Annotated in this window: 45 protein-coding genes; 22 read left to right on the top strand and 23 right to left on the bottom strand. The window is 68.4% G+C overall.

The features are described from left to right. The first annotated feature begins 348 nt into the window (after nucleotides 1–348). Genes arcC through VEY12_02530 form a run of 4 tightly spaced genes read left to right on the top strand, consistent with a single transcriptional unit; the run spans nucleotide 349 to nucleotide 3849 of the window. Entirely contained in the window at nucleotides 349–1302 is a 954-nt protein-coding gene (gene arcC / locus VEY12_02515) for a carbamate kinase (GenBank protein HYM39004.1), read from the top strand. A gap of 55 nt (nucleotides 1303–1357) precedes the next feature. Continuing rightward, entirely contained in the window at nucleotides 1358–2137 is a 780-nt protein-coding gene (locus tag VEY12_02520) for a methyltransferase domain-containing protein (protein HYM39005.1), read from the top strand. A gap of 54 nt (nucleotides 2138–2191) precedes the next feature. Further along, nucleotides 2192–3298, top strand: a complete 1107-nt coding sequence (locus VEY12_02525; protein ID HYM39006.1) for a GTP-binding protein — start codon at nucleotides 2192–2194, stop codon at nucleotides 3296–3298. A gap of 50 nt (nucleotides 3299–3348) precedes the next feature. Next, nucleotides 3349–3849 (top strand): CBS domain-containing protein, encoded by a 501-nt coding sequence (locus tag VEY12_02530; protein ID HYM39007.1) that lies wholly within the window; start codon nucleotides 3349–3351, stop codon nucleotides 3847–3849. A gap of 11 nt (nucleotides 3850–3860) precedes the next feature. Here the strand turns inward: VEY12_02530 and VEY12_02535 are convergent, their stop codons facing one another. Continuing rightward, nucleotides 3861–6170 (bottom strand): valine--tRNA ligase, encoded by a 2310-nt coding sequence (locus tag VEY12_02535; GenBank protein HYM39008.1) that lies wholly within the window; start codon nucleotides 6168–6170, stop codon nucleotides 3861–3863. Between the two features lie 121 nt (nucleotides 6171–6291). On the opposite strand from VEY12_02535, the gene VEY12_02540 reads away from it, so the two are divergent. Continuing rightward, nucleotides 6292–6540 (top strand): hypothetical protein, encoded by a 249-nt coding sequence (locus VEY12_02540; GenBank protein ID HYM39009.1) that lies wholly within the window; start codon nucleotides 6292–6294, stop codon nucleotides 6538–6540. Between the two features lie 42 nt (nucleotides 6541–6582). Here the strand turns inward: VEY12_02540 and VEY12_02545 are convergent, their stop codons facing one another. The 3 genes from VEY12_02545 to VEY12_02555 all read right to left on the bottom strand — a co-directional run bounded on the left by VEY12_02545 (nucleotide 6583) and on the right by VEY12_02555 (nucleotide 11138). Then, complete coding sequence (locus tag VEY12_02545) at nucleotides 6583–9513, bottom strand: FtsX-like permease family protein (protein ID HYM39010.1); 2931 nt, start codon at nucleotides 9511–9513, stop codon at nucleotides 6583–6585. Between the two features lie 4 nt (nucleotides 9514–9517). Beyond that, a complete protein-coding gene (locus tag VEY12_02550) occupies nucleotides 9518–10213 on the bottom strand; it encodes an ABC transporter ATP-binding protein (GenBank protein HYM39011.1) in 696 nt (231 codons plus the stop codon). A 67-nt stretch (nucleotides 10214–10280) separates the two neighbouring features. After that, on the bottom strand, nucleotides 10281–11138 hold the full coding sequence (locus VEY12_02555) for a class I SAM-dependent methyltransferase (GenBank protein HYM39012.1): 858 nt from the start codon (nucleotides 11136–11138) through the stop codon (nucleotides 10281–10283). 85 nt (nucleotides 11139–11223) lie between these two features. On the opposite strand from VEY12_02555, the gene VEY12_02560 reads away from it, so the two are divergent. Then, on the top strand, nucleotides 11224–12033 hold the full coding sequence (locus VEY12_02560) for an NAD+ synthase (protein ID HYM39013.1): 810 nt from the start codon (nucleotides 11224–11226) through the stop codon (nucleotides 12031–12033). On the opposite strand, the gene VEY12_02565 is transcribed toward VEY12_02560, so the two are convergent. Next, a complete protein-coding gene (locus tag VEY12_02565) occupies nucleotides 11983–12534 on the bottom strand; it encodes a hypothetical protein (GenBank protein HYM39014.1) in 552 nt (183 codons plus the stop codon). The two genes, VEY12_02560 and VEY12_02565, sit on opposite strands and share 51 nt — an antisense overlap. Before the next feature lie 39 nt (nucleotides 12535–12573). Further along, nucleotides 12574–12966, bottom strand: a complete 393-nt coding sequence (locus VEY12_02570; GenBank protein HYM39015.1) for a CopG family ribbon-helix-helix protein — start codon at nucleotides 12964–12966, stop codon at nucleotides 12574–12576. 86 nt (nucleotides 12967–13052) lie between these two features. On the opposite strand from VEY12_02570, the gene VEY12_02575 reads away from it, so the two are divergent. The 3 genes from VEY12_02575 to VEY12_02585 all read left to right on the top strand — a co-directional run bounded on the left by VEY12_02575 (nucleotide 13053) and on the right by VEY12_02585 (nucleotide 16163). Then, a complete protein-coding gene (locus VEY12_02575; GenBank protein HYM39016.1) occupies nucleotides 13053–13829 on the top strand; it encodes a metal ABC transporter ATP-binding protein in 777 nt (258 codons plus the stop codon). Then, entirely contained in the window at nucleotides 13826–14665 is an 840-nt protein-coding gene (locus tag VEY12_02580) for a metal ABC transporter permease (GenBank protein ID HYM39017.1), read from the top strand. The genes VEY12_02575 and VEY12_02580 overlap by 4 nt, the downstream gene beginning before the upstream one ends. A gap of 265 nt (nucleotides 14666–14930) precedes the next feature. After that, a complete protein-coding gene (locus VEY12_02585) occupies nucleotides 14931–16163 on the top strand; it encodes an ORC1-type DNA replication protein (protein HYM39018.1) in 1233 nt (410 codons plus the stop codon). Here VEY12_02585 and VEY12_02590 read toward each other — a convergent pair. The 3 genes from VEY12_02590 to VEY12_02600 are packed head-to-tail and all read right to left on the bottom strand — an operon-like array spanning nucleotide 16138 to nucleotide 19445. After that, on the bottom strand, nucleotides 16138–17127 hold the full coding sequence (locus VEY12_02590) for a S26 family signal peptidase (GenBank protein ID HYM39019.1): 990 nt from the start codon (nucleotides 17125–17127) through the stop codon (nucleotides 16138–16140). The two genes, VEY12_02585 and VEY12_02590, sit on opposite strands and share 26 nt — an antisense overlap. 49 nt (nucleotides 17128–17176) lie before the next feature. Further along, nucleotides 17177–17893, bottom strand: a complete 717-nt coding sequence (locus VEY12_02595) for a metallophosphoesterase (GenBank protein ID HYM39020.1) — start codon at nucleotides 17891–17893, stop codon at nucleotides 17177–17179. Nucleotides 17894–17936: 43 nt separating this feature from the next. Beyond that, entirely contained in the window at nucleotides 17937–19445 is a 1509-nt protein-coding gene (locus VEY12_02600) for a DNA-directed DNA polymerase II small subunit (GenBank protein HYM39021.1), read from the bottom strand. Nucleotides 19446–19539: 94 nt separating this feature from the next. Between VEY12_02600 and VEY12_02605 the strand changes: the two genes are divergently transcribed. Further along, on the top strand, nucleotides 19540–19944 hold the full coding sequence (locus VEY12_02605) for an RNA-binding domain-containing protein (protein HYM39022.1): 405 nt from the start codon (nucleotides 19540–19542) through the stop codon (nucleotides 19942–19944). On the opposite strand, the gene VEY12_02610 is transcribed toward VEY12_02605, so the two are convergent. Beyond that, complete coding sequence (locus VEY12_02610; protein ID HYM39023.1) at nucleotides 19913–21985, bottom strand: CPBP family glutamic-type intramembrane protease; 2073 nt, start codon at nucleotides 21983–21985, stop codon at nucleotides 19913–19915. The two genes, VEY12_02605 and VEY12_02610, sit on opposite strands and share 32 nt — an antisense overlap. 194 nt (nucleotides 21986–22179) lie before the next feature. Here VEY12_02610 and VEY12_02615 point away from each other — a divergent pair, with 194 nt between their 5' ends. Next, nucleotides 22180–22440: a hypothetical protein gene (locus tag VEY12_02615; GenBank protein HYM39024.1), complete on the top strand. Its 261-nt coding sequence runs from the start codon at nucleotides 22180–22182 to the stop codon at nucleotides 22438–22440. Between the two features lie 250 nt (nucleotides 22441–22690). Continuing rightward, nucleotides 22691–23029: a DUF835 domain-containing protein gene (locus VEY12_02620; GenBank protein HYM39025.1), complete on the top strand. Its 339-nt coding sequence runs from the start codon at nucleotides 22691–22693 to the stop codon at nucleotides 23027–23029. Between the two features lie 3 nt (nucleotides 23030–23032). On the opposite strand, the gene VEY12_02625 is transcribed toward VEY12_02620, so the two are convergent. After that, a complete protein-coding gene (locus VEY12_02625) occupies nucleotides 23033–23329 on the bottom strand; it encodes a hypothetical protein (GenBank protein HYM39026.1) in 297 nt (98 codons plus the stop codon). A 42-nt stretch (nucleotides 23330–23371) separates the two neighbouring features. Beyond that, nucleotides 23372–23533, bottom strand: coding sequence for a hypothetical protein (locus VEY12_02630; protein ID HYM39027.1), 162 nt, complete (start codon nucleotides 23531–23533; stop codon nucleotides 23372–23374). 105 nt (nucleotides 23534–23638) lie between these two features. On the opposite strand from VEY12_02630, the gene VEY12_02635 reads away from it, so the two are divergent. Then, entirely contained in the window at nucleotides 23639–24592 is a 954-nt protein-coding gene (locus tag VEY12_02635) for a GAF domain-containing protein (GenBank protein HYM39028.1), read from the top strand. Here VEY12_02635 and VEY12_02640 read toward each other — a convergent pair. Further along, a complete protein-coding gene (locus tag VEY12_02640; GenBank protein ID HYM39029.1) occupies nucleotides 24568–25662 on the bottom strand; it encodes an ATP-binding protein in 1095 nt (364 codons plus the stop codon). The genes VEY12_02635 and VEY12_02640 overlap by 25 nt on opposite strands. Nucleotides 25663–25802: 140 nt before the next feature. Here VEY12_02640 and VEY12_02645 point away from each other — a divergent pair, with 140 nt between their 5' ends. After that, nucleotides 25803–29879, top strand: a complete 4077-nt coding sequence (locus VEY12_02645; protein ID HYM39030.1) for a type IV pilin — start codon at nucleotides 25803–25805, stop codon at nucleotides 29877–29879. Here VEY12_02645 and VEY12_02650 read toward each other — a convergent pair. Together VEY12_02650 and VEY12_02655 are read right to left on the bottom strand one after the other, a co-directional pair. Further along, nucleotides 29876–30487, bottom strand: a complete 612-nt coding sequence (locus VEY12_02650) for a hypothetical protein (protein ID HYM39031.1) — start codon at nucleotides 30485–30487, stop codon at nucleotides 29876–29878. The genes VEY12_02645 and VEY12_02650 overlap by 4 nt on opposite strands. Then, nucleotides 30487–31428, bottom strand: a complete 942-nt coding sequence (locus VEY12_02655; protein ID HYM39032.1) for a transcriptional regulator — start codon at nucleotides 31426–31428, stop codon at nucleotides 30487–30489. Before VEY12_02655 ends, VEY12_02650 begins: the two co-directional genes overlap by 1 nt. 125 nt (nucleotides 31429–31553) lie before the next feature. Between VEY12_02655 and endA the strand changes: the two genes are divergently transcribed. After that, a complete protein-coding gene (gene endA / locus VEY12_02660) occupies nucleotides 31554–32600 on the top strand; it encodes a tRNA-intron lyase (protein HYM39033.1) in 1047 nt (348 codons plus the stop codon). A 33-nt stretch (nucleotides 32601–32633) separates the two neighbouring features. Here the strand turns inward: endA and VEY12_02665 are convergent, their stop codons facing one another. After that, nucleotides 32634–33386, bottom strand: a complete 753-nt coding sequence (locus VEY12_02665; protein ID HYM39034.1) for an HAD family hydrolase — start codon at nucleotides 33384–33386, stop codon at nucleotides 32634–32636. A 61-nt stretch (nucleotides 33387–33447) separates the two neighbouring features. Beyond that, nucleotides 33448–33918, bottom strand: coding sequence for a hypothetical protein (locus tag VEY12_02670; GenBank protein HYM39035.1), 471 nt, complete (start codon nucleotides 33916–33918; stop codon nucleotides 33448–33450). 105 nt (nucleotides 33919–34023) lie between these two features. On the opposite strand from VEY12_02670, the gene VEY12_02675 reads away from it, so the two are divergent. Further along, nucleotides 34024–34911: a DUF1028 domain-containing protein gene (locus VEY12_02675; GenBank protein ID HYM39036.1), complete on the top strand. Its 888-nt coding sequence runs from the start codon at nucleotides 34024–34026 to the stop codon at nucleotides 34909–34911. A gap of 90 nt (nucleotides 34912–35001) precedes the next feature. Here the strand turns inward: VEY12_02675 and VEY12_02680 are convergent, their stop codons facing one another. Both VEY12_02680 and VEY12_02685 read right to left on the bottom strand, forming a co-directional pair. Continuing rightward, nucleotides 35002–36561 carry an amidohydrolase gene (locus VEY12_02680; GenBank protein ID HYM39037.1) on the bottom strand — a complete coding sequence of 520 codons (1560 nt, stop codon included), beginning with the start codon at nucleotides 36559–36561 and terminating at the stop codon, nucleotides 35002–35004. A 32-nt stretch (nucleotides 36562–36593) separates the two neighbouring features. Further along, nucleotides 36594–37814 (bottom strand): aminotransferase class I/II-fold pyridoxal phosphate-dependent enzyme, encoded by a 1221-nt coding sequence (locus tag VEY12_02685; GenBank protein ID HYM39038.1) that lies wholly within the window; start codon nucleotides 37812–37814, stop codon nucleotides 36594–36596. 135 nt (nucleotides 37815–37949) lie between these two features. Between VEY12_02685 and VEY12_02690 the strand changes: the two genes are divergently transcribed. After that, the gene (locus VEY12_02690) at nucleotides 37950–38867 is read left to right on the top strand and encodes a PhzF family phenazine biosynthesis protein (GenBank protein ID HYM39039.1); all 918 of its coding nucleotides are present in this window, start codon (nucleotides 37950–37952) and stop codon (nucleotides 38865–38867) included. Nucleotides 38868–38885: 18 nt separating this feature from the next. Here VEY12_02690 and VEY12_02695 read toward each other — a convergent pair whose 3' ends face one another. Both VEY12_02695 and VEY12_02700 read right to left on the bottom strand, forming a co-directional pair. After that, the gene (locus tag VEY12_02695) at nucleotides 38886–39821 is read right to left on the bottom strand and encodes a transcription initiation factor IIB (protein ID HYM39040.1); all 936 of its coding nucleotides are present in this window, start codon (nucleotides 39819–39821) and stop codon (nucleotides 38886–38888) included. Beyond that, nucleotides 39781–40062: a Gar1/Naf1 family protein gene (locus VEY12_02700; protein ID HYM39041.1), complete on the bottom strand. Its 282-nt coding sequence runs from the start codon at nucleotides 40060–40062 to the stop codon at nucleotides 39781–39783. Before VEY12_02700 ends, VEY12_02695 begins: the two co-directional genes overlap by 41 nt. Before the next feature lie 188 nt (nucleotides 40063–40250). Between VEY12_02700 and VEY12_02705 the strand changes: the two genes are divergently transcribed. Next, nucleotides 40251–41294 (top strand): homoserine dehydrogenase, encoded by a 1044-nt coding sequence (locus VEY12_02705; GenBank protein HYM39042.1) that lies wholly within the window; start codon nucleotides 40251–40253, stop codon nucleotides 41292–41294. 36 nt (nucleotides 41295–41330) lie between these two features. Beyond that, entirely contained in the window at nucleotides 41331–42305 is a 975-nt protein-coding gene (gene yjjX / locus VEY12_02710; protein ID HYM39043.1) for an inosine/xanthosine triphosphatase, read from the top strand. On the opposite strand, the gene VEY12_02715 is transcribed toward yjjX, so the two are convergent. Beyond that, nucleotides 42306–42521 (bottom strand): hypothetical protein, encoded by a 216-nt coding sequence (locus VEY12_02715; GenBank protein ID HYM39044.1) that lies wholly within the window; start codon nucleotides 42519–42521, stop codon nucleotides 42306–42308. 150 nt (nucleotides 42522–42671) lie between these two features. Between VEY12_02715 and VEY12_02720 the strand changes: the two genes are divergently transcribed. Next, nucleotides 42672–43691, top strand: coding sequence for a type II glyceraldehyde-3-phosphate dehydrogenase (locus tag VEY12_02720; GenBank protein HYM39045.1), 1020 nt, complete (start codon nucleotides 42672–42674; stop codon nucleotides 43689–43691). Nucleotides 43692–43701: 10 nt separating this feature from the next. Here VEY12_02720 and VEY12_02725 read toward each other — a convergent pair whose 3' ends face one another. After that, nucleotides 43702–44415, bottom strand: coding sequence for an RNA methyltransferase (locus tag VEY12_02725; protein HYM39046.1), 714 nt, complete (start codon nucleotides 44413–44415; stop codon nucleotides 43702–43704). 37 nt (nucleotides 44416–44452) lie between these two features. On the opposite strand from VEY12_02725, the gene VEY12_02730 reads away from it, so the two are divergent. Next, nucleotides 44453–45259, top strand: a complete 807-nt coding sequence (locus VEY12_02730; GenBank protein ID HYM39047.1) for a tRNA pseudouridine(38-40) synthase TruA — start codon at nucleotides 44453–44455, stop codon at nucleotides 45257–45259. 275 nt (nucleotides 45260–45534) lie between these two features. After that, nucleotides 45535–46538 (top strand): ABC transporter substrate-binding protein (locus VEY12_02735; GenBank protein HYM39048.1); only part of this gene is annotated, 1004 nt, incomplete at its 3' end.

The raw sequence follows: 46538 nt of genomic DNA on the forward strand, positions 1-46538 counted from the left end.
ATCGTCGGAGGGCCAAAGGGCTTAGAAGCTCCAGCACCCAAGAAGAGCATCAAGCCCAGAACCATGCTTCCGACGTCTGCAACGGACCGCTGGGATATAAACCGAGTCTCCCGGTTGCACGACCTGTGTGCCCCGACTGTCGCCAGATTGTTCGTTGCGCATATCCTTTAAACCCGGTCACCAAACCGCCTGTCGACGGCCGCGGACGGCTCCCCCTCCCCGTGACGGGGCGCCGGAAGGACCCGCAACAGCGGGCCTGGGAGCCGTACCCTCTTTTCCCGCATGGAGTGGGGGTTACTAGACACCTAAGATTCTTATAGGGTCGTCCGAATAGCGCGCACTTCTCCCATGCCGGCGAAGCAGCTCGTCGTGGCCATTGGCGGCAACGCGATCCAGCCCCCCGGGGACGGGGGCACCGCGGACGCGCAGCGCCATCGGATCGAGGAGACCGCGGCGAAGCTCGCGGACCTCGTGCAATCGGGCCACGACCTCGTCGTCACGCACGGCAACGGGCCCCAGGTGGGCAACATCCTGCTCCAGAACGAGGAGGCCCGCGACCTCGTTCCGGCCATGCCGCTCGACGTGTGCGGCGCAGAGAGCCAGGCGCAGGTCGGCTACCTGCTCGCGCAGGCCCTGCACAACGAGCTCGCGGTCCGGCGCGTCGAGCGCGGCGTCGTCGTCCTCGTCACGCAGACCCTCGTGGACGGGAACGACCCCGCGTTCAAGGACCCGACGAAGCCCATCGGGCCTCTGTACACGCGGGAGTCGGACCTGATCGTGAAGCGCGCGAAGGGCTGGAAGCTCGTCGAGGACCAGGCCCGGGGAGGCTGGCGGCGCGTCGTGCCGTCGCCGCAACCCATCGACATCATCGAGAAGGACACGATCCGCCGGCTCGTCCGCGACGGGGACGGCCACGTCGTGATCTGCGCGGGCGGTGGCGGGATCCCCGTGGTCCGCCGGGGCGGCCGCCTCGTGGGCGTCGAGGCGGTGATCGACAAGGACCTCGGCGCGGCGGTCCTCGCGCGCGTCCTGGGATGGAAGGTCCTCCTGATCGCCACGGACGTGGAGAAGATCGCCCTCGGCTTCGGGCGGCCGACCCAGCGTTTCCTGGAGCACATGACCGTCGCGGAGGCGAAGAAGCATCTTGCCGAGGGACAGTTCCCTCCGGGTTCCATGGGACCCAAGGTCCAGGCCGCCATCGACTTCTTGGAAACCGGCGGCGAGGTCGCCGTGGTCACGGACCTGGAGCACCTCGCGGACGCCGCGGACGCGAAGGCGGGCACGCGGATCACGAACGCCTAGCCGCGCAAGCTTCTTGCCCTGGGTCGCCCATGGCGCGCGACGTCGGGGGAGACTCGTGGCGAGGCCCGTCCGTCGCTGGTGGGAATCGTTCTTCGGCCCCGACTACCTGAAGCAGTACGAGCACACCCTCGCGCGCACGGGCGAGGAGGTCGACGGGATCGAGAAGATCCTCCATCTCGGGAAGGGGAGCCGGATCCTCGACCTCGCGTGCGGCGCGGGGCGGCACTCCATCGAGCTGGCCAAGCGGGGCTACGCGGTCACGGGATTCGATTACTCCGAGGACCTGCTGCACCGCGCCCGGGCGGACGCGAAGCGCGCGAAGGCCCGTGCGACCTTCGTGCGGGGAGACATGCGGGACCTCCGGTTCCGCGGCGCCTTCGACGCGGTGATCAACATGTTCTCCTCGTTCGGGTATTTCGACACGGTCCGGGAGGATCGCAAGGTCCTGGAGGGCGTCGCGCACGCCCTGAAGCCCCGCGGCAAGTTCCTCATGGAGCGGTTCAATCGGGAGTCCCTGGCGTACGAGCTCCCGCTCCAAGGTTGGCGGGTCGGGGAGGACGGCAGCGTCGTGCTCCAGGAGGACACGTTCGACGTGCTCCTCGGCCGCTACGACACGCGGCAGATCGTGATTGACCGGGAGGGCACGCGGGAGCACCGCGGATCCGTGCGGGCGTACACGCTCCCGGAGCTCAAGGAGCTGTTCGACGCGGCGGGGCTGCCTATCCATCGCGTGCTCGGCGGCCTCGACCTCTCCGCATACCGCGCGCGGAGTCGCCGGCTCGTCCTGTACGCGGTCAAGGGACTTGAGCCGGAGAGCATCCGGACCATGTGGTGATCGCGGACCCCAGGAATCTTTTTCTCGGGCCGCGGGCTGTCTCCGATCGCACGGATGGCGACGATCGAGGAGCAGATCAAGTCCATCGAGGACGAGATCCAGAAGACGCCGTACAACAAGGCGACCCAGCACCACATCGGGAAGCTCAAGGCGAAGGTCGCGCGGCTCAAGGCGGAGCAGGAGCTCCGCCGACTGAAGTCCGGCGGCTCGGGCGTCAGCTACGCGGTCAAGAAAAGCGGGAACGCCACGATCGGCCTCGTCGGGTTCCCGAGCGTGGGCAAGTCGACCCTGCTCAACCAGATCACGGACGCGGAGAGCAAGGTGGGGTCCTACGACTTCACCACGATGGACGTGATCCCCGGGGTCCTCGACCACCGCGGGGTCAAGATCCAGGTCCTCGACATGCCCGGCCTGATCCGCGGTGCGTCCAAGGGCCGCGGCCGCGGTCGCGAGGTCCTTTCCGTGGCCCGCGCGTGCGACCTCATCGTCCTCATGATCGACGTGTTCGAGACGAACGTCCAGGTGCTCACGGAGGAACTCTACCTTGCGGGGATCCGCCTGAACGAGCGGCCGGCGGACGTCACCTTGGCGAAGGCGAACCGCGGCGGCCTGACCGTGAACACCACGGTCAAGCTCACGAAGATGGACAAGGAGATGATCGAGGACGTGTGCCGTGAGTGGGGCTACCTGAACGGCGTGGTCGTCGTCCGGCAGGACGTCACGGAGGATCAGCTCATCGACGTGCTCGCGGGGAACCGCGTGTACACGAAGGCGCTCGTCGTCGTGAACAAGATCGACCTCGTCGGGCAGGACTACCTCAAGGCCCTCCAGGCCAAGCTCAGCGGTTGGAAGCTCCTGCCCATCTCCGCGGAGAAGGAGATCGGGCTCACGAAGCTCAAGGATGAGATCTACGACACCCTTCGGTTCATGCGCGTCTTCCTCAAGCCGCAGGGCATGGAAGCGGACATGGCGGAGCCGCTCATCGTGAAGGAGCATTCCGACGTGGGCATGGTGTGCGACTCGATCCACCGCGACTGGCGCCGGCGGTTCCGGTACGCGAACGTCTGGGGCGCGAGCGCCCAGTTCCCCGGCCAGAAGGTGGGGCTGGACCACGTCCTGCGGGATTCCGACGTCCTCACGATCATCCTCCGCAAGGGCTGAGGGACGCCGGCTCGCCAACATCAAGTAGGGTCTCGTGGATTCCGGGGTCCGTGTGGGCCGCGGATGTGATGACGCGGGACCTCGTCACCCTGACCCCGGACATGACCCTCGAGGTGGCGGCGGAGCGCCTCGTGCAGCGGGCGATCAGCGGAGCCCCGGTGGTCGATGCGCGCGGACGTCTCCTCGGGATTCTGAGCGAGTCGGACATCCTCCGACATCTCAAGCAGCTCGCGGAGGAGACCTTGGGCAAGCGGTACCTGACGAGCCAGGTGCACGCCTTGGACCTGCTCGCGTTCCTGGGAGAGCGCGAGCACGTCGCGGTCGAGGAGGTCTACCGCCGTCTGCGAGCCTCGAAGGTCTCCGAGGTGATGACGAAGCACGTCGTCGCGATGAAGCCCACGGACACCCTGGAGTCCGTGGCCGCGGCCATGATCGAGCACGACGTGAACCGCCTCCCCGTGGTGGACGCGGGCCGGGTCGTCGGGATCATCACGCGGGCGGACCTGGCCCGGGTGCTCGCGACGGGCCGCGCGGACATCCCCCGCCTCTGAGGCAGTTGCCGCTACGCGAGCCGGTGCATCCGCCGCAGGTCCGGCTCGAAGGGTTTCAGCTCCTCGGGGATCGAGACGCCGGAGAGTTCGAGGTTCAGGCTCAGCCCCTTCTCCCGCTTGCGCTTCCAAATCTCCGAGTTGAAGGCCACGAGCGGTTCCGTGAGCTCGAGCCGCGACGCCGGGATCCCGTCGCGGGGCAGGGGCAGAACCTCGGCGTGTACGCTGCCCCCGTACGCCTCGCGCCAGATCAGGTCCGTGGAGAAGGGCGCGATGGGCGCGAGGACCTGCAAGAGCCCGCGCAGGCACGTGTGGAGCGTCCAGACCGCACCCGCGTCACCTTCGTAGGCGCGGGCCTTGACCATCTCGACGTAGTGGGGCGCGAAGAGGTTCCAGAGAAAATCCCGAGCGCGATTGGACGGGAGGAACAGGTTCAGTTCTTCGTACGCGCCCCGTGCGTCCTCGATGAGGCGGTTGAGCTCCGCGAGGATCCACTCGTCGGCGGGAGAGAGCTTCCCGGCATGGGGCTCCGGGAACGAGGAGACAAACCGCGCGATGTTCCAGAGCTTCGTGAGGAACTTCCCCGCGCCGCCGATCTTGTCCACGTTGATGCGGAAGTCGTCCCCAGGGTTCGTCTCGCTCGCCGCGAAGAAGCGGATCGCGTCGGCCCCGTGCTTGCGGATGTAGGGCCAGGGGTCGATTACGTTGCCGAGGGTGCGGTGCATGGCGCGCCCGTGCGCGTCGAGGCCGAGGCCGTGGATGAACACCGTCTGGAAGGGCTTCGAGCGCCGCACGAGCCAGGACTTCAGCGTCGTGTAGTAGAGCCAGGTCCGGACGATCTCGCGCCCCTGCGGTCTCAGGCTCACGGGGAAGTTCGCGGCGAAGAACGTGGCGTCGCTGCGGTAGCCGGAGACGAAGAGGTTCGAGCAGCTCGAGTCCATCCAGGTGTCAAACACGCGGTCCTCGCCGACGAAGGCCTTGCCCTTGCACTTGGGGCACGCTGTGAAGGGCGCGGGGTCCTTCCAGGGCCGGTAGTACTTTCCCGGAGGGGGCGCGAGGGCCTCGCCGCACTTCTTGCAGTACCAGAGGGGGATCTCCGTGTGGTAGTAGCGGCGGCGGGAGATGGGCCAGTCGATCGTGAGGGAGTCGATCCAGTCCAGGAGGAGCTGCCGATGCCTCGCCGGATGGAAGTCCATCGCGTTTGCGAGCTTCTTCAGCTCGTCGCGGAACTCGAGCTGCTTCAGGTACCAGGCGTCCGAGGAGATGAACTCGATCGGCGTCTGGCATCGGGAGCAGATCGGCGTCTTGTGGGCGAGGGGCTCGACCTTCTCCAGGGCGCCGTGGGCCTTGAGCTCCTCGATCGCCTTGGCGCGGGCCGCCTCGATCTTGAGCCCCTTCAGCGAGCCCGCGGCCTCGGTCATGCGCCCGCGCTCGTCGATCGCCTTGACGGGCTCGAGGCGCAGCTCGCGGAACACCACGAGGTCGACGTTGTCGCCGTAGGAGCAGATCATGGCTGCGCCGCTTCCGAACTCCGGCCTCGCCATCGCGTGGGCCACGACGGGCACGCTGCGGCCGACGAGGGGGACCTTCGCGGTCTTCCCTTGGATCGCCCGGTAGCGCTCGTCGTCCGGATGGACGATGACTGCCCGGCAGGCCGCCAGCAGCTCGGGCCGCGTCGTTGCGATGGGCAGATGGCCGCCGCCCTCCAGTAGGAACTGCATCCAGACGAGCTGGGACGGCCGGTCCTCGTACTCGATGTCCGCCTCCGCGAGGGGCGTCTCGTCGTGCGGGCACCAGAACGTGGGCCGCTCGCCGCGGTAGAAGAGGCCGCGGGGCCAGAGTTCCAGGAAGACGGCCTGGCTGTACGCGCGGTACGCGTCGGAGTCCGTGAAGTACACGTGGTCGAAGTCCGCGGACATCCCGGCCCGGTGGGCGAGTTCGAGGAGCCCGTTCCCGATCGCCTCGATCTCCCTGCGGCACTCCGCGATGAACGCCTCCCGGTCCCAGAGGTGGAGCGGCTTCCCGGACTTCTTCTCGACCGTGCGCTCGATGTTGATCCCGTTCCGGTCGAGGCCGAAGGGGAAGAGGACGGCCTTCCCGAGCATGCGCTGGGCGCGGGCGAGCATGTCGATCATCGAGTACGCCATGACGGCGCCGATGTGCCACGATCCGCTGGGGTACGGCGGCGGCGTGTCGATCACGTAGACGGACTGCCCCGTCCTGGGGGCGAAGCGATACAGCTCGGGCTCCCGGGCCCACGTGGCCAGGAGGGACTCCTCGAGCTTGGGATCCCAGTTTGTCTCCCGGAGCTTCGGCTCCGCCATGGTCCTGTCGGAGAGCGCGGGGGCCATAAAAGGCTTGTTCCGCGGCGCCCCGACGGGGATTCGGCCACCCCGCCGGAAGGTACAAGCCCTCCCGCGATATACCTCTACTTAGAGGTATGAAATGGAGATCGGGTGCGGGGCGCGGATCCGCGACTTCGACGGACGGCGGTACTTCTACTTCTGGCACTACGAGCGGGACGGCGGACGGTCCGTGCGCCGCGAGGACTACGTGGGCCGCGTGGAGGCGGAGCGGTCGCGGAGCGAGCTGCTTCGGCGGATGCTCGCCTACCACCGCCGGGCCGAAGGCGAGTTCGCGAGGAGGCGGGCCGCGATCGAGCGGCTCGTCGCGGGGCCGCGTACCTCCGAGTAGAGGTACACCCGAGCGGGGCGCCCTGGCGACGACGCACTCTGCTCACTCGGAGTACCGGAGGGCCTCCGCGGGAGGGAGCCGAGACGCGCGGATCGCGGGCTGGGCCGTGCACGCCACGGCCGCCGCGGACGCGATGCCCACGATGATCCCCAGGTTCACCCAGGGCACGCTGAACGTGATGACGCCCGCGAAGTACACGAGGTACACCTTGTACGCAAACACGATCCCGAGGCCCACGCCGATCCCTACGCCGAGGACCGCGATCAGGGCGATTTCCAGGAGGAACATCCGGAGGACCATGCCCCGCGTGAAGCCGATGGCCCGGAGCGCCCCGATCTGCGTCCGGCGCTCGACCACCGCGCGGAGGGTGACCACCGCGAGCCCCGCGATCCCGACGAGGAGGCCGATGCCCAGGTACGCCTCCATGAGCGTGAGGACCTCCTGGGTCGAGTCGAACGCCTGGCCGATCTGCTCCCGGATGTCGATCGTCTGGAGCCCGTACGGGAAGTACACCTGCTCGAGCTGCGTCCGCAGGGCGGTCACGTCGGTCCCGGGGGCGACTTGGAAGAAGTACGCCGTGTACTGCTCGGCCGCGGGGAACACGGTCTCCGTCGCGTTGATGTCCACGAACACCCCGGAGGTGAACTGGAGGGACTGCTCCAGGATGCCCACCACGGTCAGGTTCACCGCATGCCCGGTCGGATCGAAGACCCGGATCCGGTCCCCCGGCACGGCCTGGAGGCGGTTCGGGTCCGGGGCGAACTGGTTCACGCCCGCCGCGCTCCGGTCGATGATCGCCAGGCTGTGGTTCTCCCGGAGCGCCAGCCAGACGTCCGTGCGGCTCTGGAGCTCGTGCCGCGTCCCGTTCGCGTCCGTGACGTACGGCAAGTTGCTGTAGAACCCGTACTGGTTGCTCTTCACGAGGAAGTTGTCCACGCCCCAGAGCGTGTAGTCGTACGTCCGATTGCCGCCGACGGCCTGGAGCTTCGCGGGGAGCACGCTCGCGCTCGCGACCCCGTTCCAGCCGTTCAGGAACTCGCTCTCCGAGAAGTTCCCCATGAGGCTCGCCCGGAAGTTCGGGATCGTCCCGTAACTCGTCGTGTAGGCGACGACGTCGTAGCCTCCGCTCTGCTGGGCGACGAACTCGTTCAGGCTCGACTGCTCGAGCCCTTGGACCATGGAGATCAGGGTGATCATGAACATGATCAGGGCGAACATGGCGATCGTCATCCCCGTGCGGAAGCGCTTGTCCATGGGATACGAGACCGCGGTACGCAGGACGGGCCGGCCGCGGTCCCGGCTCGCGCGCCGGAGGAGGGCGCGGGACACCTCGCTCACGTTGAACACGGCGATCAGGATGGCCGAGCCCACGAGGATGAGCCCCGTGGTCACGAACGCCACGGAGATGTTGTCCGTGGCCGGGTTCACGAGGCCGAAGGGACCGAGAAGCCAGGCGATGTTGAACCCGGAGGCCAGGGTGAAGCCGAGCCGCGCGTGGTCCGCCGCGAACGCGAGGGCGATCCCCACGGCGGCCAGGGGCAGCCCCGGAATCTTCCCGAGGCCCGTGTCCGCGGTCCAGCCCCACCACGAGAGCGCAGCGCCCACGAGGAGTAGCAGCCCTCCCGCGACGGCCATCTGCCGCGACCGGGCGAGGCCGCCGGGCTCCGGGAGATCCCGGATCGCGTGGACGATGTTGAGCCGCGAGACCCGCCAGGAGGCGAGGAGGATGGAGGCCCAGGTCAGCGCGGCGCCTGCGACGAACGCGAGGAGCACGCTGCCGTCCTCGAACGCGAACGTCACGGGGACGTTGCCGTGGGGCACGACCTTGTCGAAGATCCAGATCATGACCCAGCCGAGGCCCACGCCCGTCGCGGCGCCGATCGCCGCCGCGGTGATCGCGTAGAACGTCCCCTCGAGGGCGAACGTGATCAACAGCTCCCGCCGCAGGAAGCCCAGGGCGCGCGCGACCCCCATCTCCTGCTTCCGCTCCTCCGCAAGCATGACGAAGATGTTCGCGATGAGGAGGACGCCCGCGACGATGGAGAAGGCGCCCATGACCAGGAAGAGTTCCGTGGCCTGCGCTCCGATCTGGGTCGCGCCGTCGATCCCCTCCTGCTTCACGGGCTCCACGCCCAGGTTCCAGTGCTGCTGGGCGATGAACAGGCGGAGGTCCTGCACGACGGCGTCCGTGTACGCGACCCCGTCCTCGACGCCGCCCGTGTTGGAGACCTTGATCGCGTTGATCGCCCCGGTCTCGTTGAACGCGGACTGAGCCAGGGCGAGATCCATGATGATGATCGGGTCCCGCTGGTACGCCGCCTTGCCCTGGGAGAGGACGAGGTCCTGGACGACGACGTGGACCAGGGTACGATTCGTCGTGCCGTAGAACAGGGTGAGGTCCTGGCCCCGGGTCGCGTTCAGGTCACCCGCGGCCTCCTGATTCAGGTACACCCGGGACGGACCGAGGTCGTTCACGTCGACCGACGCGCCGGCGAGGGTCGTGAGGGCGCCGAACCCACGCTCCGCGCTCCCGTTCAGCCCCATGACCGTGATCGCCTGGTTCCCCTTGTTCCCGGCGATGTTCCGCACGGGCATCGTCTTCAGGAGCAGCGGCGCGACCCCATCCACGGGCGCCCCCACCTGGGCGAGGTTCGTGGCGATCTGCGTCTCGTACGCCTGCGGGAAGGAGTACAGGTTCCCGTTGAACGAGTTCCAGACCATCTCGTCGATCGCGTCCAGGCGCGTGTACACGTCCTGGAGGAAGATGGACCGCAGGGTGTCGCCTACGACGAGGCTCGAGGAGATGATCGCGGTGCCCACGAGGAGCCCCGCGATCACGATGGCCACACGGGTCTTCCGCCGCGCGATGTTCCGCGCGGCCAGGCGGGCCAAGAGGGGCCGCAGCCCGAGCAAGACGAGCACGAGGACGAGCCCCGCGACCAGGCCGATCAGCGCGATCAGGGCGACGTCCACGCGCTCACCTCAGCCGCTGCTCCTCGACGATCTGCCCGTTCCGCATCTTCAGGATCCGGTGCGCCCGGGAGCTCACCGTGGCGTCGTGGGTCACGAGGACCAGGGTCTGCCCCTGCTCCCGGTTCAGGCGCACGAGCAGATCCATGATCTGCGTCGACGTCTCCGAGTCCAGGTTGCCCGTGGGCTCGTCCGCCCACACGATCGCGGGGTCGTTCACGAGGGCGCGGGCGATGGCGACCCGCTGCTGCTGGCCCGCGCTGAGCTGGGCGGGCTTGTGGTCCTCCCAGCCCTCGAGCTCCACGGCCTTCAGGAGGGCGAGCGCGCGCCGGCGTGCTTCCTTCGCGGGCGCCTTGGCGACCAGGAGCGGCAGCTCCACGTTCTCCACGGTGGTGAGGACGGGCAGGAGGTTGTACGACTGGAACACGAACCCCATGCGCCGCGACCGGTACCGGCTCTTTGCGTCGTCGTCCATGGAGGCGAGGGACACGCCCTCGATGCGCACGTCCCCCGACGTCAGATCGTCGAGGCCCGAGAAGCAATTGAGCAGGGTGGTCTTACCGCACCCGGACGGTCCCATGATGGCGACCATCTCGCCCCGCGGGATGTCCAGGCTCACGCCGCGCAGCGCGTGGACGGTCACAGGTCCCGAGTTGTACACCTTCTCGGCGTTCACCGCGCGCACCATGGGCACGTCGGACATGGAGTGGGGCGTTCGAGGCGGCGCAGGTTATTGAGCGTTTCGTACGTTCTTGGTCCGCGGGACCGCCTCAGGCTCGCGCGATCGTGACATGGACCGTCCACGTCACGTCCAAACCCGCGGGGCCCATCCACGGTTTCACGCGTTCCGCGAGCTCCGCCTCCAAGGCGCTGCGCTGTGCGGGCGTCATCTCCGCTAGCTCACGCTCGTCCCAGCCCCACGCGGTCTCGAAGGCGATCAGGTCCGCCGCGCCCGTGAAGTGCGCGGGGAACGTCCGCACGACATCCCGGACGTCCGAAAACTCGACCGCCTCGAGCTTCCTCCCCACCGCGGCGGCGTCGCGGAGGTCCTTCGCCTCCGGGGCCGTGCGGTTCAGGGCGATCGCCTCCCGGAGCTGGACCAAGGTCTTCGAGGGCGTCGTCGTCCGATGCTTCTCCAGGAGCTCCAGGTACGCGGCGGTCGCAGGAGGGAGCTTCGCGTCCCACTCGCTGAACACGAAGCGGCCCCCGGGCTTGAGGAGCCGGTGGACCTCGTGGAACGTGCGGTCGTACCCCAGGTTCGGGATGCCCAGGTTGCTTCCGACCGCGTCGAAGAGCTTGCTCCGGTACACGATGTTGCGGGCGTCCATCATCTCGAACCGGATGTTTCGGATTCCCGCGGTCCCGGCCCGGTACGAGGCGACTCGCAGGGCCTCCTCCGCCAGGTCGATCGCCACGAACTGTGCGGGAGCCGTCCGGGGTGCGAGGAGGCACGCCAGGAGGCCCGTGCCCGTGCTCACGTCGAGGATCATCTCGCCCGCCTTGGGCGCGATCAGCTCCGCGACGGCCTTCGCGATGGGCTCGATCCGCGGGGCGACGACCCGGTCGTACGTCTCGGCCATGCGGTTGTACTCGTCCGCGATGAGGAGCGTGGCCTCGTTCACGTTCATGGGCGGCGGTCCAAGGAGGCGTCCGCGATAAAGGCTTCGCGGCCCGCCAGAAAGGGTTATCTCCCGCAGCCCGCTTCGACCGCCGATGGCCGACCTCGTGCCGAGGTTCCGCGAGGAGCACGTCGCGCTCATCGAGTCGTTCATCGCCCACCAGGTCGCCGCGAGCCGGCGGCGTGGCGTCGTCCTGGGCTTGAGCGGCGGCGTGGATTCCGCGCTCGTCGCCCGGCTCTGCGCGGACGCCCTCGGCGCGAAGCGCGTCCTGGCCCTAGCCCTCCCGGACGGAAAGGGGGGAAAGGACCTCGAGGACGCTCGCGCCTACGCGGACGACCTCGGCGTCGGGTTCCGGGTCATCGACATCGCCCCGTTCGTCGCGGCTCTCGAGGCCCACCTCCGGCCCGGCCGTTCCGACCGGGTGGCGCGCGGGAATCTTCGGGCGCGCACGCGCATGATCGTCCTCTACTTCGTGGCGAACACGGAGGATCGGGTCGTCGTCGGGACCGGGAACAGGAGCGAGGTCCTGACCGGGTACTTCACCAAGTTCGGCGACGGGGCGGCGGACTTCCTGCCCATCGGCGACCTCTACAAGACCCAGGTCCGCGCCATGGCCCGGCACCTCGGTCTGCCGAAGCGGATCGTCGACAAGATCCCGACCGCGGCGCTGTGGCCCGGACAGACCGACGAGGGGGAGCTGGGCTTGTCCTACGAGGAGCTGGACCGCATCCTCCTGGGGCTGGAGCTCCAGATGGAGCCCGAGGTCATCGCGGAGAAGACGAACGTCTCCCTGGACTGCGTGCGGCACGTGCAGGGGCTCGTGGACGCGGGCGTGCACAAGCGCAAGATGGCCCTAATCCCGAAGCTCGGCGTCCGCACGGTCGGGCTGGACTGGCGGGAGTAGGCTCCGGCGCTCCCCGTACGCTCGGAGGAAGCCCTCCCGGTCGTCCACGTCGAACACGATCTGGGTGGCCGCGAGCCCGAAGGACGACCAGAACCGCCGCGGGCGGTCCAGGCGGGCGAGCAGGAGTCCCGCCTTCCCGCCCGTGACGTAGAGCGTGGTCTGGCCCAGCGGCCGGTGGATCCCGAGGGGGACGCGGAGGGGCGCCGTCTCGTCCGGGGCGACGATGGTCACGATCTCGGAGAACGGCAGGATGATGCGGAAGTACCATCCCTGGCGCAGGATCAGCCGCGACCGCGTGAGCCAGTGCTGGGTCAGGAGGGGCGAGACCGCGAACAGGAGCAGGGCGAACGCCAGGAGCCCGAGGAAGAGGGCGGCCGGTAGGAGGGGGAACCGCGGTGCGAACGCAAGCAGCCCGCCGACGAGGACGAAGGCGATCGCGAACAGGGCGAGGCGGGAGAGGACGAGCGCGCGGCCGTACGAGTAGGCGAGCCGCTTCTCCATCGGCCTCGGTACTCCGTCGAGGCGCAATAAGGCTGATGCTCACCGGGCCGTGGCCGTCTGGATGAACTTGATCTGCTTCACGCCCTTCACGCGCCGGATGTGGCCGATCAGGTCCTTCAGGCGGGCGGTCGGCCCCTCCGCCACGAAGATCTGGAGGCAGTCCACCTCGTTCAGGTGCGTGTGGAGCATGGTCCGGATTTCGTCGAAGCGGTGTTGGAGGATCGCGAGGTCCGCCTTGGGGTTCCCCTTCTCGTAGATCACGGCGAGGATCACGGACGCCTGTCCTCCGGCGTGCCCCCACTCCGACACGTCGATGAACTCCCGCAACGCCTCGCGGACGGCCTCGCTCCGGCTCCGGTACTTCCGTCGCTGGGCGATCTCGTCCAGGTTCCGCAGGATCGCGTCGTCCATGCTCACGCTGATTATGGGCATCGGATAGTAAGCAACGCGTCCCGCCTATATGAAGGGTTATTAAGGAATCACCAGGTTTTAAATAACACGGTGTCGCATCGCGGACCGTGTTGACGCCTCGAACCGAGCGTCCCCCGAGCGGGTCCGCGCGCGGGACGCCCTTGCCCGCCCTCTGCCCCGGCCCCGCCGACGCCCAGACCGTGCTCACCGTGTCCCGTCTCGGCGTGGTCCTCGAGGGCCGTACCGTGCTCCGGGACATCTCCTTCACGCTCCCGCGAGGGACCACCCTGGCGCTCGTGGGCCCCAATGGGGCGGGCAAGACGATCCTCCTTCGTTCCCTCCTCGGCCTCGTCCCCCACACGGGGACCGTCTCCTGGGCACCCAGCGTCCGGATCGGCCTCGTCCCCCAGAGTTTCACAGTGACCGACGTCCCGATCACGGTCCGCGAGTTCCTCTCCCTGAACCAATCCGGGAACTACCGGGAGTGCCTCGCGATGTGCGGGCTAGACCAGGAGAACATCCTGGACGAGCGGCTCGGCACTCTCTCCGGGGGCGAGCTCCAGCGCGTCCTCATCGCGTGGGCCCTCGTCGACGACCCGAACGTCCTCTTGGTGGACGAGCCCACGGCCCACATCGATGTCGGCGCGGAGGACCTCATCCTGGAGACGCTCAACCGCATCGAGAAGGAGCGCGGGATGTCGATCCTGCTCGTGTCCCACGACATACACAACGTGATGGCGTACTCGGACACGGCGCTCGCCCTGAACGGGAGCGTCATCTATTCGGGGCCCTCCCGAGGCCTCTCGGATCCGGACCTTCTCATCCGCATCTTTGGCAGCGGGACGATCCTTGCCGAGCATCGCCACGGGGAGGTCCCTCCGTGAGCGATTCCGTGGTGTACAGCCTCGTCGCGGGGCTTGTCGTCGGCCTCGCGGCGGGCTATGTGGGCTCGCTGATGATCCTGAAGCGTATGGCGCTCGTCGGAGACGTGCTCTCCCATGTCGCCCTGCCCGGAATCGCGCTCGGACTCCTGTTTCACTTCTACCCGTTCTTCGGGGCCTTCGTGTTTCTGTTCGCAGCCGTCGTGGCCACGTGGTTCCTCGAACGCTCCACGCGGCTCCCGCTCGATGCGGTGATCGGCGTGCTCTTCGTGTTCGCCCTCGCCGTCGGCATCCTCATCACGCCGACGGCGGACCTCCTCGACGCCCTGTTCGGCGACATCGCGAGCGTGGGTCTGTTCGACGCGCTGCTCGCGATTGGGATTTCCTTGTGCATCCTCGTCGTGGGCCGTTGGATCTACCACGCGGTCATCCTGAGCTTGATCTCGGAGGATCTCGCGATCGCGAAGAAGGTCAAGGTCGGCCGGGTGGACTTCCTCTACCTGCTCCTGGTGGCCCTCGTTGTGGCCGCGGGAATCACGGTCGTCGGCATGCTCCTCGTCGGGGCAGTGGTGATCCTTCCGGCGGTGTCGGCGAAGAATGTGAGCCGAAGCCTGGCGCACTACGCACTCCTCAGTGCCGTGCTTGGGATGGTCACGGCGGCGGCCGGGATCGCCCTTGCGGCCTTGACGAACATCCAGCCGGGCCCGCTCGTCGTCGTGACGGGGACCGCAGTCTTCGTGGGCACCGTGGCGATCAAGGCGAAGGGCGTGTCCCTCCCGTTGCGGCCATCCGCGCGCGACGATTCGAAGGACGGCGAACCCCGTCGTCCGACTGCATGATCGTGTAGCGCGGGTCGGCGCGTCAGGCTCGGATGTCGTGTCGCGTCGAGGTTGAACTTTCTCACGTCGTTTCGACCGTTCCTATCATAGAACGTGGTCGATAAAAATCCGAGTGTCGTCGGCCGACGTAAGTCGCCCGCGGCGTTCGCAAACCTATATGTGCGAGCCGTCGGATACCCGCGTCCCGCCCGAGGGGAAATGTGTCTGTGCGCGCCGTTTTCTCCGGGCGATGTGGCCCCATTCTCGCTGCAGGGGGAGCGAGTCCATGGAGGAAAGCATCTTTCAACCGTACCTGAGCACCAAGAGCCTCTTCAAGATGGACCGGGAGATCCTGCGTCCCGCGTACATTCCCGAGCGCTTGCCCCACCGGGAGGGCTACATCGATCAGCTCGCGCAGATCCTCGCGACCGCGCTCCGCGGCGAGCGGCCCAGCAACATCCTGATCTTCGGGAAGACGGGAACCGGGAAGACGGCCGTGGTCAAGTACATCGAGAACGAGTTCCGGAAGGCGGACGCCGCGCGGATGGTCTCCTACCTCTACCTGAACTGCGAGATCGTCGACACCCCGTACGCGGTCCTCCAGAGCATTGGGAACCGGTTCATCGAGAACTTCCACCAGCGCATCCCGTTCACGGGTCTGTCCACGGACCGCGTGTACAACCTGCTCCGGGAGAAGCTCGACGAGGAGAAGCGCGTCGTGATCATCGTCTTGGATGAGATCGACAAGATCATCTCCAAGAACGGGGACGACCTCCTGTACCAGCTGCTCAAGATCAACGACGATCTCACGAAGGCCCGCGTCTCCCTCATCGGGATCTCGAACGACCTCAAGTTCACGGAGTTCCTCGACCCTCGCGTGAAGTCGCGCCTCGCGGACGAGAAGGTCGTCTTCCCGCCGTACAACGCGGAGGAGCTCTACGACATCCTGGCGGAACGCGCCCACCTCGCGTTCGAGAACGGGACGGCCCCGGATGCGGTCCTGCACCTGATCGCGGCCCTCGCGGCCTCGGAGCACGGGGACGCGCGCCGGGCCCTGGACCTGCTCCGTGTGTCCGCGGAGCTCGCGGAGCGCCAGGGCGACGAGCACCTTTCGGACGACCATGTGCAGAAGGCGAAGAGCAAGATCGAGCTGGACACGGTCCTCGAGGCGGTCAAGAGTCTCCCGACGCAGTCCAAACTCATCCTCCTGTGCGTCCTCCTGAATGAGGAGATCGGGAACACGAAGCTGACGACGGGCGAAGTCTACACGACGTACCGCGAGCTCTGCCGCAAGACCGGGGTCACGCCCCTCACCCAGCGCCGGGTGACGGACCTGATCTCCGAGCTCGACATGCTCGGCCTCGTCCACGCGCGGGTCAAGAGCTTCGGCCGCGCGGGCCGGACGAAGGAGATCCAGGCCTCCGTGCCCCTGCTCGACGTGAAGAAGGCTCTCGAGAAGGACGACGTCCTCGCGGAGGCCCGCGGGTACCGGCTCAAGGTCCAGACGACCCTTCTTTAGGCTCGTCCTCCGTGTCCTCGTCGGAGAGGTCCTCGGGAGGGGCTTCAGGCTCCTCGGGTCGCTCCGGCTTCGCCCTGCGGCGGAGCAGCGGCCGGAGCCTGGGCCACGCATACTTGCCCCATACCCAGCCCAGGGCCTCCAGGATGAACGGGAGGGCGATCAGGAACGCGATGCTGAGGGCCAGATTGGTCCAGCTGTTCGCGGGGGCCCTGGGATCGCCCCACCCCTGGCAGCAGTTCGGCGAGGGAGAGAGGAGGAGTTTGATCAGCCCGAACCAGGGGATCTCGCCGCGGGCGTGGCCGATGATGTCCCCCTGGATCGGGAACCAGCCGATATCGTACGTGGGCGCGTTGTGGTCCCCCATGGTCACGTAGCCGGGGCCACGGAAGAAGAACTGGGCGACGTCCGAGAACACGAACGTGACGTTCAGGTGGCGGTACCCCATGTCGAAGATCTCGACCGATTCGAGGTGGTACGGCACGTGGGTCGACCGGCCCGCCGCGTCCGTCCCCACCCAGTCCTGAGGCGGGAGGCGGCCGAGGTCGGGGACGTCCGCGGTGGAGGTTCCGTTCGGGATCACGTAGAGGATGGCCCGATGGATGATCGGGGTATCCTGGGGGCGGTTGAAGAGGCGGAAGATGATCACGTCCCCGTAGTCCCCGTACGTCGCGTAGCCCGTCGCACGCCCCTGCACGTACGTGACGACGTCGGCGCGGGTCGGGGCCGCCTGCACGAAGACGAGGTCGCCCGTGTCGATCACGCCGACGTACGAGGTTGTGGCGCTGTGCTGCATGGAGTCGCTCTCCACGACGACCAGGGGCGGCCAGACGCCCGTGTACGCGTAGATGGCCCCGAGGATGACCGCCATGATCAGGACGGCGATCGCGATGTCGCGGACCCAGGACTTCCAGCCGTCCCCGTCCTCCTCCTTCGGCGTCCGGGGAGCGGGTTCCTCCTTCGGCATGGGTGCGCGCCTAACGTCCTCCCGGCTATAAAGGTCCCTCGGGGCGGCGTCAGAGCTCGAAGCGGGAGATGGCCCTCCGGACCGGATACGCCACGTTGTGGACGCCCACCGTTCCCGAAGGGTCCGCGTACGCGTCGAGCGTCTGCCTGGGCGGGCGCAGCTCCGCGAAGGGAATGCCCTTGTGGATGTGCCCGTGGATCACCAGGGTCGGGCGCCGCCGGAGGAGCACGGTCTCGAGGGCCTTGCAGCCGAGCTCCGGGCGCCAGGCCTCCTTCTCCCCTCCCATGGTGACGAACGTGGGCGGATAGTGCGTCAGCAAGATCCGAGGCTCCTCGCCCGCGAGGAGACGGTCCAGGCTCTCGACCCGCTTGCGGTACTCCGTCTCCAAGTGGGGCATGTTCTTCCGTTGCCAGTACGTGGGGCGATCCAGGCTCCCGAGGCTCCCGACGATCCGGACACGGGTTCCCGCCGCCGCGAATTCGGCGGCTTCGTCCTGCAGGAATCGGATGCCCATCGGGCCCGCGTACCGGGAGCTGTACGTGGCTCGGTCGTGATCGTACTCGTTGTTCCCGAAGACCGCCCAGATCGGGGCGCGCACGCGGGCGCGGATGGCGCCCACCACCTCGCCGAACGCCTCCAGGTCGTTCCGTTCCGTCATGTCCCCGGCCAGGAGGAAGAGATCCACGTCCCCGAGGCGCGCCAGGTCCTCCCGGAAGGGCGCGAGGTTCTCGTGCCCGTGGATGTCCCCCACGGCGGCGATCCGCACGGGCCGGTCGGAAGGCGCCGCGGGCGATGAAGCTATCCGCGGCTCAGAACTCCTTGATCGCCGCCTGTCCCGTGGCCAAGTCCACGATCGGGAGGCGCGCGGGCAGGGGCTCGATGTTCCTCATCTTCTGGTACGGGGTCTGGGCCTGCCACGTCGAGGCGTTCACGAGGACCACGCCCCGGTACGTGTCGACCCCGACGCTGTGCACGTGGCCGGTCGCGAAGATGTCCGGCACGGGGTCGATGATCAGGTGGTCCTCGGCCTCCGGGGCAATGGGCGTCTTGCCGCCGTAGATGGGCGCCATGTGGCGCATCTTGAGCATCTCCCGCATCGCATCGAGCGGGCGGTGGTAGTTCATCCCCGGGATTGCCGACACGAAGTCGTCCATGGACCGCCCGTGGTAGGCGAGGACCTTGACCCCGTGCAGGCTCACGAGGCTCGGGTTGCCTGCGAAGATCAGGTTCGAGTCGAACAGCTTCCGGATCGGCTGCGGCAGTGCGGGCTGGGGCTCCGCGGGTCGCACCGCGTCGTGGTTCCCGGGAATCATGACCACGGTCACGTGATCGGGGAGCTCGGCCATCATCTTCGCGAGCGCCTCGTACTGTCCGTAGATGTCGTCGATGGCGAGTTCCTCGTCCTGCCGCGGGTACACGCCAATGCCGTCCACGACATCGCCGCCGACGAGCAGGTACCGCAGGGAGCGCGCGACCTCGTCGTCGCTCGACATCCAGCGGGTGAACTTGGACCACTTCTCGTCCAGGAAGGTCCGGCTGCCCACGTGCACGTCGGAGATGAAGGCGGCCCGGATGTGGTCCGCGATACCGCGGAACGGTTTCACGACGGGGATGTCGGGGCGGACGACGGACTCCGCGATCACGAGTCCGCGGTCGTTCACCTTCCCCACGATGCCCACGACCTCGTCCATCACGAACGTCTCGCCGGCTTGGGGGGAGTTCGAGGGGACCAGCACGGAGATGCGGTCCGTGGCGTCCTCGAGCTCCAGGATCCGGTGCCCGTTCTTCGTGGGCCGGATGTCGGAGACCATGCCGAGGAAGCGCACCTCCCGGGTCGAGCGGCGGGCGCGGGAGATGTCCTGGGCGCCTCCGAACTCCCGCCGGGTTCGCAACATCCGCGAGAGGGTTTCGAAGCGGTTCCGGAAGTAGCGGGTGAAGTCCTCCAGCGTGCCCTCGCAGGTGGATCGTCCCGTGATGTCCCGGAGGATCGCCACATCCGGCGCGTGGTCGCCGCCCACGGCTCCCTGGCGACGGAACGAGGCCGCCACGGGGAGGGACCGCGGAATCACGTCGGGGGCGAGACTGGCGGGAGGAGGCAAGGACAGGGTCACGGTCGCGGCGCGGCCCGCCGCGGTCCGCCCGATGTCCGCGGCACGGACGATGTCCTGCAGCGTGATCACGAACGGGACCTCCGTGCAGGAGGCCAAGAAGCGGTCGAGCGGGCCGACCGGGTCCGCCTGCGTGAGCAGGTACTCCACGGCCGCGGGCTCGAGCAACGTGCCTCGCTTGCTCACAAGCGCCAAAAGCTCTTCCCGCATCCGCCCGCACATTGCGACGGGTCGGATAAATAAGGTTCGTCCCGAGCCCCTGGCCCGTCACGAAAATTATAGCCGTGGCGGAGAATGGGGCAGCGTGCTGCGCGTCCGCGTCGAGGCGCCGTGCCGGCCCACGGAGGACCCCGCCAAAGTCCGCCGCGCGGTCCTGAACCTGTTCCCCGACCTCGTGTTCGGACCCGCGGACGACCGCGTCGTGGGCACGACGAGCTCCCTGGACACCCTGCGCGAGCGTATCCGCGCCCAGAGGATCCGCGACACGGCGAGGGGGCAGTTCCTCGCGGGCCGGTTCCGGGATCGGACGCGGGTCGCGCTGAGCAAGCAGGCGGCCTTCCGGGGCGTCGTGAACTTCGCCGTGGGCTCGCCCCTCGGCGAGATCGAGGTCGAGATCGAATCCGAGGACCTCGACGCGGTCATCGACTACGTCGCGGAGAGCACGGTGCACCGCGAGCTCAGGCCGTCCGGCCGCAGCGAAGGCACGTGAACCGCCGGTTCTCGTACTTGGCCTCGACCCATCCGCAGGAGGGGCACTGGAACCGTACGGGAGGATAGCCGTAGGGCGCGGGGTGGTACGTGGGGACGTACCCGAAAGGCAGCGGGCCCACGCTCCGCGGGGCCGCGGCCATCGGCGGTGCCTGCCAGCCCGGAGGCGCGGGCGCGTACCCGGTCGGTGGCGTTGGGGGCGCCGGCTGCACGTAGTACGAGACCTGGGCGCTCCCCGAAGACGGTCCCATCCCGCCCGTCCCGGGAGGCGGCAGGCCGGGACCCGCCGCGGTCCCGACGGGCTGCCGCACGATTCGGGAACTGAACCGCGCCCAGAGATCCTGGAACTTCTCCCAGCCGTACAGGACGTACCAGGCGAAGAATCCCGCACCCGCGATGGCGAGCCCGAGGAAGAGCAGGTCGGATACCACGGTGAGGCCGATGCCGCCGACCCCTTCGAGCGAGAGGGCCAGGGACCCGTCCGTGGCGAAGTGGAGCAGGATGGCCGCCCCGATGCCGTGCCGGACGAACACGTAGCCCATGCCCAGTCCGACGACGAACGCGGGGAGCACCTTCCACCATCCCCAGCCCGGCGCGTGCGCGAGCCCGAACAGGAGCGCGCTGGCAAAGACCAGGATCCACGCGGCGAGCTGAGCCTCCCTCGGCGAGTCCTTGCGCAGCTGGCCCCCCCAGAGATACCGCAGCCCGCCCAGGACGTTCGCGCGGGGCGCGCCCTGCGCGTTCGCGGAGGCCACCCCGCGGCCCTGCGACCATCGCAGGAGGAACGCGCCGACCGCCATGGGCACGCCGATGAGCAGAGCGCGGAACGCGAGTTCCTCGTACACGGAGGCCGCGGAATAGTCGAACAGAAGAACCCACGCGTTCGTGCTCGTCTCCGTGAACGGCGAGGTCGGCGGCGAGCCCGCCGCCGCGAGGATGAGGATCAGGGCGTACTGGAAGAACATGGTCGCCATCCAGACCTGGGCCACGGCGACCCAGGCGGACATGCTCCGGAGCCGCGTGCCCAGGGCCTCCAGGGGCGCGGTGAAGGTTCGGAGCGTGAGCTTGCGGTCCCTCCAGGAGTACCAGGCCCCCGCGGCGAGGATCGCGCCCACGATGAACACGAAGTACGCAAGGAACTGGCCGGGGTCTTGGGACAGGTAGATGAGGTAGAGGAGCTGGGGCAGCGGCACGGGCAGGTAGAAGTAGAACACCGCGTCCGTCGTCCACGCCATCCGGATGTGATTGACGAACATATCCGTGGACCCGCCGTTCGACGACGCGAGGTACGCGACCTTCAGGTAGTACGTGCCCGACCCAGCGATCGCCCCGCTCACGTCGACAGGACCCGTGAAGCTCCAGGGCGTGGAGGCGTTGACGCCGATCAACGCGGCTGCGTCGCTCACGTTGAGGCCCGTCGGAACGGACTCGACCGCCACGACGAGGCGCCCACGGAGGGAGGACGCCGCCTGCACCCGATAGCTCACGTTGACCTCCGCCAACCAGGGCGCGGAGCCCGCGAGTCGGACGGATTGGACCCACATCCCGCCGACGTTGGTGCCCGCGGGGAGCGTCATCTCCAGCGCCCCTCCGGGACTCCCTCCCGTCGCGTTGAACGTCCCCGTGGTGGCCGGGGTGCCCAGGGAGACGAACGTCCAGTTCGCGCTCCCGGCGCTCAGGTTCTGGTTCACGCTCTCCCCGTGCGCGATCCCCTGGATTCCTGGGGCGACGTACGCGGGGCTCAGGACAAGTCCCGCAAAATTGAGCGCGATGAAGATGAAGAATCCGACGAGGGAGAGCGTCCACAGGATGGAGAGCACGCTACGGACGCCCGAGGCGGGGGAGCGCACCACGGGCGTGGGTGCGTACGCCGCCGTCCCCGCGGGCAGGCCGCACCGCGGGCAGAAGTTCCCTTGGTACACGGTTCCGCATCGGGGACAGCGGACCCCGAGGGCCGGGGCGGGCGGTTGCGGGGCCATCGGGGCGCCGCAGCGCGGGCAGAAGTTCCCCTCGGACACGGCTCCGCAGCGGGGACACGTCATGGACAGCGAACCGATGGGTCGGCCCTATTAAATGATTGGCGGTTCGGGTCGCCGACCGTCGAAGCGCGGCACGGTATCCGGATGACCACGTCTTCTTGCCGGAGAGGCACCGGGAACGTTTATATGACGTCCGACCGTTCCGCGCGTCCTCCCCGCATCCCGGCGGGGTCGCCCTCGGTCACGGAGGACTCGGAATGGATGACGAAGACAGAGGAAGACGCAATGCGGACGTGAAGTTCGAGACAATACGGGCGGAGAAGATCAACTTCGGCAGGAACAACTTCCTCGAGATCGCCCGGAAGCGGGCGACCACGGCGGAGGGCACGAACGAGTTCATCTCCGTGTCCCGCGGGTACTACCTGCCGGACAAGACGGAACGGTTCAAGCGGTCCTTGACCATCCCCGACGACGCGGAGATCCGTGCTTTCGTCGCGGACAAAATCAAATCTCTGTGAGCGCCGCACGCCGCGCTCAAGCGCGGGTGACCGCGGCCTTTAAGTCGGGTGAGGCGGATGGGGCAGAGCCCTCACGCTGGGCATTCAGGGGGAGAACATCATCGGCCCGCGCGCAGAGCGGGGGCTCGGCTACGTCGCCCTCGGCTCCGCGGAGGACATCGTCGCCTTCCAGGAATCTCTGGCCGGCGCTCGCCGCCCCTTTCTGTGGATCACCGAACGCCCGACGGACTCGTTGAGCGATGGCGGGCGTGTGCTGCGCGTCACCCCCCTGGCTGGCACGGACGACACGGTCGATCCCAAGCGCCTTGGCGATCTCCGCGCCGCCGCGGCCGCCTTCGTGGCCGAGCACGGCTCGGGGTGGGTCCTCCTCGACTGCCTCGGATACCTCGTCCTGCACAACGGAGCCGAGCGGGTCGAGCGCGCGCTCGCGGATCTCCACGACGAGGTCACACTCGCGGGTGGCTTCCTGGTTGTGTTCGTCGACGCCCGCGCGGCGAATCCTCGGCTCGTGGCGTGGCTCGAGCGCGAACTCGATCCCCTCCCCGCACACGCGATTGCCGCCGGGGAAGCCGATCTTCTGTCGACGTGAGGCCTAGCCGCCGAACACGAACCCCATCCCGGAGGCCGCTTCCTCGTCCTGCGACCGGAACGCCTTGTAGGCGGCCTCCGCCTGGGCGCCCGTGAGCGCCGTTCCGCTGTCCTTCAGCAACGCCGCGGCGCGCGCGACGCCGTCGTCGCTCCCCTCCACCAGGACCAAGCTGCCCTCCCCGCCCAGGCCGAGGGTGCGCGCTTCGCGGACCGTGATGCTCTGCCGGCCCGCGACGTTGTCGTGGTAGACGGCATCCATCGCCCCGAGCTTGGACGGCGGAACCCGGAAGACGCGGTACACGCGGCTCCGAAGTCCGGCAGGCTATTAAACGCTGCGCCCGCCTCATTCGTCGGGGTGGTATGTGATCAGCGGCAGGATGAGGAGGAAGGCGCCCAGGAGAAGCACCGCGAGCCCCGCGATGCGGTCGAAGGTCCACGCGACGAAGATGCCCGCACCGGCGAAGATGAGGCCGAGGATCGCGAGGAAGAGGCGCGCGGTCTCCACGACGCGGCGATGCCTGCCTCAGGGTAAAGCGGTTTCGCGCCAGGACTGCGGCCTGATAACGAGCCGGAAACGTTCTTTACCGCGGACCCCGCCATCACGGGACGCGTGACCCTGACGGAGGAAATCTCAGAGACGCAGATCCTTGCCGCGCTCCTGGGCATCGCGGGAATGGTCGGCGATCTCACGGACACCCGCGAGATGCTCGAATCCGTGGTCCGCATCGCCCCGAGCCTCGTCCGGGTGGACCGCTGCGCCGTCCTCACCCTGGACGAGTCCAGCCGGGAGTTCCGGAGCTGGGTCTCGTTCGGCCCCGGCTCCTCGGGCACCCCCTTCGACGGCCTGCGGATCCCCGAAGCCGAGATGCCCCGTCTCGCGCATCGTCTCCTGGTCCTCCGCCTCCCCGCGCTCGTGAAGGCGGATTCCAAGGATTTCGCGCTGCCCCCCGGGGTCGTGAAGCGCTTGGGCCTCCGCGCGGCCCTCCTCGTCCCCCTGGTCGCCCGAGGCCGCGTCCTCGGGCTGTTGTGGCTCGACCACTCCGCGCAGAGTCACTACTTCACGTCCAAGGAGATCAACGTGATCCAGGGCATCGCGACCTCGGTCGCGGTCGCGCTCGACGGCGCGTCCCGACTCGAGTCCCTCGAGATCGAGCGGCGGCGCTTCGAGGCGCTCGCCCGCTCCCTCGCGGACGGCGTGATCTCCTTAGGCCCGGACCTCCGAATCCTGGAGATGGACCGCGGCGCGGAAGACCTCCTGGGATGGCAGTCGTCCGAGGTCCGCGGCCGTCGCGTCCACGAGGTGTTCGCCATCTCCGAGGCCGAGGCGGGGATGGGATGGACCCGGGAGGGCCACGCGCCCGCTCCGGCTCCCAAGCAGCTGCAGGTGCGCGCCCGGAACGGGGCGCTGATCTCCTGCATGATCCATGCGGCCCCCGTGCGGAACGTGACCGGCGAGACGTTCCAAGTCCTGTACGTGCTGAAGGCGGCCCAGGGCACCCCCGTGACGCCGCCGAACCGGCCGCGGCCCCAAATCCGAGCTCAGCGCGTGGCGCCGCCCGAGTAGAGCAGGAGCCGAGTCTCCGCCTTCGTGAAGCGGCTGCTCTGCCGGAGCCCGTACTCGTCGCCCTCCCGGATGTACTGGAGGTACAGCGGGCAGCCCTTCGTGAGCAGGTAGATCCGCCGGAGCGCGTCCTCCGGGATGCGGGGGTTCGCGAGCATCTGCCGGCACCCGTTCAGGTCGAGCCCCCTCAGGTGTCGCTCCACGACGAGCCCGCCGCGGCGCTCCGGCTCCCCGTAGAAACGGCAGTACGCCGGCGTCGTCTCCTGGGCGAGGAGGAGGAGCTTCGGGTTCGGCGTTGCCGGGGCGAGACGCAGGAAGGATCGGAGGGCGTCCACAACGCCTTCGGGTGCCTCGCCGTATCCGTCCACGACCACGAGCTGCGTGCCGCCGTCGTAGGCCGCGGCGAGCGCGCGAGCGACGGACTCCGGGTCCGTCGGGTCGTCGACCTCCGCGTGGGTGGCCTCCGCGACCCGGGCCGCGAAGCTCTCCAGCGTGTCCTCGGGACGGAGGTCGATCCACGCCACGTGGTCGACCGTCCGGGCGAAGGCGCGGCCGAGGGCGGTCTTCCCCATGCCCTTCGAGCCGTACACGGCCGCGACGCGCGCGGCGCCCGTCCGCCAGCGGCGCAGGAACGCAAGCTCCTCGTCCCGCTGCAGGAGGTCCCGGTTCTCGGACGGGGGCACGTGTCCTGCGAGGCGCCCGCGGCCGTCGACCGCGGCGAGCGCCTCGACGGCGGTCAGGCCGAGGGACCGCCGCGCCTCCCCGAGGGTCGTCGAGCGGCCGTCCACCTCGACGGGCCGGGCGTCCGCGCTCGCCAGGATCTCGCGGGCCCGCGCCACGCCGGCGGGCGTGAGCGCATACACGATCGTCTTGCGGGTCCGGCCGAGGAGCCTGGCCTGCCCTGTCTCCGCGAGTCCCTCCGCGATCAGGGACTTCAAGGTCCGCGGGACATGGCTGCGCAGGACGTGCGCGCCTTCCGAGATCCCGGCCTGGGTCCTCTCGCGACCCGCTTCCTTCGCGCCCAGCTGCGCGTGCAGGTGGAGGAGGACCCGCTCCGCGGATGTGAGAATCACGAACCCGTGCACCCCCGATTCCGCCCCGATTCTTCGCCCGAACGGCCCGCTGCTATCAGCGCCCGGTAACTACCGCGATGCGTTTATATAGCGTGGGGTCGCGTGGCCCACCGTTCTCCTGCCCACCGGGAGGCCACTCGATGAAAGTCGTACTGCGCGAAGAGGAGTCCGGTGTTTCGGAAGTCGTCGGCACGATCTTGATCTTGGCGATGACCGTGGTCCTGTTCTCCACGATCATCATCTGGGTCTCCAGCATCCCGACGCCCGTCGCCCAGACCCGGGTCGACATCCTGGCGACCCTGAACCCCACGTACACGTTGCAGGGGGGTTCGCAGGTCGAGCAGGGCGACTGGATCAACATGACGCACCAGGGCGGCGAGCCCATGTCCGCCGGAAGCACGCTCATCTACGTACAAGACCAGCGGGGCTCGAGTCCGACGACCACGTCCGTGATCCGCATCGCGGCGTATCGGATCGTGAACGGCTCCGTCTCCTACGGCATGCTCGACGGTACCGGCCAGAGCTGGAACGTGGGTCAGCGCTTCTCGTACTTCAGCAAGTTCCTGCGCTCCACGGACACGGTGACCGTGACGGTCGTCGACACGACCCGGAGCGTCGTCTTGTGGACCTCGGTCCTGACCCCGCCCGCGGGCTCACGTCCCCCGATCTTCCTCAACGTGTACGCGGCGCGGAACAACCTGGGCACGCCGCTCCCCGTGCAGACGGGATCGCCCTTCTACGTCTTCGCGCAGGTCATCGACCCCGACGGTCCCCAGGATCTGAACCGCAATTCGGTGAATGCCTCGCTCACGTACTTCTACGGCTCCCCGAGCTGCGCGCAACCCCTTCAGATGTATGACGACGGTCCCTCCGCGAACCACGGGGACGCCGTCGCGAACGACGGCATCTTCACCCTCTACCGCCCGAACGATTGCACAGCGAGCGCCACGGCCGGGATGGACGGGTCCATCGTCCTCTTCAGCGCGAAGGACAACGAGAACCACTTGGCCACGACCCGGATGATCCTCCACGTGATTCCCGGCCCGACGGGCGGCAACAACAACGGCGGCGGCCTGGGTGGCAGCGGCCGGCCCCCGAACCTGCGCTGGAACGGCAACCAGGGCTACAACATCTTCAACGCGTCCCAGTGGGACACGTACGGCTATGCGGCATCCCCGACCCGGACCTTCAAGGGGGCCGACACGGTGGTCGTGGTCGTCGGGAGCGCGAGCCTGGTGAACGTGTACGGGGTCGACCAGTTCACGCTCCTCGACCCGTTCAGCGGCAACCCCGCTCAGTCCGTGGTGTACGGCGCGTCGAAGACGGTCACCTCCGCGAGCATCCCGTCCACGACCTCCTCCTTCAGCTTCTACCAGTTCGTGAACGGCTACTACATCTACAGCTACCGGTTCAAGCTCAACGACGCGGGCTCCGTGGGGGTCAACTACTACACGCCGCCGCCCCAGTACCCCCGCTACTACTACTTCGCGAGCTACCCGCTTTCCGTCCTCCTGACGGACAGCCAGAACGACCGGTTCACGACCACGGACGCGATCAATATCACCGCGGACAACGGCAATCTCCGCGCGTTCCCGTCCATCCGGACCTTCTCGGACCCCGCGTTCCGGAACCCGTCCACCGTGTTCAGCTCCACGGCGATCGTCTACGTCCAGGTGAACATGCTCACCGTGGACGCGAACGGCAGCAACGAGGTCGGCAAGGTGTTCTTCGGGAACGTCCAGATCAAGGACTTCGCGGGCGGCCAGCAGCTCAACCGGGCGCCGACCGGCGGGATCTACGCGAACCTGCCCATTTGCCCGCCCAAGGGCTCGTGCGGCTCGAGCGCCATCGCGCTCTGGAGCGACGCGGGGACCGTGAGCTACCGGTTCTCGATCAACCTGGCTCGTGTCAACCAGGACCCATGGGTCGCGGGCCTGCAAAACTACGGCTTGACGATCACGTCGATCAAGGACTCCGATGAGTCGTACGCGGCGGTGTCGTCCCAGCTCCAGATCCAGGCGCCCCTCTACAAGATGGACCTCGCCATCGGCGACGACGAAGGGGCGAATCCCGCCTGGGCGAGCCACGTCTACTCGGTCTTCTACCAGGACTTCAACGGCTTCGACGCGTGGAAGCCGCTCGCCTTCGATGTGTGTTCGGGCGGTCAGTCCACCTCCGGGGTCCAGGGCGGCGGCAACGGGAAGTGCCCGACCGCGAGCAACGTGGAGCTCGCGTACGGCGATTTCTGGCATGACGGCACCTTGGGGATTGCCGAGAGCTTCGTGTCGAGCAGCACTCCGGTGGTCATCTACCGGCGGGCCGTGGATGCGACCGGCGCGATCGTCTACCTGCCCGTGTTCTACGACCCGTCCCCGCCCTCCACCTGCACGGCCATCGCGGCCGGGGACCTGACCGGAAACGGGTTGCCCTCCGTCGTCTGCGGCGGCGCCAACGGCTGGATCTGGTACTACGCGAACAACGGCAACTGGACGCGGACCTACGTCGACCAGCCCGGGAGCGGCTCCCAGATCAACACGATTTCCATCGGGGACTTCAACGGTGACGTCTGGAACGACATCGCCGTCGGCGGAGCCTCCGGGTACCTCAAATGGTATCCGAACCTGGGCTACGGCCGCTTCCAGAACACGGGCATCAGCGACAACTGGTTTGCGGGGACCGAGCAGACCCTCAAGGGAAACGTCACCTCGGGTAGCTACCTGAGCACGTACGTCCAGGACGGCATCTACGAGCAGGTGACCGAGGGACCCCTCAACTTCTCCCTCCGGAGCGGCTCGACGGTGAACCCGAGCTTCAACAACTCGGCCGCAAACTGGACCTTCGCCTCGGCCTACAACGGAGCCACGGGCGCAGCCCAGCCCGCGGGCGGTAACCCCTCCGGGGCCTACGCCCAGGTGACCGCGCCCTTCCACGCGAGCAGCACGGTCGCGGGATACTGGTACCAACCCTTCACGGTGACCGGTTCGTCTCCGTTCACCGCGTCGCTCTCCCTGAACTACGAGATCACGACGAACACGGCGTCGAACGGGGTAACCATGGCGGCCTTCGTGAACGCGACCTGCAACAGGCCGCCGGCGTCCGCCTCGTCCGCGGCATGGACCTCGGGCCCCATCACGACGGCCCGGGGATGGACGGTCGTCTCGAACGTGAACGTGGGATCCCTGATCACGACGAAGCCGATGTCGAACCCGGCGACCTACTGCTTGGAGGTCGTCATGTACGCGGCCTTCGGGAGCGGGACCGTGGGGAGCTCCGTGGGCGGCTTTGACAACGTCCTGCTCACGTGGTCCTCGACCGCGGGCTCCGCGAGCGCCCTCGAACAATACTGGCGGTTCGGCGTGCTCCCGACGCGGCCCGGCACGGCCTTCACGTTCAACCTGATCGGGCATGAGACGGGAAGCACGACGCCTCCGGAGTTCGACAACTTCACGATCGCGTACTCCACGAACGTGGTCGGGACGGACCCCACGACGGGCACGTACACCACGATGTTCACGGTGACCGGCACCTCGGACGTGAGCTACACGTTCGCCATGCCGGCCAGCGTCGCCGGGAAGACGGTGTGGATTCGGGCCCTCGATACGAACCGGGTCGTCGCGGCATCCCCGAGCTACGACACGATTTACGTGGACAAGATGTGGATCAACGCGAACACGCCGTCGGGAACCACGGGCGTCACGCTCACGGCGGACGGTTCCACGATCAACATGGTCGACGCCCAATCCTCCCTCGGGAACGGGTTCTCCGACCTGGTCGCGGGCACCTCGAACGGGAACGTGTACAAGTGGATGGGCAGCGCGGGCGGCCTCACGGCCAGCGGGCTGTGGTACGCCGCAGGCACCTCGGTGTCCGGAGTGAAGTTCGGCAACTTCACGACGAGCTTCCCGGGGCTCGCGATCGGCCTCTCCTTCGGCACGACCGTCCGGATCATTCGCGGCGACGTGGCGAACACGGTGATTCAGAGCAGCCTCCCCGCGTTCAGCCCGAGCAGCACGATCACCGCGTTCGCGGTCGGTGACATCAACGGGGATGGCTGGGATGACGTCGCGATCGGGACGAGCGGCGGCGGTGTCTACCTCTGGGAGAACCTGGGCCAGGGCACGTCGTGGACGTACGCCGTGACCGTGACCCAAGCGGGCTCCCCGGTGTTCTCGCTCATCCTCGGGGACACGACGAACTCGCAGTACGTCGGGCGCTAACCGCGTAGCGCGGCTAGCACCCCTTTTACCCTTTCCACCTCGACCACCGCGAGGACCCGCCCCCGGCCCCCGGCGACCTCCCGGATCCGCGACGCGATGAACCGCTCCCGCTCCTTCTGGAGGCGAGCGAAGCCGGCCGTCCGGTTGATCTCGGCGTCCCAAGCGATCGCGAACTCCCGCGGGGTCGCGACGCGGAACCGCTTCTTCAGGAGGCGGTTCTCCAAGCGTCCTTGGAGGAGCAGCTCCACCGTGGACACGGATTTCGTGTACGCCTCCGTGTAGGCCTCCTCGCTCAGGTCGAGGGCCTCGAGGGGAATGTGCCGCGCCTCCGCGATCCGCGCGGCCTGCGTGAAGCAGGGCGGCGGCATCACGGGTTCCTCCCAGGCGGAAAGACCGGCCACGTACGCCTCGTCCTCCGTGGTCTCGGGCTCCAGGTTCCCGCCGGGGTACGCTCGGAGGGAGTCCAGTTCCTCAGGGGACACGCTCAGCGCCACGACGTCCGGCTCCAGGGCCGCGATGGCTTCCCGAACCGCCTCGCCATCGCTGGGCAGGCCGCGGACCGCCGGGAAGAGGGAGAGGGTCGCCGCGCCGAGGCGGATCTCCTCCATCAGCCCTTCCTCTCCGCGATCAGGTCCTCCACCGCGTCCCGGTCCTTCACCTTGCGGAGCTCCTCCCGGGCGATCACCGGGAGGCCGCGGATGCTCAGGCGCAGGGTGCGGTGCTCGACGAACATGACCGCGTCCTTCTCCACGACCCGGCCGATGTTGGACACGATCGTGGCCTTCTTCTCCAGCTTCGTGTCTGCGGATTCCACGCCCGCCAGGTACGTGGTCTCCTCGTGGCGTGCGAGCCCGTCGAACGGGCTCCGGACCGTCGGGAGGACGCTGTAGCCGAGGCGCTCCAGGCGCTGGAAGAGTTCGCGCTCGAACGCCTCGAGCCGGGCGGGCGAGGGCGCCACGCTCTCGGCCGCCGCGATGAGGGCGAACGGGTCCATCGGGAGGACGAGGGGCTCGCGGAGGACCGCCTCGAGGCGGGAGGCCACCTCCATGGACGCGGACATCCCTTCCAGGTACATCTGGATCGTGCGCCGGGAGACGCCGGCGATCTCGGCGAGCGTACCGAGGGACATCTGCCCCCGCTCCCGCAGGGCCCGGAGGGCCTCCGAGTCCAGCTTGACGTAGAGTCCGCCGGGGGCCGAGTACACGAACGGTGGCACGCCCTCCTCAAAGAAGTCCAGGAACGTCTTGCGCGAGAGGATCGGGACGTCGAAGCGACTGTAGATCACGCCGGGCTCGAGCGCCCCCGTGCCCGTGCGCTCCCCGAGGACCGCGGGCGAACCGCGCAGGCTGCGGGCGATGTTCTTGAGCTCCTCCGCAGTCGCCTTGCTGAGCGCATCCACGTTCTGGAGCACCTTGACGATCAGGAGGAGATTGTCCCGGCGCGCGACGAAGTCGAAGCAGAGCCCGCGTTCCCCGTGCGGCTCGGAGAGGAAGAATCCCGTCTTCGCGAGCACCTCGCGCACCGAGTCGATGAGCTGGTCCCGCTTCACGGTGGTTGACAACACGAGTACTTCTATATAAACGCCGTGCACCGGTTTCGGGCGTCCGTCGCGGCCCGGTGGTCCGCCGCCGGAGAGACGAACCCTTTATCGAGGCCGGGGCGTTCGCCGCCCCGATGCCGGGGGAACTCCGCGAGGGCCGGGTGACCGTGGACGATCCCGCGGAGGCGAGCGTCCTCTACAACCGCGGCTACTTCGGGACTCCCCGCGCGGGCGGTGGCCTCGACCTCGCTCCGCTCGAGGCCGTGTACCTCGTGGAGGCGGAGCGGCTCGAGGTGCGTCGCCGAGGGAAGACGGTCCCCCTGGGCCAGCTCTTCCGCGCGGCGGGGGCGGGCGCCTTCGAAATCCGCTACCTCGTGTACCGGGATCTGCGGCAGCGCGGCTACGTGGTCGAACCCCGGGAGGGCGTCGTGGACTTCCACGTCCTCCCCCGAGGCGGAGCGCCGCGAAAGACCCCGAGCCTCTACTGGGTGCGGGCCCTGAGCGAGCGCGCGGTCTTCGACCTGGCCGAGCTCTTGGAGCGGGCGGACGAGGCCGCCTCCGTGCGTAAGACACTCCTCCTGGGCCTCGTGGACGAGGAATCCGACGTTACGTACTACGCCGTCCGAGAAGCGTCGCCTCGCGGGCATCTGCCTCCCCCGAAGGTCCAGCCCCCCGTCCCCGCGTACTTCCAGGGAGACCGCGCGGTCGTCCTCGACGAAGCCCACGCCCAGGCGCTCCACGAGGCCGGGTACTTCGGCAAGATCGTGGGCCGGCGTCTCCAGCTCAGCCTCTTGGAGACGGCGTTCCTGCTCAAGGCGGGACTCCTCGAGGTCCGCAACGCGGAGACGGACCGGCGGATCGGGCTCGCCCGCCTCCTCAAGGAGGCGAAGACCATCCAACCGGACTTCGTCGTGCGCCTGCGGGCGTACGAGGACCTCACGGCCCGCGGCGTGATCGCCAAGACGGGCTTCAAGTACGGGGCCCACTTCCGGGCCTACGAAGGCGATCCCGAGGTCCACCACGCGAAGTACCTCGTCCACGTGGTCCCCAAGGGCCACCGGGGCGCCTGGCCCGAGATCAGCCGCGCCGTGCGCCTCGCCCACGGCGTGAAGAAGCAGATCCTGTTCGGCGAAGTGGGCGACGACGTGCGGTACGTGAAGCTGGAACGCGTGCGACCGTAGGCCCTTCCTGCTCGGTCCGAGCGTTTCATACCTCTAAGTAGAGGTACGATCCCTCTCCGATGCGAGGACGTCCACGAAGTGGGGCAGACCGGCCAAGTTCCGGAGGGTGGCCCGGACGAACCGCGGAATCATCTCGGGCTCGTAGATCCCGTCGCGGTCGAGGAGGAGTCCGAGGCAGCCCATCGTCGCGGAGGCCTGGAGGTAGTCCGCCCGGTCGTCGACCACGACGCAGTCGTGCGGCGGCGCGTTCACCGTCGACAAGACGCCGGTCCAGTACCGCGTACCCGTCTTGGGTGCGTCCTGGGACGTTCCCGTGAAGACCGCGTCCACGGCATCCAAGAGCCCCGCACCCGCGAGGGCTCCCCGGGCGTTCGAGTCCGTGGCCTGCGTGGTTACGTAGACCCGGTGGCCCGCCGCACGGAGCCGCTCGATCGCCCTGCGAGCGTCCGGGAATCGGGCGTCCACGGTGGACATGGTCTCCCGCTCGAGCTCCCGCGAGAACGCCAAGGCGTCCGAGGGTCGCCACGCGGCCCCGGCCCGTTCCAGCAGGCGCAGCGCGAAGCGCGCGTCCAGATCCGCCACGGTCGCCGCCCACGACCCGCGGCTCCAGTCCGCCGAGTCCACCGCGCGCACGTACTCCGTCCACGCCGCCGTGTGGGCCTGGAGCCATCGGTCCTCGGGACCGCCGAAGCGTTCCGCCATCCGGCGGGCGAGCCGGCGCCCGTACTCCTCCTGCATCCTGTCGGAGTCGAGGAGGACGCCCCAGAGGTCGAGGAAGACGTGCACGACGGGCGGAGAAAGGGCCTGCGGCTCAAAGACCCACCGCCGGCCCCGTCCGCGGCTCGATCTAGCTCGGCGGTGGGGCCATCGGGGGCGCCACGGGCGGCGGCATCATGGGTGGCGCGGCCGCCTTCTTGGCCTCCGTGTACGCGATCGCGGACCCGACGATCAGGACCAGGGTGCCGACGAGGGCCAAGTACGCGCCGTACTGCGTGGTCACGGTCACGCCGGTCCCGGACCCTGCGGCCAGCGCAGCAATCGCGGCGAGGCCGACGAGTGTAAGGAGCGCCAGGAGAAGCGCCAAGATGCCCCACACGAGCCCGAGGATCGCCGTAATCCTGTTGGGAATGGCGACGCAGATGAGCCCGAGCACGCCGAAGAGGAGGACCGCGATCCCTCCCAGCCCCACGGTCGCCCCCGAAAAGGTAAGGGGAGCCGCTAGCGACCCGCCCGAGACCGTGGCCCAAGGCAACACGGCGCCCACGATCGTGATCAGTCCACCGACGATTCCCAGAATCCAACCTGGACGGACTTTCATCATCCCTCCTCCGACCCGGAGGTCGCTCCCCTGAACGGGGTGCGGCGTAATAACCCTCTCGCCACGAAGAAAGGGGGATATACGGTCCCTCCCTTGCCGCCCTCCATGCGGACGCCGCGGCCCTCCACGTTCAGCATCGTGGCCTTCGACCCGAGGACGAAGGACCTCGGCGTGGCGGTCGAGTCCCGCTTCGTCTCCGTGGGCGCGGTCGTGCCGTGGGCGGAGGCCGGGGTCGGCGCGATCGCGACGCAGTCCTTCGCGAACACCGCCTTCGGTCCCCGGGGCATCGCCCTCCTGAAGAAGGGCGCCCATCCCCGGGAGGCGCTCAAGCGCCTGACCGCGAAGGACCCCATGGCGGCCCAGCGCCAGGTCGGCGTGGTCGACGCCCGCGGCCGCGCGGCCTCGTACACAGGCGACGAATGCTTCGAGTGGGCGGGCGGCCTCGTCGGGCGGAACTACGCGTGCCAGGGGAACATCCTGGCGGGCGAGGACGTCGTCAAGGGCATGGCCCGCGCGTTCGAGTCCACGGAGGGGGACCTCCCGGTCCGACTCCTCGCGGCCCTCCACGCGGGGCAGCGGGCGGGGGGCGACCGCCGCGGCCAGCAGTCCGCCGCGCTCCTCGTCGTGCGCGCGAAGGGAGGCTACGGGGGGCTCAACGACCGGTGGGTCGACGTGCGCGTGGACGACCATCCCGCGCCGATCGACGAGCTCACCCGGATCTTCAACATCTACGACGTGACCCTCCTGAATCGGGAAAGTCCCACGGACGTGCTCCCCCTCACCCCGCCTTTGGTCAAGGAGCTGCAGCGCGGCCTCACTCGGCTCGGCTACTACCGCGGCCCCGCCTCGGGTCGGTACGACAAGGCGACGCGCGCGGGGTTCGAGGCCTGGGCGGGCATCAACAACTTCGAGAACAAACTGCCCTCGGGCGGCAAGATCTGGGGCAGCATCTACCGCGTGTTCCGTTCCCAGCTGGGATCGACCGAGGCGTGAGAAGAAACGCCTGCCCCCGCGGGGGCCCGCGTCAGGTTGTGTTTGGGCTGCCCCACGAAGGCGGCCCCGGTTCATGAGGCTTGACCCAGACTAGCGGCGGGTCCGGGCCGAGTACACGCACACGCCGCCGAGCCATGTCGACGCGATCCGGCACCGCCGGATCCGATCCGGTTCCGCGAACGGGTCCCCGGCCAGGACGACGAAATCGGCGAGCTTCCCCGCTTCCAGGCTCCCCTTGGTTCGCTCCTCGAACGAGGCGTATGCGCCGCCGGCCGTGTACGCGCGCACGGCCTCCTCCGGCGAGATGTGCTGGTCCTCGAAGAACCCGTTCACGGCCCAGTGGACCCCGTACAGGGGTCCGTAGGGCATGCCGTCCGAACCGAAGCACAGGGGGATGCCCCGCCGGAGGATTTGGCGGTACGGGTTGTTCTTCGAGGCGCGGTCGCGCCCCAGCCGTGTCGCATACACGTCCCCGGGCCCGCTCCATTGCCCCACGAAGTTGGGCTGGGCACAGACCACGATGCCTGCGGCGCGGGTCCGCCGTAGCACGTCGTCGTCCGGGAGCTCGTAGTGCTCGATCCGGTGGCGGGCGTCCTTTCGAGGGCTCACGGCCTGCACGTCCTCGAGCGCCTCGACGACCTGGCGGATGGCCTCGTCCCCCAAGGCGTGGGTCGCGGTCTGGAACCCCGCACGGTGGGCGGACCCCAGGATCTCCCGGAGCTCGGCGCGCGTGTGGACAAGCACGCCGCGGTCGCCGGGCCGCCCTGCGTAGTCCTGTCCCAGGGCCGCCGTGTACGCGCCCAGGGAGCCGTCGGAGAAGACCTTGATCGCCCCGAGGCGGAGCCAGGCGTCGCCGAGACCGGTTGCCGTCCCGGACGCCGCGAAGGCAGGCAGCAGGGCGTCCCGCGGCATCGCGTACACACGGAGCCGGAGGCGTCCCGCGCGCCGCGCGGCCTGGTACGCCCGCCACGCGGCGAGGTCGACGACGTCGTGGATCGAGGTGATGCCCAGTCGGTGGGCCCGTCCTGCGATGCGTTCGAGGCCGCGGCGGACCCCGTCCTCGCCGGCCGCGTACGACGCCGCGAACGCGACGAACGCGTCCTCCTTGAGGACGCCCGTGGTTCGGCCCGCCGTGTCCACTTCGAATCCCCGCGTGCCGCGCAGAGCCTCGGCCCGCGCCAACGCCATCGTGTTGAGGACCGCCATGTGGCAGTCCACGCGCCGCGCCACGACAGGGTGGCGAGTCGACGCGCGGTCCAGGTCCTCCCGGGTTGGATACCGACGCTCCGGCCACTTGGCCTCGTCCCAGCCCGTGCCCAGGACCCATGCCCCGGGCGGCGTGTCTGCCGCGGCCCGCCGAAGTGCGTCCACCGCCGCATTGAGGCTCCTCGCGTGCTCGAGACGCGTCCAGCCCAGCTCGGCCGCCGCGTCGGCGAGGTGCGTGTGCGCGTCGACGAACCCGGGGACGACCACGCGTCCGCGGAGGTCGATCCGACGGCTCTTCCGTCCGGACCAGCGCTCCGCCTGGGCGTCCGTGCCCACGGCCAGAAGGCGGTCGCCGCGAATCGCCATCGCGCTCGCCCAGGCTCGGGACGAGGCGGCCGTGAAGATCCGTCCGCCGAGCAGGAGCAGGTCCGCGTCGCCCGCCATCAAAGGGCGCGAGGGCAGCCGACGTGAAAGACCTACCGGAGGTCCCGCAGCGGCTCGAGGCGCCGGAGGGCCTCCTCGAGCGTCTCATCCTTTTTGGAGAACATGAACCGGACGTAGCCGGCGCCGTCCCCCGAATTGCCGTAGAAGCTGCTCCCCGGGACCGTGGCCACGCCGAGGCGCTCGACCAGGTACATGGCAAACGCCCAGTCGTCCTCGAACGGGAACCCGGAGAAATCGGCCATCACGTAGTACGCGCCGCGGGGCGCCCGGCAGTCCAAGCCGGCGGACTGCAGGCCGCGGACGAACCGATCCCGCTTCGCGCGGTACTGCCTCGCCAGGTTCTCGTAGTACGACTCCGGCAGGTCGAGCGCCGTGGCCGCGGCGATCTGGAGGGGATGCGGCGCGCCCACGGTCAGGAAGTCGTGGATCCGGCGCATGGCATCGGCGAGGGTCTTCGGCGCGATGGCCCATCCCACGCGCCACCCCGTCGCGCTGTACGTCTTCGATAGGCCGCTGATCGTGATTGTCCGCTCGAACATGTCGCCGACTGCAGCGAGGGAGACGTGGCGCGCGCCGTCGTACAGGATGTGCTCGTAGATCTCGTCCGTGACCGCGACGACGTCGTGGTCGGAGCACAGGTCGGCCAGGAGGCGCAGCTCTTGCCTGGAGAACACCTTGCCCGTTGGGTTGTTCGGCGTGTTCACGATCACGGCCTTCGTGCGCGGCGTGAAGGATTGCTTGAGGCGTTCCTCGTCGATGCGCCAGTCCGGCCACTCCATCCGCACATAGCGCGGGGTCGCGCCGCTCATGACCGCATCGGGCCCGTAGTTCTCGTAGAACGGTTCAAAGACGACGACCTCGTCGCCCGGGTTCACGAGGGAGAGCATGGCGGCCATCATCGCCTCGGTCGACCCGCACGTCACGACCAGGTTCAGTTCCTGGTCCGCGTCAATCCCGTTGAAGCTTCTCGCCTTCCGCGCAATCGCCTCCCGCAGCTCCGGAGCGCCCCAGGTCGTCGAGTACTGGTTGTACCCGTTCTCCAGGGCGGTCTTCGCCGCGGCGAGGAGCTCCCGCGGCGGGTCGAAGTCCGGGTACCCTTGGGACAGGTTCACGGCGCCATGGGCCGCCGCGACTCGGGTCATCTCCCGGATCACGCTCTCGGGAAACCGCTGGACGCGTTCCGAGACCCGCGGATCGTCGATCCGGAATCCAAGCGGTGCGCTCGCCTTCCCTGCGTCCCGCACGCTTCCCATGGCGACGGATGGCCAAGCGCGCGCGAAGGAAAAACATGTGGTTCCCTTCGCTCGCCCTCCCTGGGCGCGAGGCCCGTGCCGGCGGCCCGCTCAGCATTAAGAATGCGTACGGCCATCTGCGGCGGAGCGAGGACCATGGGCGAGCGCTTCTACGACTTCTGGCGGGTCGACGTGTTCACGGACAAGCCGCTCCAAGGGAACCCGCTCGCGGTCTTCCCGCGGGCGACCGGCCTCTCCCGGGAGGAGATGGAGGGCATCACCCGCGAGATGAACCTCTCGGAGACCACGTTCGTCTTCCCGCCCACGAACCCCGCCGCCCACTACCGCAACCGGATCTTCACCCCCGGAGGCGAGATCCCCTTCGCGGGCCACCCGTCCCTCGGCACGGCGTACGTCGCGGCGCTCGAGGGCCTCGTCCCCAAGCCCGAGGGCCGGAGCGTTGTGTACCAGGAGCTCGAGATCGGCGTCCTCCCCTTGGAGCTCTTCATCGAGAACGGGCAGATCCAGAAGGTCGTCATGACCCAGGGGGAGCCGAGCGTGGGCCGATCGCTCACGTCCGTGGAGGGCCTCGCCAAGGCCCTGAGCGTCCGGCCCCGCGACCTCGGCAAAGGCAAGCTCAAGCCCCAGGTCGCGTCCACCGGGATTCCGTCCCTCCAGGTCCCCATGCGATCCCTCGCGGCGGTCCAAGGCATCGACTACGATATGCGGGAGCTTGGGAAGTTCCTCGCGAAGCTCGGGCCCCACCATCTCGCCTACGTCTTCTCGTTCGAGACCACGGACCCGGCGGTCCAGGTCCACGCCCGCGCGTTCTCGCCCCAGGACGCCATCCGGGAAGACCCCGCAACGGGGAGCGCCGCCGGGGCCTGCGGAACCTACCTCGCGGCGAACGGCGCGCTGCCCGCCCCGTCCTTCGTGATCGAGCAGGGCCTCGAGATGAAGCACGCGAGCCGGATCGAGGTGAGCGTGGAGGCCGAGGGCAAGGTGCCGAAGGCGGTCAAGGTCGGTGGACGCGTGACCCCCCTGATCCGGGGCTCGCTCCGGCTCCCGGGATGACGGCCTCGCAAGCGCCGACTAGAGCTCGACCTTGATCCCGAGCTTCTCCGTGAGCTCCTTGTACCGGTTCCGGATCGTGACCTCGGTCACGCCCGCCACGTCCGCGACTTCGCGCTGCGTGCGGCGCTCGTTGCACAGAATCGAGGCGATGTAGATGGCCGCGGCCGACACGCCCGTGGGCCCGCGTCCCGACGTGAGCTCCTTGTCCTGGGCGTCCTTGAGGATCTCCACGGCCCTGGACTGCACCTCGCCGCTGAGCTTGAGTTCCGAGCAGAAGCGCGAGACGTAGTCCTGGGGCTTCGTGGGCATGAGCTTCAGCTTGAGCTCTCGGGTCATGAACCGGTACGTGCGGCCGATCTCCTTCCGGCCCACGCGGGAGGAGTTCGCAATCTCGTCGAGCGTGCGGGGCACGTTGCACTGGCGGCACGCGGCGTACAGGGAGGCCGCGACGACGCCCTCGATGGACCGCCCACGGATCAGGTTCTTGTTCACGGCCTTGCGGTACACCATGGCGGCCGTCTCGCGGACGTTCCGCGGCAGCCCCATCCCGCTCGCCATGCGGTCCAGCTCGCTGAGCGCGAACGCCAGGTTCCGCTCCGTCGCGTTGCTCACGCGGATCCGGCGTTGCCACTTCCGAAGGCGGTACAGCTGGGCGCGGTTCCGCGTCGGGATCGACTTCCCGTAGGAGTCCTTGTTCTTCCAGCCGATCGTCGTGGACAGGCCCTTGTCATGGATCGTGTAGGTCATGGGCGCGCCCGTGCGCGCGCGCTTCTCGCCCTGCTCCACGTCGAACGCGCGCCACTCCGGGCCCTGGTCGATCATCTGGTCGTTCAGGACGAGCCCGCACTCCTCGCAGATGAGCTCGCCGCGTTCGTAGTCGAACGTCAGGTGGCCCGAGTTGCACTCAGGGCACCTAGTGACCTCTTCGGCCTCTTCGATCTTCTTCGTGGGCATGTTTTCCCTCACCGACGTACACGTCCGCCCCGACCAGGGACGGCGCCGCGGGAGCGGACGGCCGGACCGAGGTGAAAGGTTCCTTCACGGGTCCGAACACGCGCATCACGCGGCCCAGGGGGCGGTTCCGTTTGTCCAGAATCTCCGCGCCTCGTGCCGGCGCGAAGTTGGAGCGAACGAGGAGGCTCCCATCGTGGGCGATGTTCTCGACCACGCCGAGCTTCCGCGTGCCCCCTCGCATCCGGACTTCTGGGAAGAATCGGTCTATACTTAAGCATTTCGGAATTCTCAAGTAGAAAGAAGCCTTCCGCGCCCGAAGTTTTCAAACGTCTTTCGGTGGGAGGGGCGCCTCCGCTTCGCCTGGACTCGGAAGCCGTCCTAGCCGCACGGAATACTTAACCCCTTGCCGCCGCTTCAGCCCGCCGCGAGGTGGCGCCCGTGGGCCATCGGATCGTCCTCCTGGGCTTCGGGAACGTGGGCCGCGAATTCGCCCGCCTGCTCCTCGAGCGCCGCGCCGAACTGCGGCGGGAGCAGGGCCTCGAGGCCTCCGTGGTCGCCATCGTGACGGGCCGCCACGGTCGGGTGGAGAATGCCCGGGGCATCAACCTGCGGCGTGCCCTGGAGCTCGTGTCCGCGGACCGCTCCTTGGAGCCGTGCGGCCGCGCGATCCGGGGGGACGTCCTCGAGTTCCTGCGCCGGGTGCGCGCGGACGTGGTCGTGGAGATCACGCCCTTGCGCATCGCGGAGGACCAAGTCGCGGTCGAGCACATCCGGACCGCCCTTGCGAGCGGCAAGCACGTGATCACGGCCAACAAGGGCCCCGTCGTCTACCACTACCGCGAGCTGCGCGAGCTCGCGCGCCGTCGCCATGTCGGTTTCCGCTGCGAGGGCACGGTCATGGACGGAGCGCCCGTGTTCAATCTGTTCCAGGAGACGCTCCGCGGCGCGCACGTCGAGTCGTTCGAAGGCATCTTGAACAGCACGAGCAACTTCATCCTCTCCGAGGTCGAGGCCGGCCGCTCCTACCAGGACGGCGTGGAGGCGGCGCGGCGGCTGGGTCTCCTCGAAGCGGAGCCGTCCATGGACCTGGAGGGTTGGGACGCCGCGGCGAAGGCGTGCCTGATCGCGAACGTCCTCATGGGAGGCCGTCTGCGGCCGGAGACGATCCCGCGTCAGGGGATCGCGGGGATCTCCCCGGCCCGGGTCCAGGAGGCCCGGGCGCTCGGGCGGCGGGTGAAGCAGGTCGGGCGCGGGTGGAAGGAAGGCCGGGAAGTCCGCGCCTCGGTGACCGTGGAGGAGCTGCCTCTCGAGCATCCCCTGGCCGCGATCGATGGCACGTCGAACGCGTTGCTGGCGCGCACGGACATGCTCAAGGAGATTCTCGTGTCCGAGCGCAATCCCGGACTCCGCCAGACCGCCTTCGCCCTTTACTCCGACTTGATCGCCATCCATGAGGGGCGCCTCCTCCCGTAGGGCATCCTTATATCGAGAGGACCGAATCGCCCGCCGATGCGCATCGCGATGGGCGGGACGTTCGACCTGCTCCATGACGGGCACAAGGCGTTGCTCGCCGCGGCGTTCTCCGCGAAGCCCGACACGGTGCTCATCGGCCTCACGACGGACCGGTTCGCGCGGGAGACCCGTTCCGAGGTCAACCCGTACGCCGTTCGGGAACGGAACCTGCGGCGCCATCTCGAATCCCGCGGCTGGACCGCGTTCGGCATCGAGCCCATCGACGACGTGTACGGGCCGGCGGACGACCTCCCGGACCTGGACGTGCTCGTCGTCTCCGCGGACCGCGCCCCGGTCGGGAAGGAGCTGAACGAGGCACGGGTGCGCAAGGGGCTTCGGCCGCTGGAGGTGCGTCCCGTGCCCATGGTCCTCGCCCAGGACGGCCTCCCGATCCAGTCGCGCCGGATTCGCGCGGGAACCATCGACCCGCATGGGAAGCGGCTCACGCCCCTCGTCGTGCGCGTGGGCACGGACAACCCCGTGAAGGTCCGCGCGGTCCGCCACGTCTTCGCGGATCTCTTCCAACGAGTCCGCGTGCGGGCCACCCCCGTTTCCACGGGCGTGCCCGAGCAGCCGATCGACCAGCAGGCGCCCGTGGGTGCGATGAATCGGGCTCGGTCCGCCCTCCAGGACGCGGACTTCGGCGTCGGGATCGAGGCGGGGCTGATCTGGGACGCGGCCGTCGGCGACTACCTGGACGTCCAGTACTGCGCCGTGGTCGACCGCCGGGGCCGCGTGACCCTGGGCCACGGTCCCGGGTTCGAGTATCCGCCGCGGGTCGTCGAGGCGGTCCGAGACGGTCGCACGGTGAGCGACGCGATGGCCGAGCTCACGGGTGTGCGCGAAATCGGGTCCAAGTACGGGGCCATCGGATACCTCACGGAGCGCCGGATGGATCGGGACGCGCTGACCGAGGCGGCGGTCCTCATGGCCATGGTGCCGCGGATCCGGCAGGGCCTCTACCTTCGGTAGTTACGCGCCCGGAGCGACGAACCACTGGACCTGGCATCGCCCGCACCAGATCGCATTGCCCACGAGGATGAACTCGCCTCGCTGGGTGCCGGCGTAGGGATCCGGGGTCGCACCGCCGGTCGCGAATCGCGCGGCCTTCATGTGGTTTCGACAGACCCCGGCCCCGCAGAACCGGCACGTGGCGCGAGCTTGTTCCTCGCAGTAGTTGCAGAGCATGCCCCGCCATCGGGGTCGGGGGAGATGTACGTTGGCATGGGCCCGCGTCGCCGTCGGCGGCCCGACGCGTCGCGAACGGGTCCGCTGCAATTACATCTCACGCACAAGGTTTTTAGTGGAGCCCCCGTTGGGTGCTCCGGGGGTTGCTCCATGCCCGCGAGGATTGCCATCAACGGATACGGAACGATCGGGAAGCGCGTCGCCGATGCGGTGGCCCTGCAGGACGACATGAAGGTCGTCGGCGTCGCGAAGACGAAGCCCAACTTCGAGGCCAAGATCGCCGCGAAGAAGGGGTTCCCCGTGTACGCGAGCGACAAGGAGGCGCTCGGGAGGTTCCAGAAGGCCGGGTTCAAGGTCGCGGGCACGATCGACGATCTCCTCAAGGAGGCCGACCTGGTCGTGGACTGCACGCCCGAGGAGAGCGGCTACAAGGCGGCGTACGAGAAGGCGGGCGTCAAGGCGATCTGGCAGGGCGGCGAGGAGCACTCCCTGACGAACCTCTCCTTCAATGCCGCGGCGAACTACGCGGACTGCCTCGGCGCCCCGTTCGTACGGGTCCCCTCCTGCAACACGACGGGCCTCATCCGCACGCTGTACCCGCTCGAGGCCCACCTCGGGGTCGAGAAGGTCCTGGCGGTCATGGTCCGCCGCGCCGCGGACCCCGGGGACTCCAAGAAGGGCCCCATCAATGCGATCGAACCCGAGCTCGAGATGCCCAGCCACCACGGTCCCGACGTCCAGAGCGTCCTGCCGAACCTGAACATCCACACGGTCGCGGTCAAGGTGTCGTCGACCCTGATGCATGTCCACGCGGTCTCCGTGGACCTTAAGAAGCCCGCGGACCCGGCGCAGGTCCTCGAGGTCTGGAAGCGCTTCCCGCGGATCACGTTCGTGTCCGGCGCAGACGGCGTGAAGTCGACGGCCCAGATCATGGAGCTCGCCCGCGACCTGTCCCGCAACCGGTCGGACCTCTACGAGATCGCGGTCTGGAAGGACGGCGTCCACGTGGTCGACGGCAAGCGGCTGTACTACTTCCAGGCCGTCCATCAGGAGTCCGACGTGGTCCCCGAGAACGTCGACGCGATCCGCGCCCTGATGTCCCTCGAAAAGGACGCCCGCCGGAGCATGGAGAAGACGGACCGGAGCCTCCACATCGGCGCCACCCTGTGATCCGCCCCCGTCACCGAACGCGTTCCAGACGCGCGATGCGCTTCGTGGCACGCTGGAGGACGCCCATGAGGGCGTGGAATTCCCACGCGCTGGGCACGGCCCGGCCCATGAGCCGCCGGAACATGATTTTCGTCCGCGCGCGCTTGTGCTCGGGGTAGTCCGTCGCTTCGAGCAGGGCGGCGAACGCCTCGTGGAGCTTCTCCTTCTCGAGGCCGGAAGCCTCGCGGCGGGCGCGGCCGGCTGCCCGCGCCGCGAACAGCTCGTACAGGACGACCGTCGCGGCATGGGAGAGGTTCAGGATCGGGTAGTCGGGCGCGGCGGGGATCGTGACCAGGAGATCGCACCGGGCGAGTTCCCCCTCGGACAGCCCGAAGTCCTCGCGCCCCAGGGCGATGGCCACGGTGCCGGCGAGGGGCGCGACCCGCGCCGCGGCCTCCCGGGGCGTGACGGAGATGCGGGCGAACCGCTTCTCGCTGCGCGTGTCGATGCCGGACGTCCCCACGAGGAAGTCCGCCCCGCGTACGGCGGCCTCGAAGGACTCCACGGACTTCGCGGCCTGGAGGATCTCCACGCCGTGCATGGCCCGCTTGTAGGCCTCGTCGCCGATCGGGCAGGGGTTCACAAGGACGAGGTCGCGGGCCGCGAAGTTCCGCATCGCGCGCGCGACCGCCCCTACGTTCCCTTCGTTCTTCGCCTCGACGAGGACGACTCGGATCCGGGGCATCGGTGCGCTATATTATCCAAGATACTATGACCTTCGCATGCGCGTCGCCCTCAAGGTGGCCTACGACGGTCGGGCGTTCTACGGGCACCAGCGGCAACCCCACGCCCGCACGGTGGAGGGGGAGTGCCTCGCCGCGCTGAAAGCGGTCCGTGTGCTCACGGACCCCCAGGAGGCCTTCTTCCGGAGCGCGAGTCGGACCGACCGCGGCGTGAGCGCAGTCGGGAACGTGATCGCCTTCAACGCGACGCTGCGCCCCGAGGCCGTCCTCGGCGCGTTCAACGGCAAGGCGCACGACGTTTGGGCGTGGGCGTTCGCGACCGTGCCGGACTCCTTCCATCCGCGTCGCGCGGAGGAGCGGTGGTACCGCTACCACCTGGTCGACCCGCCGTCCTTGGATCGGCTTCGCGTGGCCGCCAAGGTCTTCCAGGGAGAGCACGATTTCGGTTGGTTTACATCCGATCCCCGGCCCGCGCGGATGACGCTCGGCCAAGTGGCGCTGACGCCGACGCCCGAGGTGGCGGCGATTGACGTCCGGGCGCGGAGCTTCCGCCGCGGCATGGTCCGTCGCGTGGTGGCCGCGATGCTCGCCTACGCCCGCGAGGAGGTGCGACTTGAGGAGATCGAGGCGGCCTTGGACGGGGTTCGGCACGATTTCGGGATCGCCGCGCCGGAGCCCCTCGTGCTCATGGACGTCCGCTACGGGTTCGCCTTCACCCCCCTCGTGAAGCCCCAGGTCGCGGCGGCGTGGCGAGCCCTCCGTAGCGACATCATGCTTCGCGCGCGGTGGCTCAGCTCGGTCGAAGACGCTGCATCGTCGTCGGCTTGCCGCGCCCTGACGACCTAACCGAGCCCGCGCCCTTCCTGACCGGATGCCGAGTACCGTGGAACCGAAATTTCGGGAATCTGGGGTTGAGCAGGACTGGGTTCCAAGAGCGTCCGAATCCGCCTGTCCATGCGCATGGCGTTTCTCGGACCAATGCGGCAGCCGTTTTCTCCATGAAAACCCAAGATTTCGGGTCGCTGCGATGTCGACGTGTGGGACGTTCTTCGTACGCTACAAACGTATTTATACGGTTTTCATCCATTCCCGCGGCTAGGCTTAAGTGGAGGAGTAAGAGCATGAATAAGAAATGGCTTAGCTCGAACACTCTGCACGCCGTCATCATCGTCTTTGTGATGGTCGCGGCGAGCTTTGTGTTGCTCGTCCAAACCAACGTCGTGTCCGCTCAAGCCTCTGACACTCAGCTCGTCGTCGGGCTGCAGAACCCGGCGGTCTCGCTGAACTTCTTTGACGTGGCCACGAACTCGGTTTGGAAAGCGTACATGCTAGAGTATAACTTTGAGTCGCTGTACACGTACGACCCAGATTCGAAACTGTATTCGGACTTGGCCAGCGACCAGGCGATCCCAGCAGCCAACTGTCCATCGGTCGCATCGATACCGGGACCGTACAACGGGATGTGCCACAGCGCGGACTTCCTGAACTTCACGGTCTTCCTGCACACCGGGATCACGTTCACCGATGGGCAGGCCCTGAGCGCGGACGATGTCGTGTTCTCGTATCAGACCCTGCCGTGGAGCACCAACGCCCAGGTCATCTACCCGGCGCTCTGGTGGCCCCAGCCCATGGTCCCCCTGTGGAACGCGACCACGCCCGGCTGCACGGCCCCTGCGAGCCTCCCCTACGCGTGCATGTCTCACACGGCCGTGAAGAAGCTCTCCGCTACGTCGGTGAACTTCCAGCTCCTGCCCGTGTACACGGGAACGGGGGCGAACGCGGTGAAGGGCGCCTATGCGCTGTTCTTCTACGCCACGATGGTCGTTCCGATCATCCCCTTGCACATCTGGCAGAACCACATGATGCCCAACGCCCTGAACAACTGGTCCGCGGGCGCGAGCGGCAACGTTGTGGACACCTGGGACCGCGGCATCAACACGGCGTTCACGCCGTACACATGTGCCCAAGCCGGACTCTCGGAGGGCTGCTCGAACCCCTACATCGAGACGATCGGGACGGGGCCGTTCTACCTCGACACGTACGTGCAGGCCGCGCAGACGGTTATCAAAGTGTACCCGAACTACTGGGGCAAGGCGTACAGCCACACGTGGAATAACGTGGCCTT

It is taken from the genome of Thermoplasmata archaeon (genome assembly GCA_035632695.1).
Lineage (GTDB): Archaea > Thermoplasmatota > Thermoplasmata > RBG-16-68-12 > RBG-16-68-12 > RBG-16-68-12.

Excerpts from the sequence above, each read along its gene's own strand:
- VEY12_02525 (HYM39006.1), top strand. The coding sequence starts at position 2,192 with ATGGCGACGATCGAGGAGCAGATCAAGTCCATCGAGGACGAGATCCAG.
- VEY12_02680 (HYM39037.1), bottom strand. The coding sequence starts at position 36,561 with ATGGCGGGCGACGCGGACCTGCTCCTGCTCGGCGGACGGATCTTCACG.
- VEY12_02730 (HYM39047.1), top strand. The coding sequence starts at position 44,453 with ATGCGCGTCGCCCTCAAGGTGGCCTACGACGGTCGGGCGTTCTACGGG.
- VEY12_02540 (HYM39009.1), top strand. The coding sequence starts at position 6,292 with ATGGAGATCGGGTGCGGGGCGCGGATCCGCGACTTCGACGGACGGCGG.
- yjjX (HYM39043.1), top strand. The coding sequence starts at position 41,331 with ATGCGCATCGCGATGGGCGGGACGTTCGACCTGCTCCATGACGGGCAC.
- VEY12_02670 (HYM39035.1), bottom strand. The coding sequence starts at position 33,918 with ATGAAAGTCCGTCCAGGTTGGATTCTGGGAATCGTCGGTGGACTGATC.
- arcC (HYM39004.1), top strand. The coding sequence starts at position 349 with ATGCCGGCGAAGCAGCTCGTCGTGGCCATTGGCGGCAACGCGATCCAG.
- VEY12_02685 (HYM39038.1), bottom strand. The coding sequence starts at position 37,814 with ATGGGAAGCGTGCGGGACGCAGGGAAGGCGAGCGCACCGCTTGGATTC.
- VEY12_02720 (HYM39045.1), top strand. The coding sequence starts at position 42,672 with ATGCCCGCGAGGATTGCCATCAACGGATACGGAACGATCGGGAAGCGC.
- VEY12_02690 (HYM39039.1), top strand. The coding sequence starts at position 37,950 with ATGGGCGAGCGCTTCTACGACTTCTGGCGGGTCGACGTGTTCACGGAC.
- VEY12_02565 (HYM39014.1), bottom strand. The coding sequence starts at position 12,534 with ATGGAGAAGCGGCTCGCCTACTCGTACGGCCGCGCGCTCGTCCTCTCC.
- VEY12_02535 (HYM39008.1), bottom strand. The coding sequence starts at position 6,170 with ATGGCGGAGCCGAAGCTCCGGGAGACAAACTGGGATCCCAAGCTCGAG.
- VEY12_02715 (HYM39044.1), bottom strand. The coding sequence starts at position 42,521 with ATGCTCTGCAACTACTGCGAGGAACAAGCTCGCGCCACGTGCCGGTTC.
- VEY12_02570 (HYM39015.1), bottom strand. The coding sequence starts at position 12,966 with ATGCCCATAATCAGCGTGAGCATGGACGACGCGATCCTGCGGAACCTG.
- VEY12_02675 (HYM39036.1), top strand. The coding sequence starts at position 34,024 with ATGCGGACGCCGCGGCCCTCCACGTTCAGCATCGTGGCCTTCGACCCG.
- VEY12_02555 (HYM39012.1), bottom strand. The coding sequence starts at position 11,138 with ATGAACGTGAACGAGGCCACGCTCCTCATCGCGGACGAGTACAACCGC.
- VEY12_02585 (HYM39018.1), top strand. The coding sequence starts at position 14,931 with ATGGAGGAAAGCATCTTTCAACCGTACCTGAGCACCAAGAGCCTCTTC.
- VEY12_02725 (HYM39046.1), bottom strand. The coding sequence starts at position 44,415 with ATGCCCCGGATCCGAGTCGTCCTCGTCGAGGCGAAGAACGAAGGGAAC.
- VEY12_02645 (HYM39030.1), top strand. The coding sequence starts at position 25,803 with ATGAAAGTCGTACTGCGCGAAGAGGAGTCCGGTGTTTCGGAAGTCGTC.
- VEY12_02560 (HYM39013.1), top strand. The coding sequence starts at position 11,224 with ATGGCCGACCTCGTGCCGAGGTTCCGCGAGGAGCACGTCGCGCTCATC.
- VEY12_02695 (HYM39040.1), bottom strand. The coding sequence starts at position 39,821 with ATGCCCACGAAGAAGATCGAAGAGGCCGAAGAGGTCACTAGGTGCCCT.
- endA (HYM39033.1), top strand. The coding sequence starts at position 31,554 with ATGCCGGGGGAACTCCGCGAGGGCCGGGTGACCGTGGACGATCCCGCG.
- VEY12_02700 (HYM39041.1), bottom strand. The coding sequence starts at position 40,062 with ATGCGAGGGGGCACGCGGAAGCTCGGCGTGGTCGAGAACATCGCCCAC.
- VEY12_02600 (HYM39021.1), bottom strand. The coding sequence starts at position 19,445 with ATGCGGGAAGAGCTTTTGGCGCTTGTGAGCAAGCGAGGCACGTTGCTC.
- VEY12_02650 (HYM39031.1), bottom strand. The coding sequence starts at position 30,487 with ATGGAGGAGATCCGCCTCGGCGCGGCGACCCTCTCCCTCTTCCCGGCG.
- VEY12_02610 (HYM39023.1), bottom strand. The coding sequence starts at position 21,985 with ATGACGTGTCCCCGCTGCGGAGCCGTGTCCGAGGGGAACTTCTGCCCG.
- VEY12_02590 (HYM39019.1), bottom strand. The coding sequence starts at position 17,127 with ATGCCGAAGGAGGAACCCGCTCCCCGGACGCCGAAGGAGGAGGACGGG.
- VEY12_02550 (HYM39011.1), bottom strand. The coding sequence starts at position 10,213 with ATGTCCGACGTGCCCATGGTGCGCGCGGTGAACGCCGAGAAGGTGTAC.
- VEY12_02615 (HYM39024.1), top strand. The coding sequence starts at position 22,180 with ATGGATGACGAAGACAGAGGAAGACGCAATGCGGACGTGAAGTTCGAG.